At 65.6% G+C, this 57,671-nt stretch carries 47 protein-coding genes, 1 tRNA gene, 1 other RNA gene and 1 pseudogene (1 of these 50 running past the window's edge); 12 read left to right on the top strand and 38 right to left on the bottom strand.

Annotation, left to right across the window (positions count from 1 at the left end; genetic code table 11):
- Both E3O11_RS09720 and E3O11_RS09715 read right to left on the bottom strand, forming a co-directional pair.
- Positions 1-114 carry the 5' portion of a hypothetical protein gene (locus tag E3O11_RS09720; RefSeq protein WP_134495508.1) on the bottom strand. 156 nt of this gene lie to the left of the window's left edge, so 114 of the gene's 270 nt are visible here — the first part of the coding sequence; the start codon lies at positions 112-114; the stop codon falls past the left edge of the window.
- Complete coding sequence (locus E3O11_RS09715) at positions 111-1,601, bottom strand: sugar transferase (protein WP_092448211.1); 1,491 nt, start codon at positions 1,599-1,601, stop codon at positions 111-113. The genes E3O11_RS09720 and E3O11_RS09715 overlap by 4 nt, the downstream gene beginning before the upstream one ends.
- A 604-nt stretch (positions 1,602-2,205) precedes the next feature.
- On the opposite strand from E3O11_RS09715, the gene E3O11_RS09710 reads away from it, so the two are divergent.
- The 4 genes from E3O11_RS09710 (at position 2,206) to E3O11_RS09695 (ending at position 6,487) form a co-directional block, all read left to right on the top strand.
- Complete coding sequence (locus E3O11_RS09710; RefSeq protein WP_092448212.1) at positions 2,206-3,633, top strand: ATP-binding protein; 1,428 nt, start codon at positions 2,206-2,208, stop codon at positions 3,631-3,633.
- Positions 3,634-3,657: 24 nt separating this feature from the next.
- Positions 3,658-3,852, top strand: coding sequence for a hypothetical protein (locus tag E3O11_RS09705; protein ID WP_092448213.1), 195 nt, complete (start codon positions 3,658-3,660; stop codon positions 3,850-3,852).
- Positions 3,853-4,151: 299 nt separating this feature from the next.
- Positions 4,152-5,657 (top strand): GntP family permease, encoded by a 1,506-nt coding sequence (locus E3O11_RS09700; RefSeq protein ID WP_166787557.1) that lies wholly within the window; start codon positions 4,152-4,154, stop codon positions 5,655-5,657.
- Between the two features lie 5 nt (positions 5,658-5,662).
- Positions 5,663-6,487 (top strand): DeoR/GlpR family DNA-binding transcription regulator, encoded by an 825-nt coding sequence (locus tag E3O11_RS09695; RefSeq protein ID WP_092448214.1) that lies wholly within the window; start codon positions 5,663-5,665, stop codon positions 6,485-6,487.
- Positions 6,488-6,498: 11 nt separating this feature from the next.
- Here E3O11_RS09695 and E3O11_RS09690 read toward each other — a convergent pair whose 3' ends face one another.
- The 3 genes from E3O11_RS09690 to E3O11_RS09680 form a co-directional block, all read right to left on the bottom strand.
- Positions 6,499-7,956 (bottom strand): four-carbon acid sugar kinase family protein, encoded by a 1,458-nt coding sequence (locus E3O11_RS09690; protein WP_241994692.1) that lies wholly within the window; start codon positions 7,954-7,956, stop codon positions 6,499-6,501.
- Positions 7,953-8,726, bottom strand: a complete 774-nt coding sequence (locus E3O11_RS09685) for an SDR family NAD(P)-dependent oxidoreductase (protein WP_092448216.1) — start codon at positions 8,724-8,726, stop codon at positions 7,953-7,955. The genes E3O11_RS09690 and E3O11_RS09685 overlap by 4 nt, the downstream gene beginning before the upstream one ends.
- Positions 8,727-8,806: 80 nt before the next feature.
- Positions 8,807-9,481 (bottom strand): FadR/GntR family transcriptional regulator, encoded by a 675-nt coding sequence (locus E3O11_RS09680; RefSeq protein ID WP_307725705.1) that lies wholly within the window; start codon positions 9,479-9,481, stop codon positions 8,807-8,809.
- A gap of 154 nt (positions 9,482-9,635) precedes the next feature.
- On the opposite strand from E3O11_RS09680, the gene E3O11_RS09675 reads away from it, so the two are divergent.
- Both E3O11_RS09675 and E3O11_RS09670 read left to right on the top strand, forming a co-directional pair.
- A complete protein-coding gene (locus E3O11_RS09675; protein WP_198415586.1) occupies positions 9,636-10,466 on the top strand; it encodes an ATP-binding protein in 831 nt (276 codons plus the stop codon).
- A 7-nt stretch (positions 10,467-10,473) separates the two neighbouring features.
- Positions 10,474-10,851 carry a tyrosine-type recombinase/integrase gene (locus tag E3O11_RS09670; protein ID WP_092448219.1) on the top strand — a complete coding sequence of 126 codons (378 nt, stop codon included), beginning with the start codon at positions 10,474-10,476 and terminating at the stop codon, positions 10,849-10,851.
- Between the two features lie 731 nt (positions 10,852-11,582).
- Here the strand turns inward: E3O11_RS09670 and E3O11_RS09665 are convergent.
- From E3O11_RS09665 to E3O11_RS09625, 10 genes are all read right to left on the bottom strand, one after another.
- Positions 11,583-12,575 (bottom strand): acyltransferase family protein, encoded by a 993-nt coding sequence (locus E3O11_RS09665; protein ID WP_134495504.1) that lies wholly within the window; start codon positions 12,573-12,575, stop codon positions 11,583-11,585.
- A 151-nt stretch (positions 12,576-12,726) separates the two neighbouring features.
- The gene (locus E3O11_RS17625) at positions 12,727-12,891 is read right to left on the bottom strand and encodes a hypothetical protein (protein WP_166787556.1); all 165 of its coding nucleotides are present in this window, start codon (positions 12,889-12,891) and stop codon (positions 12,727-12,729) included.
- Positions 12,892-12,992: 101 nt separating this feature from the next.
- Entirely contained in the window at positions 12,993-13,316 is a 324-nt protein-coding gene (locus E3O11_RS09660) for a hypothetical protein (RefSeq protein ID WP_092448221.1), read from the bottom strand.
- Positions 13,317-13,398: 82 nt separating this feature from the next.
- Positions 13,399-14,415: a hypothetical protein gene (locus E3O11_RS09655; RefSeq protein ID WP_092448222.1), complete on the bottom strand. Its 1,017-nt coding sequence runs from the start codon at positions 14,413-14,415 to the stop codon at positions 13,399-13,401.
- Complete coding sequence (locus E3O11_RS09650) at positions 14,415-15,008, bottom strand: arsenate reductase/protein-tyrosine-phosphatase family protein (RefSeq protein WP_092448223.1); 594 nt, start codon at positions 15,006-15,008, stop codon at positions 14,415-14,417. Before E3O11_RS09650 ends, E3O11_RS09655 begins: the two co-directional genes overlap by 1 nt.
- Entirely contained in the window at positions 15,005-16,441 is a 1,437-nt protein-coding gene (locus tag E3O11_RS09645; RefSeq protein ID WP_092448224.1) for a tyrosine-protein kinase domain-containing protein, read from the bottom strand. Before E3O11_RS09645 ends, E3O11_RS09650 begins: the two co-directional genes overlap by 4 nt.
- A gap of 107 nt (positions 16,442-16,548) precedes the next feature.
- Positions 16,549-17,073: a hypothetical protein gene (locus E3O11_RS09640; RefSeq protein ID WP_134495502.1), complete on the bottom strand. Its 525-nt coding sequence runs from the start codon at positions 17,071-17,073 to the stop codon at positions 16,549-16,551.
- A gap of 50 nt (positions 17,074-17,123) precedes the next feature.
- Positions 17,124-18,923: a DUF4012 domain-containing protein gene (locus tag E3O11_RS09635; protein WP_092448227.1), complete on the bottom strand. Its 1,800-nt coding sequence runs from the start codon at positions 18,921-18,923 to the stop codon at positions 17,124-17,126.
- Positions 18,924-18,985: 62 nt separating this feature from the next.
- Positions 18,986-20,908, bottom strand: a complete 1,923-nt coding sequence (locus tag E3O11_RS09630; protein WP_166787555.1) for a DUF4012 domain-containing protein — start codon at positions 20,906-20,908, stop codon at positions 18,986-18,988.
- A 73-nt stretch (positions 20,909-20,981) separates the two neighbouring features.
- Positions 20,982-22,415 (bottom strand): tyrosine-protein kinase domain-containing protein, encoded by a 1,434-nt coding sequence (locus E3O11_RS09625; RefSeq protein WP_092448229.1) that lies wholly within the window; start codon positions 22,413-22,415, stop codon positions 20,982-20,984.
- Between the two features lie 132 nt (positions 22,416-22,547).
- Between E3O11_RS09625 and E3O11_RS09620 the strand changes: the two genes are divergently transcribed.
- A complete protein-coding gene (locus E3O11_RS09620; protein WP_166787554.1) occupies positions 22,548-23,405 on the top strand; it encodes a CPBP family intramembrane glutamic endopeptidase in 858 nt (285 codons plus the stop codon).
- A gap of 175 nt (positions 23,406-23,580) precedes the next feature.
- Here E3O11_RS09620 and E3O11_RS09615 read toward each other — a convergent pair whose 3' ends face one another.
- From E3O11_RS09615 to E3O11_RS09595, 5 genes are all read right to left on the bottom strand, one after another.
- Positions 23,581-24,129 (bottom strand): hypothetical protein, encoded by a 549-nt coding sequence (locus E3O11_RS09615; protein WP_092448231.1) that lies wholly within the window; start codon positions 24,127-24,129, stop codon positions 23,581-23,583.
- A 205-nt stretch (positions 24,130-24,334) separates the two neighbouring features.
- Positions 24,335-24,961 carry a thymidine kinase gene (locus E3O11_RS09610; RefSeq protein WP_092448232.1) on the bottom strand — a complete coding sequence of 209 codons (627 nt, stop codon included), beginning with the start codon at positions 24,959-24,961 and terminating at the stop codon, positions 24,335-24,337.
- Positions 24,962-26,371, bottom strand: a complete 1,410-nt coding sequence (locus tag E3O11_RS09605; protein ID WP_092448233.1) for a hypothetical protein — start codon at positions 26,369-26,371, stop codon at positions 24,962-24,964.
- Positions 26,368-27,690 (bottom strand): ATP-binding protein, encoded by a 1,323-nt coding sequence (locus E3O11_RS09600; protein WP_092448234.1) that lies wholly within the window; start codon positions 27,688-27,690, stop codon positions 26,368-26,370. The genes E3O11_RS09605 and E3O11_RS09600 overlap by 4 nt, the downstream gene beginning before the upstream one ends.
- Positions 27,691-27,759: 69 nt before the next feature.
- Positions 27,760-28,965 carry an Rv2578c family radical SAM protein gene (locus E3O11_RS09595; RefSeq protein ID WP_241994691.1) on the bottom strand — a complete coding sequence of 402 codons (1,206 nt, stop codon included), beginning with the start codon at positions 28,963-28,965 and terminating at the stop codon, positions 27,760-27,762.
- A gap of 267 nt (positions 28,966-29,232) precedes the next feature.
- Between E3O11_RS09595 and E3O11_RS09590 the strand changes: the two genes are divergently transcribed.
- The 3 genes from E3O11_RS09590 (at position 29,233) to E3O11_RS09580 (ending at position 31,257) form a co-directional block, all read left to right on the top strand.
- Complete coding sequence (locus E3O11_RS09590) at positions 29,233-30,444, top strand: DNA topoisomerase IB (protein WP_092448235.1); 1,212 nt, start codon at positions 29,233-29,235, stop codon at positions 30,442-30,444.
- An 89-nt stretch (positions 30,445-30,533) separates the two neighbouring features.
- Entirely contained in the window at positions 30,534-30,959 is a 426-nt protein-coding gene (locus tag E3O11_RS09585) for a hypothetical protein (protein WP_134495500.1), read from the top strand.
- A 16-nt stretch (positions 30,960-30,975) separates the two neighbouring features.
- Positions 30,976-31,257, top strand: coding sequence for a hypothetical protein (locus E3O11_RS09580; protein ID WP_092448237.1), 282 nt, complete (start codon positions 30,976-30,978; stop codon positions 31,255-31,257).
- Between the two features lie 71 nt (positions 31,258-31,328).
- On the opposite strand, the gene E3O11_RS09575 is transcribed toward E3O11_RS09580, so the two are convergent.
- From E3O11_RS09575 to E3O11_RS09550, 6 genes and pseudogenes are all read right to left on the bottom strand, one after another.
- Positions 31,329-31,637, bottom strand: coding sequence for a hypothetical protein (locus E3O11_RS09575; RefSeq protein ID WP_092448238.1), 309 nt, complete (start codon positions 31,635-31,637; stop codon positions 31,329-31,331).
- Between the two features lie 181 nt (positions 31,638-31,818).
- The gene (locus E3O11_RS09570; RefSeq protein ID WP_092448239.1) at positions 31,819-33,297 is read right to left on the bottom strand and encodes a malate:quinone oxidoreductase; all 1,479 of its coding nucleotides are present in this window, start codon (positions 33,295-33,297) and stop codon (positions 31,819-31,821) included.
- A gap of 170 nt (positions 33,298-33,467) precedes the next feature.
- On the bottom strand, positions 33,468-34,559 hold the full coding sequence (locus tag E3O11_RS09565) for a PP2C family protein-serine/threonine phosphatase (RefSeq protein WP_092448240.1): 1,092 nt from the start codon (positions 34,557-34,559) through the stop codon (positions 33,468-33,470).
- The gene (locus E3O11_RS09560; RefSeq protein ID WP_092448241.1) at positions 34,556-35,032 is read right to left on the bottom strand and encodes an ATP-binding protein; all 477 of its coding nucleotides are present in this window, start codon (positions 35,030-35,032) and stop codon (positions 34,556-34,558) included. The genes E3O11_RS09565 and E3O11_RS09560 overlap by 4 nt, the downstream gene beginning before the upstream one ends.
- Positions 35,025-35,357: an STAS domain-containing protein gene (locus E3O11_RS09555; RefSeq protein ID WP_092448242.1), complete on the bottom strand. Its 333-nt coding sequence runs from the start codon at positions 35,355-35,357 to the stop codon at positions 35,025-35,027. Before E3O11_RS09555 ends, E3O11_RS09560 begins: the two co-directional genes overlap by 8 nt.
- Positions 35,357-37,140, bottom strand: a pseudogene (locus E3O11_RS09550) (glycosyltransferase family 2 protein). The gene E3O11_RS09555 and the pseudogene E3O11_RS09550 overlap by 1 nt, the downstream one beginning before the upstream one ends.
- 150 nt (positions 37,141-37,290) lie before the next feature.
- Here E3O11_RS09550 and E3O11_RS09545 point away from each other — a divergent pair.
- Positions 37,291-38,172: a response regulator transcription factor gene (locus E3O11_RS09545; protein WP_092448243.1), complete on the top strand. Its 882-nt coding sequence runs from the start codon at positions 37,291-37,293 to the stop codon at positions 38,170-38,172.
- On the opposite strand, the gene E3O11_RS09540 is transcribed toward E3O11_RS09545, so the two are convergent.
- From E3O11_RS09540 to ffs, 12 genes are all read right to left on the bottom strand, one after another.
- Positions 38,169-38,351 carry a hypothetical protein gene (locus tag E3O11_RS09540; RefSeq protein ID WP_134495498.1) on the bottom strand — a complete coding sequence of 61 codons (183 nt, stop codon included), beginning with the start codon at positions 38,349-38,351 and terminating at the stop codon, positions 38,169-38,171. The two genes, E3O11_RS09545 and E3O11_RS09540, sit on opposite strands and share 4 nt — an antisense overlap.
- A gap of 51 nt (positions 38,352-38,402) precedes the next feature.
- On the bottom strand, positions 38,403-39,608 hold the full coding sequence (locus E3O11_RS09535) for a diguanylate cyclase (RefSeq protein WP_092448244.1): 1,206 nt from the start codon (positions 39,606-39,608) through the stop codon (positions 38,403-38,405).
- A gap of 36 nt (positions 39,609-39,644) precedes the next feature.
- Positions 39,645-41,279, bottom strand: a complete 1,635-nt coding sequence (locus E3O11_RS09530; protein WP_092448246.1) for a sensor histidine kinase — start codon at positions 41,277-41,279, stop codon at positions 39,645-39,647.
- 10 nt (positions 41,280-41,289) lie between these two features.
- Positions 41,290-43,584 (bottom strand): EAL domain-containing protein, encoded by a 2,295-nt coding sequence (locus E3O11_RS09525; RefSeq protein ID WP_166787553.1) that lies wholly within the window; start codon positions 43,582-43,584, stop codon positions 41,290-41,292.
- 179 nt (positions 43,585-43,763) lie between these two features.
- Positions 43,764-44,840, bottom strand: coding sequence for an aspartate-semialdehyde dehydrogenase (locus tag E3O11_RS09520; protein WP_092448248.1), 1,077 nt, complete (start codon positions 44,838-44,840; stop codon positions 43,764-43,766).
- Positions 44,841-45,220: 380 nt separating this feature from the next.
- Positions 45,221-46,498 (bottom strand): aspartate kinase, encoded by a 1,278-nt coding sequence (locus tag E3O11_RS09515; RefSeq protein WP_092448249.1) that lies wholly within the window; start codon positions 46,496-46,498, stop codon positions 45,221-45,223.
- Between the two features lie 459 nt (positions 46,499-46,957).
- A complete protein-coding gene (recR, locus tag E3O11_RS09510) occupies positions 46,958-47,557 on the bottom strand; it encodes a recombination mediator RecR (protein WP_092448250.1) in 600 nt (199 codons plus the stop codon).
- A gap of 3 nt (positions 47,558-47,560) precedes the next feature.
- Complete coding sequence (locus tag E3O11_RS09505; protein ID WP_241994690.1) at positions 47,561-50,557, bottom strand: DNA polymerase III subunit gamma and tau; 2,997 nt, start codon at positions 50,555-50,557, stop codon at positions 47,561-47,563.
- A 207-nt stretch (positions 50,558-50,764) separates the two neighbouring features.
- A complete protein-coding gene (locus tag E3O11_RS09500; RefSeq protein ID WP_092448253.1) occupies positions 50,765-51,970 on the bottom strand; it encodes an acetate/propionate family kinase in 1,206 nt (401 codons plus the stop codon).
- A complete protein-coding gene (gene pta, locus E3O11_RS09495) occupies positions 51,967-54,183 on the bottom strand; it encodes a phosphate acetyltransferase (RefSeq protein ID WP_092448455.1) in 2,217 nt (738 codons plus the stop codon). Before pta ends, E3O11_RS09500 begins: the two co-directional genes overlap by 4 nt.
- Positions 54,184-54,405: 222 nt before the next feature.
- Positions 54,406-56,856: a phosphoketolase family protein gene (locus E3O11_RS09490; protein WP_233194984.1), complete on the bottom strand. Its 2,451-nt coding sequence runs from the start codon at positions 56,854-56,856 to the stop codon at positions 54,406-54,408.
- Positions 56,857-57,220: 364 nt separating this feature from the next.
- An RNA gene (gene ffs / locus E3O11_RS09485) (signal recognition particle sRNA small type) lies at positions 57,221-57,317 on the bottom strand.
- A gap of 107 nt (positions 57,318-57,424) precedes the next feature.
- On the opposite strand from ffs, the gene E3O11_RS09480 reads away from it, so the two are divergent.
- Positions 57,425-57,512, top strand: a tRNA-Ser gene (locus tag E3O11_RS09480).
- The last annotated feature ends 159 nt before the right edge of the window (positions 57,513-57,671 follow it).

Here is a 57,671-nt window from a genome sequence, read left to right as displayed (position 1 = left end):
GGAGTGGCCAATCGTGACTAGCCCTTCGGCCAGGGCCGTCGTATAGGGCGCATTTCCTGTCAGCTCAGGTGTGTAGTGCATTCCCATGATGGTTATTTTGAGCGAGGTCTTCAAAATGCGTCTCCATTTGGCGCGGCCACTGCTCGCGCCGTCCTCCATAAAATGACGAGGTCGCCAGCTAGGGACCAATTCTCGACGTAGTAGAGATCAAGCCGGATGCTGTCTTCCCACGACAGATTGGACCGCCCGCTCACCTGCCACGGACCGCTCATCCCTGGTTTGACGAACAGGCGCCGATGCGCTGACGAGTCGTACAGCGCCACTTCACCTTCACGCTGTGGGCGCGGGCCGACGAGACTCATCTCGCCCCGGAAGACATTGAGAAGCTGCGGGAACTCGTCGAGTGAGTACTTGCGCAGGAAGCCCCCAACTCTGGTCAGTCGCGGGTCGTTTTGCACCTTGAAGAGCGGCCGATCATCCGTCCCCTGGGCCTCGAGCAAAGCGGACAGCTCGGCATCCGCGTTCACCCGCATTGAACGAAATTTCAGCATGTGAAATGGTTCGCCCTTCATGCCGATGCGCTCCTGCAGGTAGAAGACCGGGCCCGCACTTGTCAGCCGAACCATAATGGCAAGAACCAGCATGAGCGGGAAGGTCAGAATCAAGAGGGCGCCTGACCCAATAACATCGAAAGTACGCTTGGCGAACTGTTTGCTTCCCTCGTAGCGTGGCGTCTCGACGTGGATGAGCGGCAGGCCGGCGACCGGGCGCGTGTGGAGACGTGGGCCACTGATGTCGGTAAGACTGGGCACCACGATGAGGTGCTGCTGCCCCGGCTCCAGGCTCCAACTGAGTTCACGCATCCGATCTGGTGGGAGCTCTTGCTTGCTGGTTACAACGACAGTGTCTGCAGCGGTGGCCTTGAGGGCGATGTGCACGCCCTCGAGACCATCATGGAACACGGGAATCTGACTGCCGGGAAGGTGGCCAAGCGATGCATCTACCGGTACGCAAGCACCGACCACCAGGTAGCCCGCATACGGTTCACGTGCGAGCTCCCGAGCGATGCGCACGACTGATTCCTGTGACCCGAGCAGGATGACTCTCGACGAGTACGAACCGTTTTGGCGTTGACCGCGGAGCCACTGGCGCCAGATCCAGCGAGAGAACACCAGGACCGCCGCGCCGAGTGGGAACGCGATCAAAATGTACCCGCGCGCCACATCGATGTGGAGCAGGAATGCCGCGATGGCCAGGAGACCAAAGAGCCGGATGGACGCATTTGCGATGAGCTTGTATTCATCCGGGCCGGTGCCGAGAACCCGATAGCCTCGGGTGCCATAGATGCCCAGGAGGAGCATCCAACTGGCAATGATGAGAATCGAGACCGCGGTGTAGCTAACGGCCAGGCTGTGAATTTCTCCGCGGATGGAAAGGTTCTGAGTGTCGAATCCGAACCAGGCAATTTGGACGCCGAACACGACCCAAATGAGCGCAACGAGATCACTGATCGCGAGTCTGCGCGCATATTTTGCCCGCCAATCGCGACCGCCGGTGGATGTTCCAACCTCAGGTGGCCTGGATTTCAGTTGCTCCGTCATAAGTCCTCTGAAAACGGGGGGCGGCTAAAGCAATCAAGTGGAAACGGGCACCCTGAGGCGGTTGATTTAAAATATGAATACGCTGACGCGATTGTGCTTACAAACACGGCTCACTCCCCCAGAGTGAAGTTTGCTGCGCAATGGGCCAATGCGGCGCGCAACGATCTTCTTTTTTTGAAGTCTAGCTGCTGAGAAATTTGGCCGCTTGGGGGGTAGTGAGAAATTGTCGCCTGAGTGTGGTGGAAATGTTTGGTCGTTTCGTCAGCGCAGTCGCGCTGAGCGATGCCGGTCTCGGCAGGCTCGACCAGCGACGCGGGCGGGTTTCGCAGGCTGCTCGCGTTGGACGCTGTGGGAAATTCGCGGAAAGCCCGTCACTCTGACCCAGACTGTTGCAGGGACTGTCGGCAGGGCTGGAGGGTTCCGCAGACAGGTCGCGTTGGTCGATGGCGGTCGGCCAGACCGACCGGCGCGACGAACCTGGTCGTCAGCTGCAGTCTGGAACGTTGATGCTTCACCTGTCGGCACAATCTAAAATGTATACCTTTTTCACTGTGTCACGATAGAAAAGGTACACATAATAGGTGGAGCACCCTAGGCTGGGGCGATGGCAACGTCAATTGGGCTGCTCGCCCAACAACTCAGCAGTGGCAACCCCTGGTGGCGCGGGAGCGAATGGGCCGCACGTGACCCCGACCTCAGCGAGGTGGCGCAAGCACCGCTGCGTTACGAGTCGGAATGCCTCAGCGCTCTTGAACCGGGCAACCTCTATATTCTGCGCGGCCCAAGGCGGGTCGGAAAGACCGTCGCCGTCAAGCAGACCATCCGCCGACTGCTCAACGAGGGCATCCGTCCGGCCAGGATTGTCCGGGTCGCAGTAGACGGTTGGGAGGCCAAGGAGCTCAGAACGCTCGTGCAGAATGCCACCATTCCGGTGCTGCACGAGGGAGAGACCAGGTACTGGTTCATCGACGAGGTCTCTGCCGTCACTGGGGATTGGGCGCAGCAACTGAAGTGGTTACGCGACAACGATGAGCAATTCCGGAAGGACACAGTCGTGCTCACGGGATCGAACGCGCGAGCACTGACCGAGGCCTCTGGCGTCCTCGCGGGCCGACGCGGACGCGGCAGCCGGCTCGACCGAATTCTCCTTCCCCTGGGATTTCGAACGTTCGCGACGATAATTCTCAAGGGGGAGGTCCCGCCCGCAAGCAACCTCCCGATCGGAGGATTGCGCTCGCGCGAAGCGAGAGACCGATACGAGGACGCAATCCCGTGGCTCGACCAGCTCACGAGAGTCTGGGAACAATACCTGCTCTACGGAGGATTCCCACGCGCGGTCTCCGCCTTGCTGGAAGGCGAGCCGGTACCGGCGTCGTTTGTCGATGATTTATTCGACGTCGTCTCCGCTGACGTCTTCAAGAACAGCCAACTCCCTGCCGTTACCGAAATGGCACTTCTTGAACGGCTCTGGCAGAGCATCGCGAGCCCAGCGAACCTCACATCCATCGGCGAGGACATCCGAGCCAGCAACCAGGTGGTCGCACGTCACGTTGACTACCTGCGCGACGCATTTCTGCTGTGGGCCTGCCCACAACGCGACGACGACGAGTGGCTGCCGAGACCGAAAGCTCAGAGCAAGCTCTATGCGATCGATCCGCTCGTAGCGCGCCTGCCCCATCTCCGAAACGCTGCCCGCGCAGACGTTGATCCGACGGCCCTGGCCGAGATGCAGATCGGAATGGCGCTCCGCCGACGAATCCTTCTCGACCGGCCAAATGCGAGCAACGACGACTTCCTGTTCTATGCGCGCACACCCGCCCGGAAGGAGATCGACTTTGTGTCACTCGACCTCGGTACCGTGGCGATAGAAGGCAAATACACGGATCGGGGCACCTGGAAGAGCGAGGCCGCCACGGTCAAGGCATCAAAGTGGGACGGGATATTAGTCACCCGAAATGTGCTTGACACAACGGATGACGAAACCGCCTGGGCGATACCCGCTGGAATTCTCGCGTTCCACGTGGACGTGTGAATAGGCGTAAGTGACCGTGGATTCGTGGGAGCGGCGGCGGCGCACCGGGCGGGGGTTGCGACATCCGATTTGATCGGCTTGCGGCGTCTGGATGCGGGCTTCGAACATCAGGACTCTTGGCTGGGCGAGGTCTCACCGATCGAAGCGATAAAGGACCTGCGCGCAAAAGACGTCATGGCCGCGGCCGCAGCCATGACCGAGGACCGGTTCTCCGGTTGACGAAGGTCTGCACCTCTACCGGCCTCGCTTGCATGGTGCTGTATCGGGGCGATACCCGATACCGGTACACCAGCGACTTACGGTTCCGCTACCGGAGCCGGTGCTGCGCGCCGAGCGATCGAGATTGAGAAGTCGGCGGGTCGGGATCGCTCGCCCCGAACTTGCGTAAATAATCCCACTAAGTGGATGAAATGCGCAGTAGGACTCACTAAGTCGCTTGCTTTGCGCATCTTCATTAGACATACTGGGAAGGTCCGCGCGCTGCTGCCGGGCCTCGCCCTGCTCAAGGAGATATCACTGTGGATATAAGACTCATCGCCGCTCTCGTTCTAGGGATTGCGACGATCATCGTTCTGGTGCTCCGCACCCGCCTGGACGCCTTTGCAGCCCTCCTCGCGGCGGCTCTGGTAACCGGCTTCGTTGCCGGCCAACCGGCCCTCGAGATTGTCACCGCCATCACCACCGGGTTCGGAAACACCCTCGCGTCGATCGGTATTGTGATCGGGCTGGGAGTCGGAATCGGAAAGATCCTCGAAGTCTCCGGCGCAGCAAAATCACTGGCACAGGCGTTCCTCAAGCTCTTCGGAAAGGGCCGCGAACCCTGGGCCATGGGCAGCGTCGGCGCCATCGTGTCGGTTCCCGTGTTCTGCGACGCGGGCTACGTCATCATGAACCCGCTGGCCCGTTCAATCGCGCGGGTCAAGCGCGGGGGCTACGTGACCATCGCCCTCGCCCTCGGCGCCGGCATGACGCTCACCCACCACCTCGTGCCCCCGACCCCCGGTCCCCTCGCGGTGGCCGGCATCCTCGGCGCCGACCTCGGCATGGTGATCATCGTCGGCGGCATCTTCACCGTGCTGCTGCTGCCCGTCGTGGTGATGTATGCCAAGTGGGTCGGTCCCAAGCTTGAGTCCGCGGTGACCCCGGCGGTTCGCCAGGCCGTGTACGGCACTGCGGCCGTGACACAGCAATCGCACGGCGGCAGCGCGACGACGGCCACCGCAACCCTCGAGCGTGATGCTGACTCGACCGACGCCGGTGCACTCTTTGCTGAGCTCGACGCCGATGAAGAGCCCGACCTCGGCACGCCGCCCGCCGGCGCCAAGCCGCATCGCGTCAACGCTCTGCTCGCCGCGCTTCCCCTCGCCCTGCCGCTTCTGCTCATTCTGCTCAACACGGTGGGAACCGCCGTTGACAAGAGCACACAGGGCGCGCTCACGGGCGACTACACGCCCTCCGACTGGGTCATTCCCCTCGCCTTCATCGGTAACCCCGTGATCGCACTCATCATCGGCATGCTGCTCGCCGTCTACGTGCTCCTCCCCCGCTGGACGCCGCGCGGCAAGGTCAACGGCTGGCTCGCCGAGGCCGCAGCATCCGCTGGACTCATTCTGCTCATCACGGGTGCCGGCGGCGCGCTCGGCCAGGTTCTGCGCACCTCCGGAGTCGGCGACGCCCTCGCCGAAGCGATCGGTTCCACCAACCTGCCGGCCTTCCTCATCCCGTTCCTCATCGCGACCGTCGTGCGCATCGCCCAGGGTTCCGGTACCGTCGCCATGATCACTGCAGCCGCCGTCTCCGCTCCGTTGGTCACAACCCTCGGCATCGACCCCATCGTCGCCGTTCTGGCCTGCACCGCTGGTTCCATGGTGTTCAGCTACTTCAACGACTCCTACTTCTGGGTCGTCACCACCTTCACCGGTCTCGAAGGCACGAGCGCGCTCAAGGGCTGGTCGGGCATTACCACCGCCATCTGGGCTGGATCCATCCCGCTTTTGTTCCTCGCGAACCTGATCCTCGGCTAACGCTCATGGCGACCAGGCCCAGCAAAACGGATGCCCCGGCGCCGACCGATTACCGACGCGGCACCAGGGCGAGGCATGAACGACTCCTCGCTCTGGTGCGCGCCGGATCGACGGGGGTGGACGAGCTCGCGACCGCACTCCAGATCTCACGGTCCACCGTGCGGCGCGACCTGGCCCACCTCAACACCACCGGGGACATCACCCGCACCTACGGCGGCGCCAGCTCTGCCCCGCCGTTTAGAGAGCGTGAACTCAGCGACCGCGTCACCGTCGAGCACGCGGCAAAAGTAGCGATTGCTGCCCGCGCCGTCGAACTCGTGCCGCCAGGCGCCACCATCTTTCTCGATGCCGGGTCTACCTGCGGGGAAGTCGCTCGGCAGCTCTGGCACACTGAGGGCCTCACCGTGGTCACCCGAAGTCTCGATAGCGCGCTGTATCTCGCATCCGCTCCCGGCGTCGATGTCGTCGTCACCGGCGGCCGGGTCGCCCGCACCAGCCACGGGCTCGTGGGGCCACTCGCAGATCTCGCCCTCGGTCGCTACATGGTGGACGTCGCCTTTCTCGGGGTCGACGCCGTTGACCCCGTCGATGGCGTCGGCGAGCCGACCCTGTCTGAGGCTCAGGTTAAGGACACCGCGGCCCGCCGCGCGCGCCGCGTCGTCGTTCTGGCCGATGCGAGCAAGCTCGCCCGCGGCGCGGTACCGGCCTGGGCGCCACTGCCGCACGGGTGGACCCTGATCACTAACGAGGTCGACGACGACATCCTCGACCGTTACCGGTCGGAGGGTGTCGCCGTCATCTCGGTCAAGGTGGGCGCCGAGCCGCGCTGATCGAAGCGGGACTACTCCGGTGCCACACCAAACGCGCTGAGTGTGCGCACGACGGCGAGGAGCGATTCATCGTCGCCGACGTTGCCCGCAAACACGATGTAGGGGATGCCGGCCGCTGGCCCGTTCACCGGCTGCCAGAGCGAGACGATGCCAGGCAACATGGGCCCGCGCACGATCGCGTGGCGAATCTGCAGGCCGAGCGCGGCGACATCCGAGGAGGTGATACCGCCCTTGGCGATAACGAACCGCGGACGGATGCGCGCAACCACTCCTTTCACGACCTCGACAACCGCGGCGGAGACTGTTCGGGCGATTTGCAGACTGTCGGCCGGGTCGGTCGAGCTCACCAGCACCCGGCTGGTCTGCAGAATGACGTCGGCGCAAGCAAGGGCGTCGACCACACGGTCGACAACTACACGCAGGTCGGCCGGCGAATCGGGCGAGAGGAGCCCGGCAACGTCGATCTCAACCACCTGGGCCGCCGAGTGCGCGCTCGTGAGGGCGTCGAGCTGGCGAGTGGTCATGGCTACATGCGAGCCCACGACGATCAGGCCGCCCGCGCGGGCCGGAACGGTGTCGCCGAAGGCATCCGCTGCGCTGAGCGGTTGGCGTACGTCCTGGCCGATGCGCGCCCGCACAAACGGCGGACCCACCCGGTAGATCAGTCGTTTGCCGCGGCGCTCTGCTTCGTCAAGGCCGAGGGCCAGCAGGCGCAGGTCATTTTCGGTGGCCGCGTCGACGACGATCGGGGTTGCATCGGTGGCGGGCTCGATCGCGGCTGCGATCGCTCCGGGCCCGGCGCGCAGGATCGCCAAGTCGATGCCGATGACGGCCGACGCCGGCAGCCGTCCGCCGCTTTTTTCATCGACGTAGTCGGCCAGGCGCGAGTGCGCGAAGGCGAACGTTGCGTCCCGGGCGAACTCGGTGTCGGCGATGGGAGTGAGCTCGTCGGCCGCGGAGCGCATGTAGTGCACCCCGCCGATGGTCACCCGCCCGGCATCAGGAAAGGCGGGGACGATCACCACGCCATCGGTCTGCACCCCGGCACGGCTGCGCAGCGTCTCGGCGATGACGTCGGGTTCGAGCGGAAAGTGACCACGCAGGGTTGAATCCCCCCGGCTGACGAAAGCCAGCGCAACCCCGTCGGCAGCGGCGAGCGCATTGGTGACGACCTGGCGGTTGCGCTCGGCGGCCGCGTTGGGTTCGAGGCTGCGCGTATTGGTGAGCACATAGATCGCCGGCGCCCCCAGGCCGAGCGCCCAGCGAAAGTCCGAGGGCTCCCAGTGGGTGAGGACCGGCAGGTCGGCTACCGACTGGGTTCCGGTGGGGTCGTCATCGAGCACGATCAGAACGCGACCGGTTGCGGCCACCGCGGCGGCGACATCCTGAGCCAGCACTTCCACTTCAGCGGGGAACCCCGCCAGCAGCTCCCGGGCGAGCATCCGCCCTGCGTCGTCGGTGGGGCTCATGAAACCTGCAGCCCACCGTTGATGTCGTAGGTCGCTGCGGTGATGTAGCCGGCGTCTGCACTCAACAGAAAGGCGATAAGCGCGGCGACGTCGTCGCGGGTGCCGACGCGTCCCATGAGAATATCGGCGGACATAGCGTTTTTGCGCTCGTCCGAGAGGGTGCCGCCCATGATGTCGGTGTCGATCGGGCCGGGAGCCACGGCGTTCACGGTGATGTTGTGCTGGCCCATTTCGCGGGCCAGGGCGCGTGTGAAGCCGATGATGGCCGCCTTGGAAGCGCTGTAGGCGACCTTGGAGTAGGTGCCGCCACCGCGCTGGGCGGAGATGGAGGAGATGCTCACGATGCGGCCGAGCTGACGCTCGATCATGCCGGCGAGCACGCGCTGAGAGACCAGGAACGAGCCGCGCATGTTGATCGCGAAGACGCGGTCCCAGGCCTCAACGGTTTCATTCATGAATTCGGTGGGCGAGCTGATTCCGGCGAGATTCACGAGGCCCACGATCGGCGGCATCGCGGCCTCGATTTTGGAGATGGCCGCGTTGACCGAGTCCTTGTCCGAGACATCGGCAGCGACGCCAATCGCACGGATACCGCGAGCCGCCGTAATCGCGGCGGCCGCCTCTCGCGCAGCATCGCCGTCAATGTCGACGATGGCAATCGACCAGCCGAGCGAGGCAAGCTTGTCGGCCGTTGCCCGGCCGATTCCGCGTTCGGAGGCGGCACCGGTCAAGACTGCGGTGCGGTCGGTGGGAAAAGTAATGTCGCTCACGGGTCATTCCTTCGGTCGAGGGCCCACTTCTGTGTGGACCGCACCACCAGCCTAATAGATATCTGACGTCTGATGTCTAGTTAGGACTGCGCTTGGATGAAGTTCTCGTAGTCCGCAAAGGTCTGCTGAATATGCGCTTCCATGGCGCGGCGCGCCTCATCGGGGTTGCGGCTCGCAATTGCCGAGCGCACGATTTTGTGATGCGCGATGGCGTGTTCCTGCACCTCAGTGAAAGCGGATGTTTCCCGCCGCAGCGTATAGAGCAGCTGGCCGAGTTGTCCCATCAGAGCGGGCACGAAGGGGTTGCCGCTGGCCGCGAGGATGATGTCATGGAACGCGAGATCGTTCCGGGTGAGGCGTTCGAGGTCGCCGTCCACGTAAGCGGCTTCCATTTCGGCGATCGTCGCATCGAGCGACACGAGGTCGCTGTCCTGGTGGTTGCGCGCTGCCAGCTCGGCCGAGCCGGTTTCCACCATGCGCCGCACCTCGAGCAGCCGCAGCGGCACCTCGGAACTGCCCAGGTCGTGCGCGGCGGCGCGCAGGATCGCGTCGAGGCTCGACCAGTCCGAAGGTGGGTTGACAAAGGTGCCCAGCCCACGCCGGACCGAGACAATCTTCTGTGCCTGAAGGGTCTTGATCGCCTCGCGGGCCGTCAGGCGGCTGACGCCGGCTTCCTCGGCCAGAACCGCCTCCGGAGGAAGCATCTCATGCGCCGCGAACACCCCCCGCAGAATCCGGTCGAGGAGACTCTCCACCAGGTCATCGACCAGCGATATTCGACTCATGAAACCTATTCCTTCGTCCCGGCGCGGCGTCGGACTCTCGGTTCAGTGTATCGAGCCCCCTGATTGCGCGTCGATCGCGGCGCGAGCTTGCTCCCTCGATTCAAGGCTGGCCTCGACCAGCGGGGTGGGTGCGGCGGGCGTCGGCGAGACCGAGATCGACCTGGAAGGGTACGTGCAGGAGATTGTGGCCTCCGGCTTTCCGGGAATTCGATCGTTGCCCGGTCGCGCACGGCGTCTTCGCCTCGACGGCTACGTCCAACTCGTCGTAGAGCACGAGGTCGTGGACGAGGGGATGCTGCGCAGGCAACCGGCGCAGCTGAAGTCTTGGATGGCGGCATACGCCGCAGCGACCGGCTCCACGGCAACCAGCACCACTATTGCCCAAGCTGCCTCCTCTGGCAGCGATGTTCCCGCACGATCGACGACTGAGCGATATCGTGATGCCCTCACTCAGCTGTGGCTCCTCGATCCAGTACCCGCGTGGCATCCAGGCAACGACTTTGCACGGCTGAGCTTGTCCCCTAAGCACTTTCTGGCCGACCCAGCGCTTTCCGCGCGCCTTCTCGGTCTCGATGAGCCGCGGCTATTGGCTGGTGCGAGGACCAAGATGCTCGGGCCTCAGGACAGAACGGCGCTGGGCGCCCTATTTGAGGCGCTCGTCGCACTCAGTCTGCAGACCTATGCGCAAGCCGCAGAAGCCGTTGTCGAACACATCCGCACATCACGCAGAGACCACGAAATAGACTTCCTGCTTCACCGAAATGACGAAACCAATATCGCTGTAGAAGTAAAACTGACCGGCGCCCCAGACAGCAGCGACGTACGCCACCTTCTGTGGCTCAAAGAGCAACTCGGAGAAGACCTCACCGACATGGTGCTCATTTACACCGGTTCACACGCGTACCAACGGCAGGACGGCGTTGCCGTCATGCCACTGGCGCTGCTCGGACCCTAATCCAGCTGTGTATCTTCGACTCACGGGCAAAGGCAACAAGGACGCGACGATGCCACTATCGGAGCCGGTGCTGCGCGCCCTCCTCGCAGCCGCCAGCGACCGGACGACCGGCCCCGTGGTGCTCACCAAGCGCGGCACGGCACAGAACCGGCGCAGCGCGGACGGCCGCTGCAAGATCCCCGTCAAGCGAGCTGGCCTTCCAGCCGGAACCCACCCGCACCCGATGCGGCACGCCACCATCACGGCCGCGCTCGACGCCGGCGCACCACTGCGCGATGTACAAATATTCGCCCGACACAGCGACCCACGCATCACGACGCGCCATGACGCTATGGCCGGGGCCGGGGCCGCCAAAACCTGGACCGGCACGCCGCGTACCCGGTGAGCGCGTACATCGCCGGAGGAAGCATGCCCACGTCGTGAGTATCCGCTTGAAATGAGGGCCCGCATGAGGATGGTTGACGGCAGCCATGTTGCTGCCCCGACGTCGATCGCTGGTACCTCGCGCCTCGACCAGCGGGTGGTGGCGGCATCGTCGGAGCTGCGGCATCCGCTCTGATTCCGCTCGGACCGCCTATTGCGACGCGGGTGCGCGTTGACCGTTATCGCGACGGTGCGAGACCGAGTCATCAAAAGGGGTGCCGCACTTCCCCGCTTTCGGAAGGCTCGAATTTACAGTCTTCGGCTTCGTTAGCTATGTCGTAGCCCGCAGTACCACCGCAGGCGTCTAAGCAGTAGAGGCACGGAGGCCCGTTGCGATACCGGCCTTGGGACAACCCGTCAAACTGCCACGTTTGACGGCTGCGTCTTTGACGATCTCGAGCGGAGGAAGGTGTCGCGTTTCGCAGGCATAGTCACGGTGGTCGATGGCGGTCTCGGCAAGCTCGACCAGCGGAATTTGCGAGCACGACGATGAACCTTGGGGTTGAGGCGGTGGAGCTTGCACGCTTCGGCGGAGCCCACACTGCAAGATGAGGTCTTACGCTTCAGCCAAAACCTCCTGGATGGTCGGGCCGTTGGGGCATCCAGCCACACGACGACGATTCCTATTGGCGGCCCCACCAAAGTAATACGATTTCGTAATAGCCGCGTGGTACTACCAAATCGTAGTAGCACTCACCTGTCGCTCGGTCGTCGGGCGGGAGTCGCGGCAGAACCGGTGAAGACGCTACCGAGCGGCATTCGACTAATGAAGTACGCGAGTGTCCACGAAACCACGAGAACGATGAGGAAGACCACTACCGCGGGTAGGTCGATTGGGAACGCGCTGAACAACAAAATGAATGCACTGTGGGTCAGCACAACCGCGAGCCCGACGGTGGCCGCCCGCGTAACAGCTCCGGCAACCCGTGGCCTGATGGAAGCAAACACCCTTTGAAATAAGAGGACGAGACCTGCAGAGATGGCGCTGGCAACCACGACGCTCACGACAGGAGTGCCAAAATCACCCTGCTTCATGTCTAGTGGCTGCGAGAGGCCGGTGACGATGAGGGCTGCTGAGCCGGCCAGGAGGGCCACTGAAACCCAGCCCCTCGACTTGAGCCGCGGGGCGATCCGGCGAAAGGAAATGCCCGCGAGGATGAAGATCACGGCGGGCACGGCAACGCCCAGCGAGAAGGGGACGGCGGTCAACGCGTCGGGGGCGAGGTAGGCGACGGTCAACCCGGCACCGGCAACCGCCCAGGGTAGCCAGACGGGAAAGCGCTGCAGTGCACGAAGCAACAGGCAGGCGCCAAAGAGCGCGGTAACGAACCAGAAGGCGAAGAATGGTGCGCCCATGTAGGAACCGCCGAGCAACACGTTGCCTACCTGCAGAGCCTGCCCGTTTGCCCAGAGGTACGTGCCGTAGACGGCGCCGATAGCGAGCAGCCACGCGACGTAGGGCACGAGCAGAGTGCGTACCCGCTTGCGGAATTCGACGCCCAGCGTGCGTTCGTTGGCCCAGAGGTATCCGCTGAGAAAGAAGAACACGGGAACGTGCCAGGTGTAGAGACCCATGCGGGCGATGTCATTGCTCTGGTCCGACCAGACGTGCCCAGCCACGATGGCCACAATGCCGATAACGCGCAAGCCATCGATCGCGGCCGAGCGCATTCTTGTACTGTCCACCTGGCGAAGCCTAGGGCTCCGCGCTTCCAGCTCGCTGAACTTCTTCTGGCGAGCCGCACGGTCGCGCCACCCTGGGGCAGATTTTGTATTCTGACCCCTTTCCCCGAACCGTCGAGCAGTGAGTTGAGCCGGTTGTAACCGACGCGCGACTTTAGGGGCTCGGCGGAGCGATTTCAATGGCCTGACCTCGGTCTGCCGAGGCGATGCTGTCGGCGGGGCTCTCGGCGGGGCAGCACACGGTCACGCTGTCGGGCACGGTCGGTGACGGTTCGGCCGTTTCGCGGGTAGCGTCTTTGACGGTGAGCGCGAGCGGCACTCTGATCTACCTTTCCGACATGGAAGCGGATGCCGTGACGACTGTTGCCGCCTCGCTGGCCTCGACCAGCGCGGGGGCGGGGCGGCCAGCCGGAGAGGACGCTAACGGGAGTCGCGGGGCGGCCAGATGCCGTCGCATCCGTTTTGGAGACAGACGAATCGCCAGGTCTCTCCGTCGGAAACGGCCCCCATGCGCATCAGGCAGCGGGGGCAATTGGGCGGGCTCAGCTCGAGCGGAGCATCGCTGGCCAGCTCGGCCTCGGAATAGGGCGGGCCGAAGTAGAGCTGCGTACAGCCGAGATTCGTGCAGCCGTAGTCATAGCCGTCACCGTGCCAGGAAACCTCCATGGCGTCCCCGCACTGCGGGCAGAGGCGCGGACGTTCCACGTCTTGCTTCTCGAACAGCCACGAGACGTTGTCGTCCATGGAGTGAGACTAGTCCCGCTGGCAGGGGTGTGCTGGGGATTCTAGGAACTGTGGAGAAGTGGGCGCCGCATACTCGGGGCAACTAGAGCCAGGACTGGCCGGCGTCGGTGGAGCGCAGGGTGAGGTCGCCGATCCAGAGCCAGAGGGTGTCCTCGGCGGATGCGACCGCAATGTTTGCGGCCAGCTCGGCGGGGGCTTCGTCGGTGGCGTAGCAGCCAGTGGTGCTCGCGCTTAGTGCAGCGGTCTCGGCGGCAGGGTCAGTGGCAGGGTCGAGCACGCCGACGTCGACGACGCTAAGGCCGAGGCACGCGACCGAGCCGGAGTCCGCCGACGAGGCGGCCGGGTCCCCCGCGGCCAAGGCGATGTAACCCCGGTCGGTCGCGGTGAGGGTGAGCACTCCGGGGACGGTCAGGGGCGCTGACCAGGAGGCGGCCGCATTCGTTGTGGCGAAGATGCGTGAGTCGGCGCAGAGAACGGCGGCGGAGTCAGCGTCGGCCGGACTCGCGGCGAGGGCGACGACCGCGTCGCACGGCGCCGAGGCCAGGCCGTCTGGTCCGTGCACGGCGGCGCGGTCGGCCGGGTCGACGTACCACGCGTCGTCGAGCTCGTCGGGGTAGCTGGAGTAGTTGTCTCCGGCGACGAAGGTCTTGACGAACTGCGGGACGCAGTCGTCGTCGAGGCCGATGAACTCGGCGACCGATTCGCTCTGGGCCGCGATGGACTGCAGGGCGGTGACTCCGGAGCGGCCGGTGGCGTCGGTGGCGGTCCAGCTGGATCCGGAATCGGTACTGAGTTCGGGTGCGGCCGGGGCCCTGCAGGTTCCGGTGCTGGCACGCCAGGCGGCGGTAGCCGACACCGCGGAGAGCAGGCGGGTGGCCGGCAGGGGCATCACCGTGGGCGCGGCCGTTGGCGAGGCTGCCGGGGTGGCGCTCGGCACGGGAAAAGCGGATGCCGTGGCGGTCGGCTCCGAAGACGCGTCGGCGGCAGCATCAACCGAGGTCGAGGTGAGGGCGCTCGTGATGAGCACGGCGTCGATGAGCAGGAAGAGTCCGATAGCGGAGTAGGCGATGATGCGACGCCGGCGGGGGTGCTGGGTCATTAGGCTCCTGCCGCGATCAGGGCGGCGGTGATCGTGGTGACGGAGGCGTTGATCGCCGCGGCGGCGCGGTCATAGACGGCAGCGGGCTGGCGGTAAGGGTCCTCGACGTCGTCGAGGGTCGGCGGGTTGGGCGAGGGGTGGAGTCCGCGGGTCGAGGCGACGGACGCGACGAAGGCGGGGAAGTCGAGGCCTGTTTGGGCGTCAGCGCGGGAAGTGTCAGCGGCGAAATCTTCGGCTTTGGCCGGGGCCACCAGGCGGGCGAACTGGTTGAGGGTGAAGGTGTAGCGAGTGGCTTTGGGCAGCAGGGTGACGACGTCTCGACGGTGATCGCGGGTGGCAGCGAGCACGAGGTCGGCGTCGGCAATGAGCTTCTCGGTGAGCTGCCGAGCGACGTGCTCGGTGTTTGACGCGCCGTATTGCGTCGACAGAGCGGCGGCTTCGGGCGTCATGGCGCTGCCCGTCATGGCGTGGGTTCCGGCGCTCGTGACCACGGCATCGATGCCGGCGTTGCGCAGGTTTTCCCGCAGCAGCTGCTCCCCCAGTGGCGACCGGCAGATGTTTCCGGTGCAGACGATGAGGATGCGGGCGGTCATGCTTTGGCCCTTGATCGGCGCGAGTAGGCGGGAGCGATGACCTCGGGGGCCGAACCGGTGTCGCCGTAGGTGTGTCCGTAACCGTACTGGCCGTAGTGGCCGTAGCCGTAGGCATCCGGTCCCTTGGTCGGCAGCATGGTCATGACGACGCCGCTGATCGGAGCGCCGACCTTGTCGAGCGCGGCGATGGCTCCGGTGAGCTGGTTCTTCTGGGTGCGTCCCGCGGCGACGATGACAATGGCGCCACCGACGCTCTTGGCGAGAATAGCGGCATCCGTTACGGGAAGCAGCGGCGGGCTGTCGAAAATGACGACATCAAAGGTGCGGTTGAACTCCTCGATGATCTGCGCCATGCGCGACGACCCGAGCAGCTCGCTCGGGTTCGGCGGAATGCGCCCGGCGGGCAGCACGAACAGCTGACCGCTGCCCCAGGGCTGAATGACATCCTCGAGTTCGGCTCGGCCGACGAGCACGTCGGTGAGGCCGACACCGCCCTCGATGTTCATGTAGTCGGCGACGCGCGGTTTGCGCAGGTCGGCGTCGACGAGCAGAACGCGGGTGCCGGCATCCGCTAGCGAAATGGCCAGGTTGGCGCTCGTGGTGCTCTTGCCCTCGCTGCCGATCGAGGAGGTGACCACGAAGCAGCGGTCCCGCCGCTCCACGTCAAGGTACTGCAGGTTGGTGCGCAGCGTGCGAAAGGACTCCGCGCGCGGGCTGCGCGGGTCGGCGTGCACGATGAGCGGGCGCTCGGTCGCCTTCGGATCGAAGACGATACCGCCGATGATGGGCAGCGCGGTGACCTGTTCCACATCGCGCTGGCTGCGAATGCGGGTGTCGAGCGTTTCGCGCAGCACCGCGAGGCCGACGCCGACGGCGAGGCCCACGAGCGCGCCGAGCGCAATATTGAGGGGAACGTTCGGGGCGACCGCAGCGGACGGAACGCTGGCCACCTGGATGCGGGTGAGTTTCACGGTGGGCGCCCCAGTGACCGCGTCGCGCTGCTCGATCTCCTGCACGCCAACGGCGAGGCTCTCGGAGACCGCGTTGGCGATGTCGGCGGCGCGGCGCGGGTCGTCGTCGGTGACGGCAATGTCAATGATCGCGGTATCGAGCGGCGCCGACACAGCGATGTTCCTGGCGAGTTCGGCTGCGGTCTGGTCTAGCCGGAGGGTCTCGATGACCGGCAGCAGCACCAGCGGTGAGACCGCGATGCCGGAGTAGGTCTTGACCCGAGCGACCGTGAAGCTCGCGCCCTGCACGAGATCGCTCGTGCTGCCGCTGGACTGTGTCGATACGAACACCCGGCTCGTCGCGCTGAACGTCGGTGTTTGCAAAATTGAGAAAACGGATGCCGCCGCGACGGCCACGAGGGTCAGCGCCACGATGAGCATCCAACTCTTCTGAAGGATGCGGATGTAGTCGCGGAGTTCCACGCTGCTACCTTTCGTTGCGATACAAAGTTGCCAACCAGTAGCTTGACACAGGTGAAAGGGCCACTTGGTTGCGCAAGCGGCCCACAATCAGGGGGTGAGCTGTCGAATCAGGCGGTGGTAGCGCGGCGGCGCAGGGTGACACGGAGGGTGATGACGAGGCCCAGGCCGAGCAGCAGGGCGCCGGCGGCGCTGTAGATGAGGGCGGTCGGCACGTCGAATCCGGCGGTGGCGAGGCCGGCTCCGTCGGCGGCAACGACCGTTATCGTGGCGGTGCCGATGTTCTGCGAGCTGTCTCCGATGGCGGTGAGGGTGTACGAGCCGGTTGCGTCGTTCGGCAGGGTGACCTTGAGGTCGAGGGCGCCGGTACTCGTGGCCGCCTTCTGGGTGTCGACGGTAGCGGAACGCAGCGTGGCCAGGGTGGCCGAGCCTTCGCCCGACACGGCGATCGAAACCTGCTCCTCGGCGGTGAAGGCGTCGTCATCGAACGCTACTCTCACCGTGCTGCCGGCGGCCTGACTACCGGAGACGGTGATGAGGTCGGCGGCCACGTACCCGGCGGCGTGCGCGGCCACTGGACCGGCCAAAACGGCGACTCCGACGAGCGCGAGCGTGGCAAGAACTTTTCTAAACAAGACGAATCCCCCGTAGTGCATTGTGTGGCAGGAACGCTCTGGGCGAACCCCTAGCAAATGAAGTCTAGTGATGCCGTGTCGTTGAGCGCGATCAGTGGCGTGCTGCGCAGCTCGAGATCGCCGGAGAATGGCTCCGGGCCGAGCCAGTTGAAGCGCAGCACTGTACTTTCACCGGGTGCCAGTTCGATCGCGATGGTGCTCACCGGATAGGTGGCATCGGCCGCCGGATGGTACGGCGCCTCAGCGCCGTCGCGGGTGAGGCCGAGGTTCTGCACCTCGGGGGTTCCATAGGCCGAAACAACGGTCTTGATGCTGCCGAGGGGCACGTCGAACACGCCGCCGCCGGTCACGTACGCGGGGAGGCTGGTGGCGGCATCCGCTGGTGCGGTATTGCTGAGGGTGACCTCGAGCGTGTACTGCGGGCGCAGGTCTTCCCGGCAGGTCTGCTGGCCGAGGGCGGTGGAGACGTCGAGGTAGAGGTCCATTTTGGCGCCGGTGCCGTCGTTGAGAAAGAGGCCGAAGCGATTGGTCTGGTCGTCACTGACCGGCCGGGCGCCGGCCAGGGTGGTGCCGGCGAGAACGGTCTGCTCGGTCTCGTCGGCGTTCCAGACCAGCACGCGGTGTTCGGCTCCAGCACGGGCGAGTGCGGCGAGGAGTTTGGTCGGGTCGGCGCGGCCGCTCTTCACGGCGTCGAATACGGCGCCAGCCGCGACCGCGAAGAAGGCGTCCTGCTGAGCCGGCACTTCGTAGCGCGCGTAGACATCGCTCAGCAGCAGCTGCACGGCGTTGTCGGCGGTGAGTTCGTCGCCGGTGGCGAGGGTGATCGGGCCGGTAGCATCGAGCAGGTAGCTCAGCGCGACCGGGTCGACCGAGAGCACGCCGTTGGCTTCGAGGCCGAATTCGAGGCGCCACATTTCGCGGGCGAGCGCACCGGTCTCTGCGAAGTCCGGGGTCATCGTGACGTTTTGAATGAATTCGCCGGTGATGTCGCCGTAGATGGATCGGGTGGCGTCGCTCAGCGGCAATACGGGGGCTTCGTACTGCGGAAAGGAGCTCGAGCTGGCCTGTTGGGTGAGTTCGATGCCTCCGTTGTCGGTGTGCAGCAGGGCGAGCGCGCCGGGGATACCACCGGTGGAGCGCAGTTCGGCCGGGTTCTGAAACAGCAGAATGTAGTCGCGCGGTGCCGTCGCACCGAGCATGGCCGGCAGCAGGGTGACGGCGCGGTCCATGGCGTCGAGCGTGACCGCGGTGTCGTTGGTGACGGTTTGCAGCCGGGTGACAGCGTCGCGCACGGCGTCGTGCACATCGTCGGTATTGATGGCATTGACATCTTCTGCGGCGCTGGTGAGCGCGGTGTTGGCCTGCACGACGGGCGGCTGTGCGTCGAGCAAAGGTTGCAGGGCGATCGAACCGTCGACGGGCTTGAACGCGTTCAGGTCGAGGGTGCCGGCCAAACCGGCCAGCGGGGTGACGACGTTCTGGGCGACATCGTCGACGACGGCGGCCAGTTCGCGCACGGCCGTGAGGTTGGGGCCGAGGAACGGGAGCAGTTCGTAGCTGCCCCAGATCGGGTCGCTCGTGCGCGACCGCGCTGTCGCCGCGAATTCGGCCAGGTCGGCGGCGGTTTGGGCCGCCTGTTCACCGTTACCGGCGAGAATCTGATCTTGAATGGTCGACGCGAGCGGAACGGCAGCTTCGAGGGCGTCTTTGGCCTGCAGACCGCGAATGCCGACCCAGGCGGTGGCCGCCACGATGATCACGAGCAGCCCGAGTACGGAGAGCCCGACGATGGTTCGTGTTTTTTTCGGCTTTTTCGCGGGTGCGGCGTGCGCGGAACGGGACGAAGACATTGCCCTATTCAAGCAGAGCGCACCAGCCGGTTAGCGCCTGCGCGGTGAATCGCGAGTCGACGCTAACAACTGAGGTCGAGCTTCTCGGTTTCGTGCAGCGTTATCAACGGGGTGCTGCGCAGGGCGAGATCACCGGTGAACGGCCCGGTGCCGAGCCAGTCAAAGTGCAAAACGGTGCTTTCGCCGGGAGCCAGTTCGAAGACCAGCGACGTCACCGGATAGCTGGCATCGGTCGCGGGAACATGTTCCGCGTCGACGCCGTCCCGCGTGACTCCGAGGTTGTACATCGTCGGAACACCGTAGGCCGAGACCATGGTCTTGATGTTGCCGAGCGGCACTCCCGAGATGCCGCGGCCGGTGACGTAGACGGGAAGGGAGGTGGCGGCATCCGCTGGTGCAGTGTTGGTGACGGTGACCTCGAGCGTGTATTGCGGGCGCCGGTCGGTGCGGCAGGTCTGTTGGCCGATGGCGGTTTCAACGTCGAGGTAGAAGTCCATTTTCGCACCGGAGAGGTCGTTGATATAGAGACCGAATCGGTTCGTCGAATCGTCACTGAACGGGCGGTCGCCGGCGAGGGTGGTGTCGGCGAGCACAGCCTGTTCGGTCTCGTCGGCGTTCCAGACCAGCACGCGGTGTTCGGCTCCGGCGCGGGCGAGCGCACTGATGAGTTTGGTCGGGTCGGCGCGACCGCTCTTGACGGCGTCGAACACGGCGCCGGCGGCGGCCGCGAAGAAGATGTCCTGCTGCTTCAAGTCGTCATAGCGCGCGTACACGTCGTGCAGGAGCAGTGACACCGCGTTATCGGCGTTGAGTTCGTCGCCGGTAGCGAGGGTGATCGGGCCGGTGGCATCGAGCAGGTAGCTCAGTGCAACCGGGTCGATCGAGAGCACGCCGTTGGCTTCGAGGCCGAATTGGAGCCGCCACATTTCGCGGGCCAGGGCTCCGGTTCGGGCGAAGTCGGGCGTGAGGGTGACATTTTGGATGTATTCGCCGGTGATGTCCCCGTAGATCAGGGTCGTGTCGTCGCCGAGCGGCAGCACCGGCGCGGCAAACGGGTCAAAGTCCTCAGCGGTGGCCTGCTGGGTGAGTTCGACGCTGCCCTGATCGGTATGCACCAGGGCAAGAGCGCCGGGGATGCCGCCGGTCGCGCGCAGCTCGGCCAGGTTCTGAAACAGCAAGATATAGTCGCGCGGAGCGGCCCCGCCGAGCATGGCCGGCAGCAGGGTGACGGCGCGGTCCATGGCGTCCAGGCTGCTCGCGGTCTGCTCGGTGACGCTCTGCAGCCGAGTGACGGCGTCGCGCACCACGGCGAGTACGTTATCGGTGTCGATCGCAGTGACATCTTCTACGGCGCGGGCGAGGGCTGTGTCGGCCTGGTCAACTGACGACTGCGCGTCGAGCAGGGGTTGCAGGGCGATCGATCCGTCGACGGGCTTGAACGCGTTCAGGTCGAGGGTTCCGGCCAGACCGGCCAGCGGGGTGACGGCGTTCTGGGCGACATCATCGACGACGGTAGCGAGTTCACGCACGGCCGTGAGATTCGGTCCGAGAAACGGCAGAAATTCGTAGCCGCGCCAGATCGGGTCGCTCGTGCGCGACCGAGCTATTGCCGCGAATTCGGCCAGGTCGGCAGCGGTTTGGGCCGCTTGTGCACCGTCGCCGGCCAGGATTTCGTCCTGAATGGTCGACGCGAGCGGAATGGCGGCTTCGAGGGCGTCCCTGGCCTGAAGACCGCGAATGCCGACCCAGGCGGTGGCCGCCACGACGAGGATGAGCAGGCCGAGGACGACGACTCCCGCGATGGTGCGGCGGCGCGTGGGGGATTTTGGGGGTTCCGCGGCCGAGGCGGCATCGGGAATGACGGGCTCAGGCCGTGCAGCCTCGGAAACTTCGGAAACTTCGGGCACAGCGGAGGCTGCGTCGGCCGCGTGCGGCGCGGGGTCATCAGAGTCGGGTGCAGGCCGTGCCGAGTCTGGAGAGGGCATGGCCCTATTCAAGCAGAGCGCGGGACCGGCCAGGACTTGACGCGCGCACCTGCACACGCCCCGCTCGGGCTGGCTAGGACTTGACGCGCGCGCCGCGGGCGCGGGCCGGTTCAGCCGGGATCGAGGGCGCGATGGCCTCGGGATCACCGTAGCTATAGCCGTAGCCGTAGTGGCCGTAACCGTAGGCATCCGGGCCGCTGGTGGGGAGCATGGTGAGTACGAGACCGGAGATCGGCGCCCCGACGTTGTCGAGGGCGGCGATGGCTCCGGTTAGCTGGTTCTTGTGCGTGCGACCGGCGGCCACGACGATGAGGGCGCCACCGACATTTTTGGCGAGGATCGCGGCATCCGTTACCGGCAAAAGCGGCGGTGCGTCGAAAATGACCACGTCGAAGGCCCGGTTGAACTCGGTGATGAGCTGCGTCATGCGGGTCGAACCGAGCAGTTCGCTCGGGTTGGGCGGCACGTGGCCGGCTGGCAGCACGAACAGCTGGGCCTTGCCCCACGCCTGAATAACGTCGGCCAGATCGGCGCGGCCGATGAGAACGTCGGTGAGGCCGACAGCGCCCTCGACGTCCATGTAGTCCGCGACCTTGGGGCGGCGCAGGTCGGCATCGACGAGCAGCACACGCGATCCGGCGTCGGCCAGGGCGATGGCGAGGTTGGCGCCCGTCGTGCTCTTTCCTTCACTCTCGATCGAGGAGGTGATGACGAAGGAACGGTCGACCCGGCCCACGTCGAGATACTGCAGGTTGGTGCGCAGGGTGCGGAAGGACTCGGCGCGCGGGCTGCGCGGGTCGACGTGCACGATGAGCGGTCGTTCTTTGGCCTTGGGGTCGAAGACGATGCCGCCGAGAATGGGTAGGTCGGTGAGCTGCTCAACGTCGTGAGTATTGCGGATGCGCGTCTCGAGGGTTTCGCGCAGCACCGCGACGCCGACGCCGAGGGCCAGCCCCACGAGCGCTCCGAGGGCGATATTGAGCGGCACGTTGGGACTGATCGGCGCGATCGGAACGGTCGCCTCCTGCGTGAGGGTGAGCTTGACCGGCGAGGTCGCGTCGACCGTGTCGGGAGTTTCAATCTCTTCAACGACGACGGTAAGGCTGTTCGAAATGGCGTTGGCCGTGTCTGCGGCCCGCACCGGGTCGGTGTCGGTGACGGTCACGTCGATGATCGAGGTTTCGAGCTGTGCGGCGGCGGCAACCTTCTTGGCCAGCTCGGCGGGCGTGATACCGAGGTCGAGGCTGGCGATGACGGGCAGCAACACGATCGGGGTGGTCGCGAGTTCGGCATAGGTCTTGACGCGCGCGACCGAGAAGTTATTGCCCTGGGCGAGGTCGGCGGTGGACCCGCTGGACTGCGTCAGGGTGACCACCTTGGACGTGGCGCTGTACTGTGGCGTCTGCAGAATTGAATAAGTGGATGCCGCACCAACGGCCACCAGCGTGCACAACACGATGAGTACCCAGCTCTTGCGCAGAATGCGAATATAGTCGCGAAGTTCCATGCTTGGGCGATCCCCTCGTGTCGAGGAATACAGCCCGTACTGCACCGCACGAACGCGCGGTTCCCCACTTCTGAGGGTACCGAACTTTGAAACTCGCGCCGACCGGCGATGGGTGCCGGTAAATTGGGCCTTATGGGGAAAGTGGTTGTGCAACAACCTGTGAGCGTTCTAATGCCGGCGGGCTTCGGCCTTGTGGTGGCCATGGTGCTGCTGATATCGGCCGATTCCACGTCTTTCGGGGACGCGAATGTGGCGAATTTGCTGGGGTACCTGTGCGTGTGGGTTCCGATGCTGGTGGCGATTGGGGTGGCTGGGGCTGGCGTGGCGCGCGGCGGCTGGGGCTCGGCGCTGGATGGGCCGGGTCCGGCGGTTCGTAGCGACGCGGCTGCAGCTGGAGCGGTTTCAAACCCGACGGGGGGTTTCGACTCTGCTCCTGCTCGGGCCGGCGGGGGCGACGCGGGGAACGGCATCCGCTCTAGAAAAAGCCTGCTCCGGCTGTCGATTCGGCCAATCGACCTGATCTGGGGACTCGGGGTCGGCCTGATGGCTCGCACGGTGGCGAGCCTGATGGAGATTCTGGGCTTCGGCAGCATCGGAACTGCCGGCGCTACCTTCGGCGAGACCGTCTACAACGGCTGGTGGCTGTTCGGCGCGCTGCTGGCCCCGCTGCTGCTGGCCCCGTTCGTGGAAGAGCTATTCTTTCGCGGGCTCGTGCTGCGGGGCGTCTATGCGCGAGTGACGGCGCTCGGCGCCGTGCGCTGGGCCGCGCCGATCGCGGTTGGCGTGAGCGGGCTGACCTTTGCTCTGATGCACCTTGTGACCATCGACCCGGGAAACACTGCGACCGTGGTCGTGGTCGGAGTTTCGACCCTGATTTTCGGGCTCGCCGCGGCTGCGCTCGCGCTGGCAACCGGACGAATCGGCGGCGCGATCGTGGCGCACGTGACGTTCAACGGGCTCGTTATCGTGCCGGCGTTGCTGGGGATCTGAGCCACTTTTTCGTGGGCGCAGGCTGCGCGGCACAGGCCCCCGCAGGCCAAGATGGCCGAGCACCAGGCGCGCGCCTTCGTCCTTGCGGGCAGGCCCGGGGACAGACGAAACGCCCCGACACCGGATGGTGTCGAGGCGTTTCGGTGAGTCGCCCGGGGCTACTCGGAGAAGCGAATTACGCGGCAGCGTGCTGACGACGAACCGACACGCGCACGAGAACGAGTGCGAGGCCGAGAACGAGAACGCCAGCGGCGCCCCAGATGACGAGGACCGGAGCGTTGAAGCCGGTGGAGGCGAGGCCCTTGTCGGTGGTGACAGCGGCGGTCCCAGCGTCAGCGGCAACGACGGCGAGGGTCGCGGTACCGACGATGCCGGACGTGACGCCGCGCGCGGTGACGGTGTAGTCGCCGGTGGCCTCGGCGGGAATCGCCACGGTCACGGTGACGGCGCCGGCGTCGGTGGCCGTCTTGGTCAGGGTCGACGTGACGGCGGTCTTGACTACCGACAGGACGGCGGTGTGTGAACCGGTAACCGAGAACTCAACGTCTTCGCCATTTGCGAAGGCGCCGTCGTTGAAGGCAACGGGCGTGGACTCGCCGGCTTCAGGCGCAGCCGCAACGGTGACGAGCGAGTCAGAAACGTACTCGGCGGCGTTGGCGGCCGGCGCGAAGGCGAATACGGCGATGACGGCGAGTGCCGCCGTGGCCAGGCTTTTCTTGAACATAATGAGGGTCCCCCCGGTACTTAGATGGTTTATACGCCGTAGACGGCGAGTCCCGGCAGATCATCTTGAAATACCTAGGTGGCTTTCAGGCTAGCGCGCGATTGCAGCATTACATAGCCCGGCCGGGGCTGAACCACGGGTTATCGCGACCGAATCGCCGCAATCACACCTGAAGTGGGGGTAGGCACAGTAGTGTTTTGCGGCGTTATGCGTCGGGACGGCTGCGGTTATTGAGCACGCCGTGGCTCTCTTCGAGGTAGCAGCTTCCGCAGAGCGATTCGTAGGTGACCTCTTCGCCATCGATGGCCACCTGGTCGCCGTCGAACACATAGACGCCGTCGATCTTGCGGCCGTTGAACACGGCCTTGCGTCCGCAGCGGCAGATGGTCTTGAGCTCTTCGAGGCTGTGGGCCACTTCGAGCAGACGGCGGCTTCCCGGGAAGGCGACGGTTTGAAAGTCCGTGCGGATTCCGTACGCCAGCACGGGCACGTTCTCGAGAATGGCGATGCGCAGCAGGTCGTCAACCTGGGTCTCGGTGAGAAACTGGGCCTCGTCGAGCAACAGGGCGCTCACGTCACGGCCGGACTCTTTCAAGACCTGCGCGCGGTGCTGCTGGAATAGGGCGTAGGCATCCGTTTGCGGGGTGAGCAGAAAATCGACGGCGCGCATCACGCCGAGACGGGAGAGAATTCCGCGGTCGCCCTTGGTGTCGACCGACGGTTTGGCGAGCAGCACGTGGTGGCCGCGTTCCTCGTAGTTGTATGCCGCTTGCAGCATAGAGGTGCTTTTGCCGCTGTTCATGGCGCCGTATCGAAAGTACAGTTTCGCCATTTAGGTGCCTTTGGTTGAGTTTGAGCCGCTGCGGTCAGCGTCAAATTCTAGCGTGAGGAGCGGATGCCGGCTGGTCACGCGCACCTGGGAGAAGACGGCGCGGAGCACGCTGAGGTACGGGCGCAGGGCCCGGCGGCGCTGGTACGGGGGCAGCGAGATTCCGGCCTGAATGGTGATGGTGTCGACGGCGCGTGCACCGGTCGAGCGCGATCGGGGCTTCAGCTGCGCTTGCGCCTGGGCTTGGGTGCGGGCTTGCGCGGCGGCTTGCTCTTGGGCGGCGGTCACGATGGCGATGGTCGTGGTGTCGGTGGCCGGGGCGGGGAGGGCCCCGCGGGTACCGAAGGCCTGGGTGACCTGGGCGGTGTCGGCGGGGGCGGGGCCGGACCCGTCGATTTGCACGACGAGGCTGGTCGGATCAAAGCCCTTGAGGGTGCAGAGCGCCACGAGGATAGCGCCGGCGGCGGCACGCTGGTCGGAGTCGAAGGCGGTCGCTCGGCGCTCGGGGTCGGCAATGACGCAGAGCGGGTTGAGGCCGCGCTCGGTCAGTGCGGCGCGTTCACGTTCTATGAGGTCGTCGAGCCAGGTGTGGTCGACTTCGGCCACGAGCACCCGACGCACCTGGAAGGCGAGGGAGCGGGCCCGCTTCACGTCGGCGGCGGTGAGCGCATCCCGCTCGAGCACATCGGCCAGGAACGGCAGCACATCTGCACCGAGGTTCTTGACGCGATGGTCGACGACCTCGTGCGCGAGGAGGTCGCGATTCTCCTCGGTGCGCCCGCGGATCGCGCGGCGGGCATCCGTTTGCCAACGGTGAATGGAATTGACGACCTGGCGCGAGAACGCGGCGGCGGCGAGGCTGGGCGCGAGCACCTGGGTCATGGCGATGATCGCGAACAGGGCAGGCGGGGTTCGCACGCCGAGAAAGGGCGCTTGCACGAGGGCGGTGGCGCCGACGATGATCGCTGAGATTCCGCCGAGCGCCAGGATTTCTTTCCACGGCCGGAACGGAGCGAGGGCGAGCAGCAGCAGACCGAGTCCGATCGGGGCGAAGTCGTCCTGGATCATGCCGTTGTACTGCCAGGCGCTGGCCGCGGCGAGCACGTGGGCGACCAGGCCGAGGGCCACGACGACGATCGCACGGGTGCGGGTGAACGGGGCCAGGTCGGGGCGCGCCGACCAGACCAGCACGGCGGCTGCGATAATGAGCGCGACGACGGCCGAGACCGCGAGCTCCTCAATTTGGATTTCGTGCGGACGCGACACGGTCGCGGCTATCGCGTAGGTCACCACGATCAGGGCGACGACCGGGGCGATCGGCCAGGCAGCCAGGCCACCGATGGGGTCGAGACGCTGCTGTGAAGCGGATGCCGGTGCGCGCGGCCGGCGCGGCGTGGGGGTCGCGCGGGTCATCGGGGGTACCGGGGGGCGGGGGTGGCATTGGCCGGGGTGGCATTGAGGCTGCCGGGCCGGACCGGCGTGTGGTGGGTGGGCAGGGTTGGCTTCGGTTTGATGCTGGGGGTTTCGGCCGGCACGGTCAGTCGCACGCTTGCGCCGGCGCCCGGGCGGCTCCAGATCAGCACGGATCCGCCGAGCTGCTCGATACGTCGCCGCACGGACTGCCGTAGACCGAGCCGGTCGGAAGCGGATTCCGATTCCGTGAAGCCGCGGCCGGCATCCGTTATGAGCAGTGAAATAGTGGTGCGGTCAGACTCAATGGAGAGTTCGGCGGAGTCGATGCCGGCGTGGAGGATGACGTTGACGAGGCATTGCTGCACGGCGAGGCCGACGTCGCGGTCGCTGCCGGCGTCGAGGCGAGCGAGGGCGTCACGGTCGCCGGTGACCTCGACTTTCAGCCCGCGATCACGGCAGCGTTCGACGGCGGTGTAGACGGCGCTGGAGCGCCAGGCCGGGCTTGGTGTTGGCGCTTGCTCGTGGACGGTTGGCTGCGGTGAGGTGGTCGTGCGGGCGTCGATATCGGCGAGCCAGTTGGTGTCATGCAGGGTGGTGAGGGTGTCTCTCAGGCTGGCTTTGAGGGCCGGCGAGAGAGCGCCGGGTTCGGCCAGGGAGAGCGCGACGAGCTGGGAGACGGTCGTGTCGTTGAGCAAAGCGATAGCGCGGGTATCGAGGGCATCGCGCAGCTGGCGGTTGGCACCGTCCTGCACCGCGCGGTGGATGGCGGGTTGGGCGGCGTTGCTGGCGCGGCGGTCGATTCCGGCGAGCACCATAACCCCGACGAGTACGAGGTAGGTCGAAAGGGTGAACAGGTCGGGCCGGTAGGGCACGGTCGTGCCGACGATGGCGAGGAACGCAGCCGCCTCGGCGAGCAGAAACGCCGCGGTGCTCCAGAGCACGCCGGCGAGGGCGGTGGATCCCGCGCCGCCGACCATGACGAGGGCCATCTTCGGCAGGGCGACGAGGAACATATTCGACGCGGGGAATACGTCGGGTACGCCGAGCACGGTGGCGGTGAAGACGTAAACGCCGATGGTTCCAACGAGCAGATAGGCAACGGCCAGCGGGATGCGCCGATGCCGGGTAAAGAGGATGAGCAGGGCTGCCATGACGGCCACAACCACGATGGTGATCCAGAGTTCGGGGGTTCTGAGGGCGAGGATACTGACTGACAGGATCGCGGCGCTAAAGCAGGTCAGCGCGAACCAGTGCGCGCCCCGTGCGATGGCGCGTGCGAGCGTGCGCTGGACCAGATGGCCGGGTAACCCTAGAGACATATTTCCCCCAATAGGTAAGTATGCCATCGGGGTGGGTGGGGGTTGGGTGCGGGGAAGGCAATGATGGGGTCAGAACAGGGTCGGGGCCAAGTCGGTCGGGAGTTCGGCGGCGATCAGGGACCGGGGCGCCTCCGTGCTCCGGGCCCACTTTAGGGAACCGGGCCTATGATCCATCATGGGCCCGGTTCCCGGGCCCGGGCCCGGTGAACGGGCGGGGGTGAAGGCGGGCGTCCGGCGGGCGGCGGGCATCCGTTCTGGGGAAGACGGGAGAGCGCTGGAGCGGAGGCCGCCGGTCGCGGGGTCGACGATGCCGCGTTCGAGGCCGTGCGCGCGAATGAGCGGCTTGATGCGCGCGGCGAGCCAGGTGCGGTACTCCTTGGGCGCGTATTGGCCGCCGGCGTAGAGCTCGAGGTAGCGGGCAACCAGCTCGGGATGCTCGCGGTCGAGCCAGCGCAGGTACCAGTCCTTGACGGCGGGCTTGAGGTTGAGGCCGGAATAAAGCACGCTCGTGGCTCCGGCCGCCTTGGCCTGCCGCAGCGCCTCATCGAGGTGCGCGCGGGTGTCGGTGAGGAACGGCAAAATGGGCATGAGAAAGACGCCGCAGTCGAGTCCCCGTTCGCGCACCGCGGTCACAGTGGCGAGGCGCGCCTTCGTCGTGGGAGTTCCCGGCTCGACCGACTGCTGCAGGTCGTCGTCGCGCAGTCCATCGTCGTAGATGGCAATCGACATGGCCAAATCGACTGGAACGTGCTCACTCGCCTCGACGAGCAGGTCCAGGTCGCGGCGCAGCAGTGTGCCCTTGGTGAGAATGGAGATGGGGGTTTTGCTGTCAGCAAGGGCCGCGATGATGCCGGGCATGAGTCGGTAGCGTCCCTCGGCGCGCTGATATGGGTCGGTGTTGGTGCCGAGCGCCACCGGATGCCTCCCCCAAGTGGGCTTGCCGAGCTCCTTGCGCAGCACCTCGGCCACGTTGACCTTGACGATGATCTCGCTATCGAAGTCTTTGCCGGCGTCGAGGTCGAGGTACTGGTGGGTCGGCCTGGCAAAGCAGTAGGTGCAGGCGTGGGAGCATCCGCGATAGGGATTGATCGTGTAGCCGTACGGCAGCGCGCTCTGACCGGGTACATGATTGAGCGCCGACTTGCACAGGATCTCGTGGAACGTGATTCCGGCGAACTCGGGCGTCTGCACGCTGCGTACGAGATTATTCAGGCGGGCGAGTCCGGGAAGGGCGCCGACCTGTTCGGTCTGTAGTTCCTGCCCGCTCCACCGCATGGATACAGTCGAACACAAGTTCTAGCAAAGTGCAAGTGATGCCAGAAAAAACCGCACTGAAGCGGATGCCGCGGCTCGCGTCGCGGCACTCGTTCGAGACGCGGCACCCCTACGCAGGGGTGCCGCGAGTGCCGCGAGCTCGGCCAGCACTGCGGGCCCCAGCGAGAGCGCGACGGGCAGGCGATGGGCGGGCAGCGGCATCCGCTTTCGTGCTGACGAGGGCGATTCGCACTACTGTTTCGGCATGCGCACACCGACGGTACCCGCGTGACCCGGCTGCGTCGCAGCGACCCGACCCGGCCGGGGTATTCCCGGCGGCGCGCGGGCACGGGCTTCAGCTACCGCGACCCGGCCGGGCAGAAGGTCACCGAGAAGCAGCTGCGCGAGCGGTTCGCCGCCCTCGCGATTCCGCCGGCCTGGACCGACGTGTGGATCTCGCGGCACCCGAACGGGCACATCCAGGCCATTGGCATCGATGCGGCCGGGCGCCGCCAGTACATCTACCATCCGGCCTGGCGCGAACAGAAGGACCGCCTCAAGTTTGAGCGCGCGTTGGAGCTGGCCGCCTCCCTGCCCCGGGTGCGTGGTCAGGTGACCCGGGATTTGCGCGGGGACAGCGAGCCGCGCGCGCGGGCCCTCGCCGCGGCATTTCGCATGCTCGACCTCGCCTCCCTGCGCATCGGCAGCGAGCGTTATGCCGACGACTACGGTAGCCACGGGCTCTCCACCCTGCTCTGCTCGCACGTGTCGGTGCGGGGAGACTTGGTGCGGCTGGACTTTCCCGCCAAGAGTGGCCAACAATTTCAAGGCGTGATAATGGATGCTGACCTCGCGACCTATCTGCGCGCCCGCCTGCGCGAGCGCCCGGCTGCACCGCTACTGTCCTGGGTGGTCGACGGGGAGGAGAATGCTCTCTCGTCCGCCGATATTAACGAATTCATCAAGGAACGCACCGGCGGCGAGTTCAGCGCGAAGGATTTTCGCACCCTGCGGGGCACGGTCGCTGCGGCCCAAAGTCTGGCCCAAAGCCTCGCGCAGAATCTGAGGGCGGCGGCTGGCATGACCAAGCACGAGGATGAGGCGAGCAGCGATGCGGGGACAAGATCGGGCAGCACTGGGAGCAGGGCGAAGGCCAGCACCGCCGGGAAGGGGGCAAGGGACGGCACCGCCGGAGCTGGCAGGAAACCCGGCACTACGTCCATCCCCGCGACGGCGACCGGCGTTGGGGCCGTGCCGGCAGCATCCGCTTCACGGCAACCGCGGGCGGCGTCGCGCAACCGTCGCGCCGACACCCGAGCTATTGCCGAAGCGATGCGGCAGGCGGCCGCGGTGCTCGGCAACACCCCCGCGATCGCACGCACGAGCTACGTCGACCCGCGCATCCTGGATCTGTTCCGTGCCGGCGAGACCATCGACCCGGCCGGACGCGTCTCGGCCGAGAAGGCACTGCGCACGCTCGTACTCGGTGAGGATGTTTGAGAAACGACGCTTAAGAATGTCGCACGTTCGCGGTATAACTTGAGTGCCGCTCAGCTGATCCGGCTGCTGTCTATAAGAAAGGTATGCCCGTGACCCACGACTCTGACCCCGTTGAAGAACCGCCCCTGGACGTTCCTGAGCCGCCCAATACTCCCACAAACCCCGATCAGCTCGTTGGACCTGACGGACCCGACGGCCCGGCCCAGGAACATGCCGGCTCGGCTGATGTAAGCACCGTAGCGGCCGTTCCGGTCGCCAGCGCCGAGACCGGTCCCGACGGCCCCGCACCGAGCGATGACGGCTCAACGGCCGGAGAAGCCGCCACAGCCAGCCCGGTCGAGCCCGACAGCGACACCGATCCTGACAGTGACAGCGACACCGAAGACGACCAGGACAACGCCGACAATGAACCGAACCTCGACGATATCGACCCCGCCGACAACCCATCGAACCCCGATCTGGTCGGCCACGATATCGATGAAGAAGCCCCCAACCTCGCCGAACCAACCGCCTAACCCCAAGGAGTCCCCCATGAAGGGCAAGTTTCTGTTTCTCGCCGGCACCGCGACCGGCTTCGTACTCGGATCCAAGGCCGGCCACCAGGCCTACGACCGCATCGCCGCGAAGGCCCGCCAAATGTGGGGCGACCCCGGCACCCAGAAGGTCATCTGGCAGGCCGAAGGCATCGCGCACGACGCCGCCACCGTCGCCCAGACCAAGGTGAGCGGTCTGCTCGACCAGGCCCAAGCATCCATTAAGAAGGAGGAGCGCAAGGCAAATTCGACCCCGGATGCCGACAGCCACGACCTATAAATCCGTCACGACGCCCACGCCCCGGCTGGAGTCCCGGTGGGGGTGTCCGGCCGGGTGGTTTCCCGGGCGCGCTAGTCGGTGACGCGTGAGCTCACACGCTCGGTCGGCCCAAATGTGGCGGGAGGCTCGGGCGCACCCGGCACCAGAAAGCTGGCTCGGGCGCGGTCGAAAGAGGAGTAGAACCAGCGCGTGTTGAGCACGCCGAGCTTGGTCACTCCGTAAACTCCCCCGATTTGTTCGATGGCTCCCATGAGGGCGACCGGGTCGCCGTCCGGTAGTGCGGGATCTCGAACCAGCCATTCGGTGGATGAGAGCTGGAGGATGCCGAGTTGCGATACGCGCAGATTCTCCGCATCCGAAACGCCATTGTTCGGGTTCACTTGCCGCCTCCGGGCCGCTTTGGAATATTAAGTAGACCCCGGCCCACTCACTCCTTCAAGGGGTTGACGGCACCCTCCTACGTGACTCTCACGAAACGCCCAACTGCCAGACCGCGAGAGCGCAAAAAGTGCCCGATTGAAGGGTTCAATCGGGCACTTTTTGCGCTATCGCATGAGAGGCCTAGTTACTAAGGTGCAGCTCCTCGGCCGTCGCGGCGAGGGATGCGGCGGCAGCTGCGGGGTCGTCGGACAAGCGGGTGCCATAGCTCGGAATCATCTGGCGGATGCGCGGCTTCCAGCCCTCAATGCGGTCGGGGAAGCAGCGGGCCAGCAGGTCCACCATGATCGGCGCGGCCGTCGAGGCTCCCGGCGAGGCACCGAGCAGTCCGGCGATCGAACCGTCGGACGAGGTGATGACCTCGGTGCCGAACTGCAGCACTCCGCCGAGCTTGGCATCCTTCTTCATGACCTGCACGCGTTGGCCGGCCGTGATCAGTTCCCAGTCGCCGGAAACAGCAGCGGGAATGAACTCACGCAGGGCCTTGAGCTTGGCGTTGCGCGAGGCGAACACCTCGCCGATCAGGTATTTCATCAGGTCGAAGTTGTGACGCGCGACCGCGAGCATCGGCCCGAGGTTGTGCGGGCGAATGGAGAACGGCAGGTCGAACCAGGTGCTGGTCTTCAGGAACTTCGGGCTGAATCCGGCGTACGGACCGAACAGCAGCGACTTTTCGCCATCGACCACGCGGGTGTCGAGGTGCGGCACCGACATGGGCGGGGCACCTTTGGCCGCCTTGCCGTACACCTTGGCCTGGTGCTGGGCGACGAGCTTGGGGTTGGTCGTGCGCAGAAACTGGCCGCTGATCGGAAAGCCTCCGAACCCCTGAATTTCAGGGATTCCGCTCTGCTGCAGCAGCGCGAGCGCGCCACCGCCGGCGCCGACGAAGACGAACCGCGCGTTGATGGTGCTGCGGGTCTGCCCGACCTGACGCAGCAGTTTGAGATTCCACGAGCCATCCGCTTTGTGCTGGAGGCCGACGACCTGCTCGTTCATGTGCATGTTGACCCCCTGCTTCTCGAGGTTGTCGAACATGAACCGGGTGAGGGCGCCGAAGTCGACGTCGGTGCCGCTCGCGATGCGCGTGGCGGCGATCTTCTGGCCAGCCGGACGCTTGCGGGTGAGCAGCGGAGTCCAGGTGCCGATCTTTTCGACGTTGTCGCTGAACTCCATGCCGGCAAACAGCGGTTCGGTGACAAGTACGGCGTGCCGCTTGCGCAAGTACTCCACATTGGCTTTGCCGTGCACGAAGGTCATGTGCGGGGTGGAATTGATGAACTTTTCAGGCTCCGGCAGGGCACCAATAGAAACAAGGTGCGCCCACAATTGCCGGCTGATCTGGAACTGCTCGTTGATCACAACGGCCTTGTCGGCGGTGACCGAACCGTCTGCAGCCTGCGGCATGTAGTTGAGTTCGCACAGCCCGGCATGCCCGGTGCCGGCGTTGTTCCACGGGTTCGAGCTCTCCTGGGCCAGTTCACCGAGGCGCTCGTACACCTCGATGCGCCAGTTGGGCTGCAGCTCCTTGAGGAGCGTTCCGAGGGTGGCACTCATGATGCCGCCACCAATGAGGACAACGTCGACAGTTCCCTGAGAATTCACACTTTCGAGTGTATCGCTGCGAGCGGATGCACCCCGACCGCGCCGGAACCAGCACGGTCACCGCTCCATCGCGCGCCGAACGACCAGCACCGTGACGTCATCGGGGGCGGACAGCCCGGCCCGAAGCATGAGGGAACCAATGAGGTCCTGTGCGGTCGGTGCTTCCCGCACTAGCCGATCGACGGCGGCGAGCGAGCGAGCGAGGCGAGTGTGCCGTCGAACAGGTCGAGTACACCGTCGCTGACCGAGACCAGGGTACTGCCAGGCACGAGTACGACGGTTTGCTCCAGCCAGGGCGAGTCGCCACCTGCGCCGAGCGGGAGCCGCAACGACGTGAGGCGCTCGGTCGTCCCGTTGGCGTGCACGAAAAGGGACAGCCCGTGGCCGGCGTCGACGTAGCGCACGACGCCGGTGTCCATATCGAGCCGGGCATGAAACAGGGTCACGAAGCTGCCGGCCTCATCAAGATCGGGCTCGAGCGTCGTCGCCGCGGCCTGCGCGACTTCGGCGACGACGTCCAAGCGGGATCCGGCGCGGAGCACCGCGCGCACGGTCGCCGCGATGAACGTCGCGCCCACCCCCTTGCCCATCACGTCGGCGAGGGTGAACGCCGCGCCCTCACCCACCGGGTACCAGTCGCAGAAGTCGCCGCCGACCGCGTGTGCCGGCGAACAGGCCCCCGCCACATCGAATCCCGGCAGACTAAAGAGCTTCTTGGGCAGCAAGCCGCGTTGTACGGCGGCAGCTTGGTCGAGTTCCTGCGAGGCGTTCAGTTCCTTCTGTACCCAGAACGCGAGGTCACGCAGCAGGTTCTGCTCAAGTGCGGTGAACTCGCGCGGCTCGGTGTCGAAGATGCACAGTGCACCGATACGTTCGCCGCCGTGCCCTTCGAGCGCAGGACCAGCATAAAAGCGGATGCCCGGTTCGCCCGTGACGTAGATATTGTCACGAAAGCGCGGGTCCAGCCGGGCGTCGGGCACGATTAGGGCGCCGCTCTCGTTGATGGTGGAATCGCAGAAAGCGTTGGACCGCGGGTACTCGGTGGGCTGATCGGGTTCGATACCGGCGCTGGACTTATTCCACTGCCGGTCGTGGTCGATAAGGGAGATGATCGCGATCTGAACGTGAAAAAAAACCTTGACCAGGCGGGTGATGCGGTCGAAGCGTTCCTCCGGCGCGGTGTCCAGAATGTGCAGGTCGTCGAGCGCACGCTGACGGGTGACCTCACTGTGTTCCAGCACGGAACGGGCCACGGCGGTCATGACCGCAGCGTTCGCACGATGTGCCAGTGGTTCACATCATTGTCGCGAACGTAGTCCAGCTCGTCGACGAGGGCGTGAATGAGGGCCATCCCCCGCCCTGATTCGCAGAGCACGTCGGGCATTTCGCGGGTGGCGAGCACGCCGGCGAGCGCCACGTCGGCATCGACCGAGAGATCGACCGGCCGGTCCGTCGCCAGGAGCAACTCGGTTACCATCGCTCCGGTGTCGTTCAACCGGCCGTCGATGCGATCCTCGCTCACCTCGAGGCGCAGTCCGCAGGTCACGCCACACCCGGTGTCCGCGTGCCGCAGCACGTTCGAGGCCAGTTCAATCAGGGCAGTCTCGAAACTGAATCGGTCTGTCGGAGAGACGTGCGCGGCATCCGCCCAGACGGTTTCCAGCAGGGCGTGCACCGTGTTGACGTCGTCGGGCGGCGAGATCAGAGTGAGGGTATGCGTGCTGCTGCTAACCATGAAACGCGCTGCTCGCGGCGGGATACGCGGTGAGCACGCGTTCCATATTGATCAGCTGAAGCACCAGGCGAACCTGCTCGTTCGGTGCCGCGATGCGCAGGTCTCCGCCGGCCTGCCGGGTGGCTTTGAGGCCGCCGATGAGGGCGCCGAGCCCGGAGAAGTCAATGAAATCCACGTCGCTCAGGTCGACGGCGACGCGGTTCTGTCCGGCGGCGACGGATGCTGCCACCACTTCGCGCAGGCGCGGCGCGGTGACCATGTTTAAACGTCCGGCGATGTGGACGACGGCGATGCCGTCGCCTTGGTCGGTGACCGTGAATTGCATCAGGGGGTTGTCTCCTTTGGGTTGGAGCCTTGAAAGCAAGCGGCGGGTACCAGCACGCTGAGAATGAGCAGGTCGAAAACGACCCAGGCGAGGTTGACGAACGTGCCGATCGGTTCGCCCAGACCGAGCAGCAGCCGAGTCACACCGATGATGGTCGCCAGGATGAGCACGATGCCGACGACGATCTGCGGCCGGATCAGGTGCCAGGGAGCCGCGCCCGCCTGTCGGGTTTTCGGGGTGACCGCAAAACCGAGCGGTCGCTGAAAGACCACGTTGGCGACGGCCGTGGTCGTGGCTTTGATCCAGACCGGGAACAGGGCGAGGCTTTATTGCTGGCCGCGCCAGGTTGAGATTCCGTGGCTGGAGATGATGAACAGAATCTGGTTGGCGACCATGAACGGCAGAAAGCGTAGGAAGAATTCAAGGGCAATTGTAGTGACGGGCAGAATACCGAAGCAGAGAAAGACGACGGGGGCGGCGAAATAGACCAGCGCGGCGTATCCGCTCGGGTAACTCCACATGGTCGAGAAGTACATGAGGCGCTGCGGCAGGCTGAGGCCGCGCTGCAGCAGCGGGTTCTCCCTGAGCAGGACCTGCATCGTGCCCTGTGCCCAGCGCAGCCGCTGGGTGAGCATGGTGCCGAGGTCTTCGGGAGCGAGCCCCAGGGCGAGCGTCTCGTGGTGGTAAATGCTCGTGAAACCGAGGGCGTGTAGGCGCATGCTCGTGGCCATGTCTTCGGTGACGCTGATCGTCGCCAGCGGCATGAGCGGCATGAGCGGCATGAGCGGCATGGCTTCGTGCGCACGGTCGACGTCGATCGACCGCAGTAGAGCCTGCATGGATTCCAAGGCTCCAAGCGGCGACAGATCACGCGCCGCCAGCCGGTCGAGGCTGTGTGTGGGCATGGCGCTAACGGCATCCGTTTCGAGGTGCAGCTCGGCAATGAAGGCGAGGTCGAGGTCGAGCTGGCGCAGGTGAGGGCACGCGTGACAGCGCGCTCTTTCTAGAGCACGTAGCGGGTGATGCAGAGCTGCATGAGAGCGTCCCGGCGTACGAGGGCGTTGGACCCGCAGAAGAACGCCGCATTCCAGCCGTCCCTGCCTTGCTGGATCGGCCCGTAGAACAGGGGCGCCTGGCTACCGAGCGGGTCGCAAGCAGTGACGTTCTCAAATACCTGCGGCGTCTGTACCAAGGCCACCGTCGGTTCGGCGAAGTAGCCGAGCGTGTGGTCGAGGATTTGCGGCAGCGGCACCTGGTCGGCGTCGAGAATGAGCAGGAATTCTCCCCCGGTGCTCATGAGCGCGTTGTTGAGGTTGCCGGCCTTGGCGTGCAGCGGGCGATCCTGCCAGTCGGCGCCGCGCGTGATGTAACCCACGCCAAGCTGGTCGGCCGTCTCGCGCATCGATAGTCGGTTGCCGTCGTCCAGGATCCAGGTGGCATGCGGGTAACGGATGCCGCGCGCCGCGTGCGCGGTGCGCCGCACCAGCTCGACCGGCTCGTTGTAGGTCGTGATGAACACGTCGACCGTGAGATCGGGTGCCGCCGGGGCGGCAGGTTTGCAGTCTCTGGCCCGCCACATCGTGAGGCCGAACAGGACGACGTCGATGAGGCTGTACGTTTCGGCGAGCACAAGGGCCACGGCGATCCACCAGGCGTCCCAGTTGAGCGAGAAGAACCAGCGTCAGATGATGTAGTTCGCACCTAGGGCGATGGTGACGAGCACGGCCACTCGCAAGAGGCACAGATGTGCCGCAGAACGGGCGGGACGAACCGTTACCTCCACAATGCTCCCTGGTGCTGGCCCGCTCGGACAGGCGGATCTGCCTTCAGAATAATCCCGCATCAAGCGTCGGGAGCTTTCCGGAAATGGGCATTGTGCCGAGCCTCCGCGCTGCACTAGAGAGAGTTCCTCCGCGTGGGGGATACTAAAGCTATGGTTTTTGACAACGGCGAGAGACGCGTCGCCGTCATCATCGAAGATGACGCGGATATTCGCAACCTGCTCGAAGCCGTGCTTACCCAGGCCGGATTTGAGACGATCCCGACCAGCAACGGACTCGACGGCATCGCCGCGGTGCGCGAGCACTACCCCATCGTGACGACCCTCGACGTGAGCATGCCCGGCATCGACGGCTTTGAAACGGCCCGGCGCATTCGCGCCTTCAGCCCCACCTACCTCGTCATGCTCACCGCCCGCGATGACGAAATCGACACCCTGCAGGGCCTCGACGCCGGCGCCGACGACTATATGACCAAACCATTTCGTCCGCGCGAGCTCCGCGCCCGCATCGAGGCGATGCTGCGCCGACCGCGCCAGCCCATGACAACGGATGCCGTCGTCCTCGCCGTCGACGCGGCTCCGGCCCCCGCTCCCGAAACCGCGCCCAGCGAACTGGTGACCGCCGGCGAAGCGAACGCCGAGGCATCCGCTTCTCTCGGTCCGCCGATCCCCAGCGAGGAATCCGGTACGGTCGACGGCTGGTACAGCCACAACGGTCTGCGGCTGAACCCGTCGGAGCGCATCGTGCAGCTCGATGGCGCGCCGCTCGACCTGACCCGCACCGAGTTCGATCTGCTCGGCGCGCTGCTCGAATCCCAGCGCAAGGTGCGCAGCAAGAACGATCTCGCCCTGCTGCTGCGCGGGGAGGCCTACGCGAGCGCCTACCCGGTGATTGAGGCGGACCGGCGCGCGGTCGAGGTGCACATGGGCAATCTGCGGCGCAAACTGGGCGACAGCACTGCCACACCGCGGTGGCTCGAAACGGTGCGCGGTGTCGGCTATCGCCTGGCCGCCCACACCGGCGTGGGGAACTAGTTGTACCCGGCCATGAGGTGCTGGGAGAGCTCGGTACAGGTGTCTCTGCCGAACCGGCTGAGGTACGGCAACGTCTGCGCGCAGGCCGTCAGATCGTGTTTCGCCAGTGCACAGTGCAGGTGCAGGGCAAAGAATTCGAGTCGGCGTGCGCCCGGCATATTGCTGCACGACGTGCTCAAGATCAAATCAAAACTTCAGCTGCACCGCGTCACTCCGGGTTGGGTCGTCGGTTAGTTCGTCGTGGGCGGGGCCGCTTTGGCCGCATCGTCGTGGGCCGGGTCGAGCGCGACGGCATTGCCGCCGGCCGCTTTCACCGCGACAATCCCGGCATTCGCAGCGAAGCCCAGCGCGCTCAGGGAGTAGCCGTGATCGCCCGTGCTGGCGATGCAGAAGCTCGCCGTCAGCCGAATGAGCGCGGCCTCGCGCAGGGGCTCCTCGACCAGGGAAACCTGCAACTTCTCGGTCAGGTCGCGGGCGGATTCCGCGGAGTCCGTCACGACGAGCATCTGAAAGTAGCCGCTCGACCGGTGCCCGATGAGAGACATCACGGGCACGCTCCCCCGGATGTTCGCAGCAAAGCGAGCGATGGCCTCGTCGCCGGCTATCCGGCCGAAAGCAGTGTTGATCTCCGGCAGGTTGTCGATGTCGGCGCCGATCAGGGCGAGAGTGAGACCGGCGGCCTCGCCCCGATCGAGGTGGTCGGTGGCGGCCTGCTCGAACGCTGTGTTCGAGAGCACTCCGGCCGCCGAGTGGATGCCGTCAGTCATGTCGCCGACGGCGCTGCCCTGCGCCTGTTCGGCGCGCAGCACCGAGAGCGCAATCGTGCCGATGATGACCAGGCACAGGCTGACTGCCGATGCGGAATCGGTGGCGAAGTAGGTGGTGAAGAGTTTTCCCGCGCGTCCGTCTACGAGGAAGACCACGGCACGAACCGCCGCGACCACGGCGGTCACGGCGAGAGTCATTGCCACAATCTGCCCATTGAGATTGCGCTGCAACCTCCCGCGAACGAATTCCAAAGCCCCGAGCACCGCGAGGATGGCAACGCTGAGCCAGAGTGTGACGGAACCGGCCCACAGCTGCAGCGGCAGCCCCTCGGCCAGGGTGGCGCCGACGGTTGCAAGCGTCAGCAGGGCCATCAGCCCGATCACCTGGCGACTGGCTCGGCGTCTGTTGAAGCGCCGAGCACCGGACCATACGGCCGAAACGGCCACGATCATCCCGATGTTTCCGGCGAGAACAGTCCAGCCCATCAGCGGCTCGGTGGAGCCGGAGGAACGCAGAAGCACGATCATCACGCCAACGATAGACGCCAGGCTCCACAGCCGGCTGGCCGTGTCATTTCGCTTGAACGCCGTGTTCAAAGTGAAGGTGACGGCGCAAAGCGCAATGACGATTCCGTTCATCGTCTGGATCGTGTGCGAGTCGAGATTCATGCGGGTGGTGCCTTTCGTGGCAAGGTCAAACGCCGGTCAGGTGGTGCGGGGTAGCGTCATGATCGCGGTCGTTCCCTGCCCCGAGGTCGACTCCAGCCTCAGTCCACCGCCGTGCTCGCGGCAGATATCCCGGCTGATGCTGAGCCCCAACCCGGTGCCATGCACGCTGGAGCCGCGCACGGAGTCGGCTCGGTAGAACCGGTCGAACAGTTTTGTCTGCTCGTCCGGGGTCATGCCTCGGCCGGTATCACCCACCCGCAGCTCGATCTGGGTAGGCGAGGATTTGAGGGACACTGTGATGCGACCGCCGTGGACGTTGTACTTGATGGCGTTGGAGAACAGATTGTCGATGACCTGGCGCAGACGAAAGGCATCCGCTCGAATCTCGGTCGGTGCGAGAACGCCGAAATCACAGCGGACGCCGCGGTCCAGCGCTGCCGGGCGCAGCGACTCGGCGGCGTCGGCAACGATGACCGCAAGGTCGCACGGCGCAAGGTCGAGCTGCACATCGTCGTCGGTGCCGGCTTGGGCGAGCAGATGGCTCACCAACGCGAGCAGCCGGTCGGAGTTCTTGGTCGCAACCTCGAGCATGCGTCGCGTTGAACCGTCCAAGCTGGGATCGTCGAGGGCGAGTTCGAGGTAGCCGATGACTGAGGTCAGCGGGGTGCGCAGTTCGTGGGACACCGACGCGACCAGATCATCTCGGGCTTTGATTGCGCGCAACTCCGTGGTGATGTCGCGTGTGACCATAACGCTGCCGTCGAAAATCTCGTTCTCGTCCCAAATCGGCCGGGCAGAGACGAGGACGGCCATCTGGTCATGAGCGTCACCACCGACCCAAATGACCATGCGCTCGAGCGTCTCCCCCCGCTGCGCCCGTTGGAAGGGCCGATCCCGCCATTCAATGGGAGTGACCTGGTCTTCGAAGTAGATCGGGATTGCTTCAAGATTCGCGTCGGAGATTCCGAAATGCTCGAACATTTCGCGCTGTGCCCGGTTGATGAAGTTTCGCGCGTGATCGCGGTCGAACCCGATCACACCGAAGTCGATGGCATTAAAAATCTCGTCGAGCGTGCGTTCCTGGCGGCGGGATCGCCGCAGGGCATTCTCGAACAGTACGGATTGCTGGGTCAGCAACACCTGCTGGGCCGCCGCACGGCGGGTCGTTGTGTAGGTGGTCGCCGCCACAAATGCGAGCACGACGGGCACAATGGCAAGGCGGGGAATCTCGTCGGCCGCCAGCGCCACGGGGCGAAGGGCTGCCGCAGTCCAGAGCAGCACCGTCGTGAGCACGACCCCGCCGGCCGCGCCGGTTCCGCCGAAGTGGGTCGCCAGCCAGATCACCGGCAGCACGAGCAAGAACGTCGTGCCTAGAACCCTCTCGCCCTCCCGCGCCACGACGAGACCGATGAGATCGAGAATGGGAAGCACCACGACCCAGTTCTTGCTGCACCGCCGCCACGGCACCCCGGCGGCTATGCCGGTGGTGAGGAAAACGATCAGTACACCGGCCAGGAACAGCTCGTTGGCAAAAAGGGTGGGGTTGAGCAAACCGGCGATGCCGACGAGCAGCAGGGTTGCCGCGCCGACGACTAGCTGGGAGAGAAAGATGGAGCGTTCGACGCGCAATCGTTGGGCCGGGTCGATGGTGACTGGCCGGATGAATTTCACGAGGTGCCGCTTACTGTGGAGGGGTCGTAGCCGCACGACGATCGTTCGGCAGTGGGCGGAAAATTTCGGGTGCCCTTGCCCGAGATGGCTCTGGTTCGAGGGGTTCTCGCGCGATGATTCTCCGCACCGCCTGGGCGCCGAACTCGTTCAGCCGGTCAACCGTTTCAGCGAAACTCTGCGGAATGCCGAAGTGAAAGCCTTGGGCACTGCGAATGCCGAGGTTGGACAGTTGTGCGGCCATCTGCGCATTCTCCACGCCCTCGACGATCATGGAGTACTCGAGCTTGTCACCAAATCCCTGCAGGGCCATGAGAACTTCACGCTGCCGAATATCCTCGAGATCGTCGATGAGGCCGCCGTCGATCTTGAGGATGTCCATGGGCACCCGCACGAGGGAATCCACCGAGGACTCCTCTGAGCCGTAATCGTCCAGGGCAATGAGTATGCCGCTGCCACGGAGGCGGTCGATCTGCTCACGAATAGCGTCCGACAGGTGCACTGCGGAGCGTTCATTCAATTCAAGGCAGAGCGACAACTCCGGGTACTGCCGGCCAAGGGTTTGGAAGAAGCCGCCCAGACGATCCTGCGTGAGCTGGTCGGCATCTACGTTGATGGCCATGCACCCGATGGCCGGTTCGACCAACCGGAACTCGGCTGCGGCGAGCATCGCCTGCGCGGCCACCTGCCGGGTCAGAAGATCGAACCGATCGAGGCGCTTGGCCGTCTGCACGAGCGCGGTGGGCGAGATGGCCCCGAAATCCGGGTCCACGTACCGCAGCAGTGCCTCAAAAGCCCAGATCTCGCCGCTCACCAGGCTCACAATCGGCTGGTAGGCGAGTACGAGTTCGTCGTTGTCGATGGTGCGTACCACGGCGGCGGTAACGTGAGACGAACGGTGCGCCGAGACGCGGATGCTGTTGGCCGCGTCGGCGGTTCCGCGCCGGCGGGCCTTCTTCACGGAAAGCAGGCTCTGGTCGGCGTCGAGAACCAGCTCCGCAACATCCGCTTCAACCCGCTCTGAAAAGGCCAGCCCAATGCCTACCCGGGGATTGATGACGGTTTCACCGATGGACACGGGCAGGGTGGCGGCCGCCAAGACGAGGTTGGCCAGGTCCGCGGCCTCGGCCGGGGTCGACAGTCGGGTGAGGATGAGCGCGAACTTATCACCGCCGACGCGCGACACCACGTCGTGGGGGCGCACCGCCTGGCGCATCCGCTGGGCGACCACCTGCAAAACGGTGTCACCCGCCTGGTGCCCGTAGGTGTCGTTGAGCCGTTTGAAGGCGTCGATATGGATGAACAGCACGGCGATCGCCTCGTCTTCACCGCGCTGGCTATTGATGGTTTCGAGGGCTGTCTGGAAGGCGCCGTAGTTGGGCAGGCCCGAAAGAGAGTCGATGCTGGCTCGGGCGGTGAGACCAACCCCGTTCCGCCGCGCCTGCCCGACGAGTTCGGCCATGGCGGACAATGCCTGCAGCGCTCGACGGTCGAGTCCGGTGAAGGCGCCGTCCATCGCGTCGCGGCGGGCGACGATGCACTGCGGCTGCACGGCCGTGAAGCTGAGTTGAACGCCGATTGCGGCCGGCTCGGGCGCCTCGGTCACGTCGTCGACCGAGTCGAGCGGTCGGGTGGCGCTGAGAATGCTGCTGCCGAGAACGAGACCGTTGATACGGCGCCGCATGTCACTCATCGCGCTCAGCACAATGGCCAGAATTGCCACCACAATGGTTCCGAGAAGGACTCCGGCCGCGGTCTGGGTTGGCGTTCGACCAGCACCCGGGGTCGGCAGGCCGACCTCCGACCAATGCACTGACGTCATGGTCAGGCCAGCCACTGTGATGAGCAACAAGCCCAGACGCACCGGTGAAATCAGCGACCGCCCGCCACGCTCGGCAGGGGCACCGGCCAGGCTTATGCGCACCACTTCGATGGTCAGCACGAACGCGACATAGCCGACGGATGCCGCAGCAACCGCCGGCATCGACGATACCCCCACCAGACCGAGCACCCCGTCGATGAGCAGGAAGAACAGGCAGCCGAGTCCGGCCAGGCCGGCGCCGTAGACTGAGACGTCGAGTCGGCGAGACTCGATGAGGAGTGCCACGAGGATGCCGAACATGACGATGCCGATCACGCCGTAGTCGGGCAGAACGGGGGTCAAGGCCGGCAGTGCCAAGACGGGCAGGGTTATCATCAGCGATCGATGCGCAACGCTACCGATGCGAATCCAGGCGATTTCGAGGGCCGCCACGCAGAATATACCGCCGAGAGCGAACAGAATTCTGGTGTCCGGTTCATCGAGCATAACCGCGACCGTTATGGGGATAAGGACAAGGCCCAGCATCCCGAACACGCCAAAAGAGACGCGCTGCAGCGCGCCCGATAATCTACTTCGGCTCACGCAGTCAAAGCCTACGCGACTTGCCCCCGAATGAGTGTTGCAATGGGGAAATTGATGCAGTCGGCTGTGGGGATATGGGCAGTTTAGGGCTGGGCGACGAGCAGGTCGGCAGCGATGAGCTCCGCGATCTGCACGGCGTTCAGCGCCGCACCCTTGCGTAGGTTGTCGTTGCTGATGAAGAGGGCCAGGCCACGGCCATCCGCTACGCCTTCGTCCTGACGGATTCGGCCGACGAAGCTGGCGTCCTGCCCTGCTGCCTGCAGCGGGGTGGGGATGTCGGTCAGTTCGACGCCGGGCGCAGTCTTGAGCAGTTCCTCGGCGCGGGCGACGCTGATCGGCTTCGCGAACTCGACGTTGATCGAGAGCGAGTGGCCGGTGAAAACGGGTACGCGCACGCAGGTTCCAGAGACGAGGAGCTGGGGCAAACCGAGGATCTTGCGGCTCTCGTTGCGCAGTTTCTTCTCTTCGTCGGTCTCGAACTGACCGTCGTCGACGATGGTGCCGGCGAGCGGAATCACGTCGAACGCGATCGGGCGGGCGTAGATGGTGGGCTCGGGCAGGGCTACGGCGCTGCCGTCGTGCACGAGCTGGAACAGGTTCTCGTCTTGCGCCGCGACGCGCACCTGGCTGGCGAGCTCGAACGCTCCGGCCAAGCCACTGCCGGAGACGGCCTGGTAGGTGCTGACGATCAGGCGCTTGAGCCCGGCCTCGTCGTGCAGTACCTTGAGCACGGGCATGGCGGCCATGGTGGTGCAGTTCGGGTTGGCGATGATGCCCTTGACGGCGAGCTTGATGGCTTCGGGGTTGACCTCGCTGACGACGAGGGGAACGTCTGGGTCCATCCGCCAGCCCGACGAGTTGTCGACGACGGTGACGCCGGCCGCGGCGAAGCGGGGAGCCTGCGCCTTGGAGAGCGTGGCCCCGGCCGAGAAGATAGCAACGTCGAGCCCGGTCGGGTCGGCGACGGAGGCATCTTCGACCGTGATTGACTCGCCCCGAAAGGTGAGGGTGGTGCCGGCCGAGCGTGCCGACGCGAAGAAGCGGATGCTCTTCACCGGAAAGTCACGCTCCTCCAGCAGACGACGCACGACGGCGCCCACCTGTCCGGTGGCTCCGACGACGCCGATGTTGATTCCAGAAGTGCTGACTGAGGTGGTCACGTGTGTTTCCTAACGTCGTTGGGGCTGTCTCCCGTGGCTCATTCAGGAAACACCGGCGATCCTGCCGATATTTTCTCCCCAGAGCGGATGCTGCGGGTCGATTCCCTGAATTAGCTCCCAAAAGGTGGGGTGACGAGGTGGTGCGGGTGGTTGATGCGAGGTTCTCCCCCCACTTCGCGCATAACTCCTGCAATTTCGTCGCCCGCCGGTTCAGTCCCGAGCAATTACAGGGCAGTCAAAGTCGATGATGACAATTTGCAGGAGTTATGAACGGGCTGGGGCTGGACTGGGTGGTGAGGCGGGGCATCCGCTCGCCGAGGTGTGAGTTTTGTCCGGTTTCGGCCGAAACCGGGGGCGAAACTCACAGCGTGGCGTGGCTGTTAGCGGCCGGAGCCGCCGTGCACGATGGCTTCAGCATCACCGTCGAGCCCGAACGCGGTGTGTACCACGCGGAGGGCTTCGTTGATGGTGTCGGCGCGGGTGACGACCGAGATGCGGATCTCGCTCGTCGAGATCATCTCAATGTTGATCCCGGCTTCGTAAAGCGCCTCGAACAGTTTCGCCGAGACACCGGTGTTGGTGCGCATGCCGCCGCCGACCAGGGCGAGCTTGGCGATCTGGTCGTCGTACTGCAGGCCAGCGAATCCGATGCGGTCGCGCTCGTTGGTCAGGGCCGTGAGCACCTGCTGGCCCTCCGACTTGGGCAGGGTGAAGGAGATGTCGGTGAGTCCGGTCGACGCGGCCGACACGTTCTGCACGATCATGTCGACGTTGGCGTTGGTCTTGGCGACGATCTTGAAGATCAGGGCGGCCTTGCCGGGAATGTCGGGAACGCCGACGACGGTGACCTTCGCTTCGCTCAGGTCGGCGGCGATTCCGGCGATGATGGGCTCTTCCACAATTTCTCCATTTTCTCGCGCGGTCGCGGCGTTGTAGACGATGGTGCCGGTGTTGTTGTTGAAGGATGAGCGCACGTGCAGCGTGACCCCATGGCGGCGAGCATATTCCACAGCGCGAATATACAAAACTTTGGCTCCAGCGGCGGCGAGTTCGAGCATCTCTTCGCTCGTCACGCGCTCGAGTTTTCGAGCTTTGGGAACGACGCGCGGATCCGCTGTGAAGACGCCATCGACATCCGTGTAAATCTCGCAAATGTCGGCGCAGAGGGCGGCGGCCAGTGCGACGGCGGTCGTGTCGGAACCGCCGCGTCCGAGGGTGGTGATGTCTTTGGTGTCGCGGTTGAAGCCCTGGAAGCCGGCGACGATCGCGACGGCACCCTCGTCGAGGGCATCGCGGATGCGTCCGGGCGTGACGTCGACGATGCGCGCCGAGCCGTGGCTCGCGTCGGTGATCATGCCGGCCTGGCTGCCGGTGAAGGAGCGGGCGTCGTAGCCGAGGCTCTTGATGGCCATCGCGAGCAGCGCCATGGAGATGCGTTCGCCCGCGGTGAGCAGCATGTCGAGCTCGCGCGGGGCGGGCAACGGCGTAACCTGAAGGGCGAGGTCGAGCAACTCGTCGGTACTGTCTCCCATCGCCGAAACGGCGACGACGACCTCGTTGCCGGCCTTGCGGGTGTCCACGATGCGCTTGGCGACCCTCTTGATACTTTCGGCATCGGCGACGGACGATCCGCCGAACTTCTGCACGATCAAGCTCATGTGACTCCTGAGATGGGGGTGTCGCTGGCCGATGTTCGGGCCGCGTCCAAGTTCCCATCCTAAATGCTGGTGCTGACGGGTGGGTGCCATGTGACACTGTGCGGCGGCGTTCAGCGAATTCAGGGGCACGCGTGCAGGGCGGGCGCTCAGGAGTGCGCGTGCAGGCGGGGGCGTGGGAGGGCGCTATCCGGACGCCGGGCCCAGGATAGGGAACCGGGCCCATGATCAAGCATGGGCCCAGTTCCCGGGCCCGGGCCCGGAAAGTAAGACGAGACCGCGCGGGGAAGTCACCGCACCGAATCACTCGACGGGCCCGAATACGGACGCCGGGCCCAATGTTAGGAAACCGCGGTCCGGATACGGTCGCCGGGCCCAGGATAGGGAACCGGGCCCATGATCAAGCATGGGCCCGGGAAGTACTACGAGACCGCGCGGGGCGGCCGCAGGTGCGGCGGGTGGCTAGTGGGTGACCTCGCGGCGGCCCTCGAAGGCGCGGCCGAGGGTGACCTCGTCGGCGTATTCGAGGTCGCCGCCGACGGGCAGGCCCGAGGCGAGACGGGTCACCTTGATCTCGAGCGTCGTCAACAGGCGCGAGAGGTAGGTGGCAGTCGCCTCCCCCTCGAGGTTCGGGTCGGTGGCGATAATGACTTCCTGCACTGTGTTGTCGGCGAGGCGCTGCATCAGCTGGCGGATACGCAAGTCGTCGGGGCCGACCCCGTCGATCGGGCTGATGGCTCCGCCGAGCACGTGGTACAGGCCCTTGAACTCGCGGGTGCGTTCGATCGCGACGACATCCTTGGCCTCTTCGACCACGCAGATCGAAGTGGGGTTGCGGCGCGGGTCGCGGCAGATCAGGCAGGTCGGCTGCTCGGACACGTTGCCGCAAATGTCGCAGAACCGCACCTTGTCGCGCACCTCGAGCAGCACGTTGGCGAGCCGGGTCACGTCGAATTTCTCGGTCTGCAGAATGTGGAACGCGATGCGCTGCGCCGACTTCGGTCCGATGCCGGGAAGCTGGCCGAGCTCGTCGATCAGCTCTTGAACGATGCCTTCATACATGGTTTAGTGGTCGTTTCTGGTTCGGGGCGCCGCGGTGTACGGCTGTTCTTCGATGAAGGTCGCGCCCAGGATCTCGCGTACCACGGCCTCACCATAGCGCTGCTTCTCAGCGAAGGACGGCGCGCGGGACGGGTCTTTCGCGGCTCCGCGCTGGCCGGATGCGTTCGGGTGCTGGCGCTGCACTGGCGCAGACTGCAGGCCGCGGTTTTGCTGAACGCTCGGCTGGCCAGCGTTGCGCTGGCCGTTCGGCTGGCCGTTCGGCTGGCCGGGAGCGTGAGCCGCGTTCTGCTGGCCTGAGCGACGCGAATCCTGCTGCCCTGCACTGCTTGGCTGCCCCGAGCTCAGCTGCGAAGCGGATGACTCGGCGTCGGCCCCGTAGTCGGGCACGCGTTCCTCCGCGGGCGCGTCCATTTCGGGCGGCGCGTCGTCGTCGACGTCAAATGGCGGGGGCGCATCGTCAAATGGCGGCTCGTCGCGGCGCGGGGACGCGGAGCCGGCGAGCGAAGACGGCGCTGAGACTGGAGTTGACGACGACGAGGAAGCCGAGACCGAAGCCGCGTCGGGTACGTCTGATATCGGAGCCGCGGGACTGGCGGGTGCCGGGGCATCCGTTGTGTCGTCGACGAGGGCAGGCAATGCCGGGCCGTCGGGCGAGCCGGGAATCGCCACGGTCGCCCACCCACTGGTCGAGGCGGCGACGGGCGAGGCACCTGCTGGTGTGGAAGCTGGCGCTGTCGCGGATGCCGCAGTAGCCGCAGCCGCAGGCGCAGCGGTGGGAGTAGCCGGCGCGGGAGCCCCGGACGCAGACGCAGAGGGCGCGGAGGTCGCAGGCGCGGAAGCAGGCGACCGGACTTGCGCGGCCTCGGTCGAGGCTGGATCGGTGAGCGCGGATTCTGCTGTGTCGGCCGCGTTCTCAGTCGACCCAGGTGATGCGCTCGGCACAGAGTCGGCTCCGGAATCTGCCGGCACGGAAGTTGCCGGCACGGAAGCTGCCGGCGGTTTCGGTGCGGGAACCGCTGGCGCAGGCTCCGCGGCGACGGTCGTCGAGTCGCCGGACGATGCGCTCGGCGAGGACGTTTCACGGCCGGCATCGACCCGGGCGATGAACTTGACGCGCAAGCCGAGCACGGCGACGATCGCGGTGCGGAGGAAGTCGCTCGTTCCCATTCCTGGAACCTTCTGCTGCTTGAAGCTGTCAACGTCGGCAACGCTCGGGAACGACAGCGCGAGTACGTCACCGTTCAGGCTGAGCACGTGGGCGGTGTAGACGACGAGCCACGCGGTCGTTTTTTCCGTTTTCACGGCCTCGAGAATTTCGGGCCAGGCGTCTTTCAACTGCTGCAGGGAGACCGGTGCCCCCGGGATGGCGGTCTCGTTGGGCAGGCCTTGGATCGAGCCTGTCGAGATTTCGACCAACGGAGAGGGTGAGGCCGCGGAGGTTACTGGCGCGCCGGAAGCGGCAGACGAGGAGCCCGGCGTAGAGCTCGAAGAAGGTGCTGCGCCCGCGGAAGGGGCGGAACCGGAAGATGACGCGGGCCCCGCGGAGGAAGGTGATGCCGCGGAGGCGCCCTGAGTTCCCAGGATGGCGGTTTCAACAGGCTGGACCAGCGGAGCAGGAGGCGTCGCGGAGTTTGCTCGCGCGGCCGAGGTCGCGTCGGGAGCGGAGGCGGCAGGTGTTGCAGAGCCTGGCGCGGAGGGCGACTGAGCACCGGGAGCGGCGACGCCGCCAGCTTGCGGTGCCGCCGCGGGCGCGACCGGGTCCCCCACCCGCTGATCGAGCTTGCCGAGATCGCCACTGGCCGACCGGGGCGCGGGCGCCGACGCAGCGACCCCGTCGACCCCGATGCGACGCTCGAGCCGCTCGACCCGGGCGAGGGCGCCGCGGGTTGTGTCATCGGTCGCGGGAATCAGGGCGCGCGCGATCATCAGTTCGAGGTGCAGGCGCGGCGAGGTTGCCCCGCTCATCTCGGTGAGGGCGGCGTTCAAAATATCGGCGGTGCGCGAGAGTTCGGCTGGCCCGAAAGCGGATGCCTGCACGCTCATGCGCTCCAGCTCGTCTTGCGGCACCCCGCGCAGCACCGCTGCAGCTCCCGCGACGCTGGTGGCCGCGACGATGATGAGGTCTCGCATCCGCTCGAGAAGGTCTTCGACGAACCGGCGCGGATCTTGCCCGGTCTGGATGACCCGGTCGACGGCGTCGAACGCGGCCGCGGAATCGCGGGCTCCGATGGCGTCGACGGCTTCGTCGAGCAGCGAGGCGCTCGTGTATCCGAGCAGGGCGACGGCGCGCTCGTACTCAATGGACTGACCGTCGGCCCCGGCCATGAGCTGGTCGAGCAGTGACAGGGTGTCGCGCGGCGAGCCTCCGCCGGCGCGCACGACCAGCGGCAGCACGCCCGGAGCGACGACCATCTTCTCGACGTCACACATCTGCTGCACGTATTCGAGCATCGGACCCGGCGGCACCAGCCGGAACGGATAGTGATGGGTGCGCGAACGGATGGTGCCGATCACCTTTTCGGGTTCGGTGGTCGCAAAGATGAACTTCACGTGTTCCGGCGGCTCCTCGACGATCTTCAGCAGCGCGTTGAAGCCCTGCGGCGTCACCATGTGTGCCTCGTCGAGGATGAAGATCTTGTAACGGTCGCGGGCCGGCGCGAAGATAGCGCGCTCACGAATATCGCGGGCATCGTCGACACCGTTATGGCTGGCCGCGTCGATTTCGACGACGTCGAGCGACCCGCCGCCGTCGCGGGCGAGCTCAACGCAGCTCGGGCAGACGCCGCACGGAGTGTCGGTGGGGCCCTCGGCGCAGTTCAGGCAGCGGGCCAGGATGCGCGCGCTCGTGGTCTTGCCACAGCCGCGCGGGCCGCTGAACAGATAGGCGTGATTCACCCGGTTGGTGCGGAGCGCCGTCATCAGCGGATCAGTCACTTGGGACTGGCCGATCATCTCGGCAAAGGTCTCTGGCCGATAGCGGCGATACAGGGCGGTAACCACGCTCTAATGGTACTTGCCGCAACCGACACTCGGCCGCGCGCAGGCGTCCGCCTGAAGGTCAAGACCCCCGCACCCACGGATGACGTGCGCGACCGGGCGTGCTTAAGTGCGAAGATCGCGCGCGCTAAGGTTCAGTTCAGCGTCAAATCGGCCTGAGCGCAGTGACATTTCTCTGCTTTCTGCTGATCGTGACCCGACTCAGTACAGCTAGCGCACCGTGGTGAGGGTCTGGCGGGCTATCTCCAGCTCCTCGTTGGTGGGGATGACGAGCACGGTGACCGCAGAGTCGTCGGCCGAGATGCGCCGCGCACCTCGATTCGCAGCGGCATTGCGCTCCGGGTCGATCCGGATTCCAAACGCCTCGAGTTCACCGACCGCGCGCGCTCGCAGCATCGGGTCGTTCTCGCCGACTCCCGCCGTGAACGTGATCACGTCGACCCGACCCAGCTGGGCGAAGTAGGCACCCACGTAGTGCTTGAGCCGGTGCACGTAGACGTCGATGGCGAGCTGGGACGGACCATCACCGGACTCCGCCGCCACGATCACGTCGCGCATGTCGCCGCGACCGGTGAGGCCGATCAGCCCGCTTCCGCGGTTCAGCAGGGTGTCGAGCTCGTCCATGTCGAGACCGGCTCGACGGTGCAGGTGAAACAGCACGCCCGGGTCGATGTCGCCCGAACGGGTGCCCATGACGAGACCCTCGAGCGGGGTCATGCCCATGCTCGTCTCCACCGATCGGCCGCCGCGCACCGCACACACCGATGCGCCGTTGCCGAGGTGCAGCACAATCTGGTTCAGGTCAGCCAGCGGACGCTCGACGAATTCCGCGGCGGCACGTGAGACGAAGCTGTGGCTCGTACCGTGAAACCCGTAGCGACGAATACGGAACCGCTCGGCCAGGTCCACGTTGATCGCGTAGGTGAACGCCTCGGGCGGGAGGGTCTGGTGAAAGGCCGTGTCAAAGATGGCCACGTGCGACACCGAGGGAAAAGCGATCTCAGCGGCCACGATGCCCTGCAGCGCGCCCGGGTTGTGCAGCGGCGCGAGCCCGGAGAGCTCGTCGATGTCGCGTTCCACCTGCGGTGTGACGAGGGTCGGCTCGTGAAAACGAGCCCCTCCGTGCACGACCCGGTGGCCGACCGCGACCGGCGCATGGGTGGCGAGCGAGGGGCCGTGCGAGTGAAAGGCCTCGAGCATGACAGCGAAGCCCGCCGTGTGGTCGGGAATGGGCAGTTCACGCCAGGTCTTGGCGCCGTCGGCGTCGTCTATGCCGGTTACCGTATGGGACGAGTGCCCCATGAGCTCGCCGATACGTTCGACCAAACCGCTCGCGAGGGTGGTCTCGGTGTCCATCTCGATCAGCTGATATTTGAAGGAGCTCGACCCCGAGTTAACGACCAAAACAGCGGTCATCGAATGGCTCCAGCCGGCGTCGCATCCACTACGGCCGCCAGGGCGGCGGCATCCGTCAGTCCGGCCGCCTGGATGGCGGTGATCGCCACGGTGTTGACGATGTCCTGCACGAGGGCTCCGCGCGACAGGTCGTTGATTGCCTTGCGCAGACCCTGCAGCACCGGTCCGATCGCGACGGCTCCCGCGCTGCGCTGCACCGCCTTGTAGGTGTTGTTGCCGGTGTTGAGATCCGGAAAGATGAACACCGTGGCGCGGCCAGCCACGTTGGAACCGGGCATCTTGGTGGCCGCGACCGCGGCATCCGCTGCTGCATCGTATTGAATCGGACCCTCGACCAGCAGATCGGGTCGGCGCTCACGCACGAGGGCGGTCGCGGAGCGCACCTTTTCGACGTCGGCGCCCTCGCCGGAAGTTCCGGTGGAGTAGGACAGCATCGCGATGCGCGGCTCGATGCCGAACTGCACGGCCGTCGCCGCGGCAGAGATGGCGATGTCGGCCAGCTGCTCGGCCGTCGGTACCGGAATGACGGCGCAGTCGCCGTAGACCAGCACGCGATCGGCGAGCGCCATGAGGAACACGCTCGACACCACGCCGACGCCGACCTGGGTCTTGATGATCTCGAAGCTCGGCCGAATGGTGTGCGCTGTGGTGTGCGTCGCGCCAGACACCATGCCGTCGGCGAGGCCCAGCTGCACCATCATCGTGCCGAAATAGCTCACATCGGTGACGGTTTCATTGGCCTGGTCGAGCGAAATTCCCTTATGTGCTCGCAACTGCATATATTCGTGGGCGAACTTAATTCGCAGCAGATCGTCGTACGGGCTGACGACGTGGGCCTTGGAAATGTCGAGGCCGAGGCCGATCGCGCGAGATCGCACCTCGAATTCCTCACCGAGGATGGTCAGCTCGACCACGTCGCGGGCCAGCAGGGTCGCGGCGGCGCGCAGCACGCGGTCATCCTCACCCTCGGGCAGCACGATGTGCTGACGGTTCTGGCGCGCGCGTTCGAGCAGCGCGTACTCGAACATGAGCGGCGTGACGACCTCCGCGCGGCTCACATCGAGCCGGTCCAGCAAAGCGGATGCATCGACGTGAGTCTCGAACAACGCCAGCGCGGTGTCGTGCTTGCGCTGGGAGTCGGCGGCGAGGCGTCCACGGGCGCGCGTTATGCGCATAGTCGTGTCGTACGAGCCGAGTGAGGTTCTGATGATCGGGAGCGAGGGGGCGAGGCCTTCCATCAACCGTTGGATCGCCTCGGGCAGCTCGAAGCCGCCATTGAGCACGATGCCGGCGATCGACGGGAAGGTTGCGGAGGCGTTGGCCAGCAGCACGGCCAGCAGCACGTCTTCGCGGTCGCCCGGCACAACGACGACGGCGCCCTGAATCAGGCGCGGCAGCACGTTGACCATCGACATTGCGGCCACGACGACGCCGAGCGCCTCACGGGCCAGCAGGGCAGGGTCGCCCTTGATCAGGGTGCCCTCGGTGGCCTCCATGATGCTCTGCATGCTCGGTGCGACGAGGTACGGGTCTTCGGGAATGGCCCAGATCGGCACGCCGAAAGCGCCGCCGGACCGCGCCGGCTGGGCATTGGTGGTGACTCGCACCGCGTCAATAATGGCCGGCAGCGCGTTCTCGTCGGCCCGATTGATGATGATCGCCAAAACGGATGCGTGTTCGTCGCGCAATTCCGCCAGCGCCACGTCGGTCTGCTGGGCGATGTCCACGGACGAGCGGGCGTCGCTCTGACCGAGGCGTTCGCCCTCGCCCGGGCCGACTCGGCCACCGAGCACGAGCAGCACGGGGGCGCCGAGATTGGCCGCGATGCGCGCGTTGAAGGCGAGTTCAGTGGGGCTGCCGACGTCGGTGTAATCACTGCCGATGACGACGACCGTGTCGCAGTTGACCTCGACCGCTTTGTACCGCGCAACGATGCGGGCCAGGGCGGCGTCTGGATCGGTGTTGACGTCGTCGTAACTGACACCGATGCTCTGCTCGTAGGTTTGTCCGGCGGCAGCGCCGGGGCCGGCGTTCGCCTGCAGGTGCCGGAGGAGAAGCTCGACGACGTAGTCGGGCTCGGTCGCAGTGCGGGCGACCGGGCGGAACACACCGACCCGCTCCACGAGGTGGGTGAGTGTGTCGAGCACGCCGAGGGCGATCGTCGACTTGCCGGTATTGCCTTCTGCGCTGGTGATATAGATGCTTCGAGCCACGGTGTCCATTCAAGCTTATTCGGAGTGGGAGTGCGTCGGCGAGATCATAGAGGTAAGTCGTGACCCACGCTATACCGAGTTTGGGTGGGTCGATTGCGGTTGAGTTAGCCTGCGCGGATGGCGGGGTTCCGCAGACGGCCAGCGCTGGGCGATGGCGGTCGTCAAGCTCGACCAACGACAGGTGGCGTCCCGCGCGCGGGTGGGGGCCGGAGCAGTGCTGGGTTAGACATTGTCGCTGCCGGTCGAGGCGGCGCGGGGAGCGGCATCCGCTTGGGAAGACCAGGACCAGTCGGTGATGGCGGGAACGTCTTCGCCGTGGTCTCGGGTGTATTGGCGCGCGGCCAGGCGGGCGTCCTGCATCCGCTGCCGGAGCAGGCCGGCGCGGGCGGCGAGGCCGGGGGTGCGGTCGATGACGTCCATGACGAGGTGATATCGATCGAGGTCGTTGAGCATGACCATGTCGAACGGGGTCGTCGTGGTGCCGATCTCTTTGTAGCCGCGGGCATGCAGGTTGTCGTGGCCGTGACGCTTGTAGGTGAGCCGATGGATCAGCCACGGATACCCGTGATAGGCGAAAATGATCGGCTTGTCGGGCGTGAAGACGGCGTCGAAGGCGCTGTCGCTCAGGCCGTGCGGGTGGTCCTCCGCCGACTGCAGCCGCATGAGGTCGACGACGTTCACGACCCGCACCTTGAGCTCGGGCAGGTTCTCGCGCAGAATCTCGGCGGCGGCGAGCACCTCGAGCGTCGGCACGTCACCGGCGGCGGCGAGCACGACATCCGGCTCCTGACCGGCAAGTTCGGTGCCAGCCCAGTCGAAGATGCCAAGTCCGCGGGTGCAGTGCGCGACGGCCTCGTCCATGGTGAGCAGGTTCGGCGCCGGCTGCTTGCCCGCCACGACGACGTTCACATAATTGACGCTGCGCAGGCAGTGGTCGTAGGTACTGAGCAGGGTATTGGCGTCGAAGGGCAGGTAAACCCGCACCACGTCGGCGCTCTTGTTGACGACGTGGTCGATGAAACCGGGGTCCTGGTGGCTGAACCCGTTGTGATCCTGCCGCCAGACGTGCGAGCTGAGCAGGTAGTTGAGGCTCGCGATCGGCGCCCGCCACGGGATCTCGGCCGTCACCTTGAGCCACTTGGCGTGCTGGTTGAACATCGAATCCACAATGTGAATGAACGCCTCGTAGCAGTTGAACAGCCCGTGCCGCCCGGTGAGCAGGTAGCCCTCGAGCCAGCCCTGGCACTGGTGTTCGCTCAGCATCTCCATCACGCGGCCGGCCCGGGCGAGGTTGGTGTCGCCGGGCCGGATCTCGGCGTTCCACTGCTTGTCGGTGACCTCGTAGACCGGCGGGGCGAGCCGGTTCGAGGCGGTTTCGTCGGGTCCGAAGATGCGAAAGTTATCCGGGTTCAAGCGGATGACCTCGGCCAGGTAGCCGCCCAGCACGCGCGTCGCCTCATTCCGCGTTGCACCCGGCTGCGGCACGTCCACGGCGAAATCACGGAAGTCGGGCAGGTGCAGGTCGCGGCGCAGCACTCCGCCGTTGGCGATCGGGTTGGCGCTCATGCGCAGGTCGCCTTGTGGGGCGAGGTCAGTGATCTGTTTCACGGGAGCACCGTCTTGGTCGAACAGATCTGCGGGGCGGTAGGACAGCATCCACTGTTCGAGCAGGGCCGTGTGCGCCGGGGTGTCGCGGGCGTTTGCCAGCGGAACTTGGTGGGCGCGCCAGGTGTTCTCAACCTGAACGCCGTCGATACGGGCGGGGCAGGTCCAGCCCTTGGGGGTGCGGAGGATGATCATGGGCCAGCGTGGGCGGGCGAAATCCTCGTTGTTGGTGGCGGCCTGAGCGGCTGCGGCCTTGATCTCGGCGATCTGGTTGAGCACCAGGTCGAGGGTCTCGGCCATGCGGGCGTGCACGAGCATCGGGTCTTCGCCGTCGAAGCCGCCGCTCACCAGATAAGGAGTGTGACCGTAGCCGCGCATGAGGTCCTGCAGCTCGTCTTCGGGGATGCGGGCGAGCACGGTGGGGTTGGCGATTTTGTACCCGTTGAGGTGCAAAATGGGCAGCACGACGCCGTCCTGCAGCGGGTCGATGAATTTGTTGGAGTGCCAGCTGGTGGCGAGCGGGCCGGTTTCGGCCTCGCCGTCCCCGACCACCGCGGCCACGAGCAGGTTCGGATTGTCAAACGCGGCACCGTAGGCGTGGCTCAGGGCGTAGCCGAGTTCGCCGCCCTCGTGGATGGATCCGGGCAGCTCGGGCGAGGCGTGGCTGGGGATGCCGCCGGGGAAGGAGAACTGGCGAAACAGTTTCTGCACGCCGGCGGTGTTCTGCTCAATGTCGGCGTAGACCTCGGTGTAGGTGCCGTCGAGGTAGGCGTTGGCGACCATGCCGGGGCCGCCGTGGCCGGGGCCGGTGATGTAGATGGTGCTCTGGCTGCGTTCGGCGATCGCGCGGTTCAGGTGTGCGTAGAGAAAGTTGAGGCCGGGCGTGGTGCCCCAGTGGCCGAGCAGGCGCGGCTTCACGTGATCGCGGGTGAGCGGCTCGGTGAGCAGGGCGTTGCCGAGCAGGTAGATCTGGCCGACGGCGAGGTAGTTCGCGGCCCGCCACCAGGCGTCGATGCTATCCAACGCCGCTGCACTGAGCGGTTTCGGCGCGCGTGTAGGCCAGGGCATGGTGCCGGAATCGTGGCTCATTGGTCCTCCGCAGCGTGGTGCGGCGACATAGCCGCGCTGCCTTAATCCTATTGAGCCGTGGCGGCACAGCGCAGGGCCAAAGGTCCCGACCCGCGAGCGTTCACGCGGATTTCACGCTCATTACGCGAAAGCGGATGCTGGTGGGGCCAAAAAGGACTCCTCGCGCACCTCGGTACAGGGGCACAGCCCCGGGTACCCTTGCGCTGTGGGTATGAAAAAGACTCCTCGCGCACCTCGGAACAGGGGCACAGCCCCGGGTACCCTTGCGCTGTGGGTATGAAAAAGACTCCTCGCGCACCTCGGAACAGGAGTACAGCCCCGGGTACCCTTGCGCGTTGGGTATGAAAAAGACTCCTCGCGCACCCGCCAGAGCCCGGTTACCCTTGCTACGTTTCCGTCCTGGGGGAATTGGCCTGGGTGGCGCCACGCGAGGAGCCGACCCTCAGTTTAGGGCACGCGACGAGACTGCACCAACCGAGGGTGGCGGCAGCATCCGCTGGAAACAGGTAAGATTCTGTGGTGCCGTTGCTTTATTGAACGGCGGCCAGGAGAATTCGCCTAGTGGCCTATGGCGCACGCTTGGAAAGCGTGTTGGGTGAAAGCCCTCGGGGGTTCGAATCCCCCATTCTCCGCCAGACTTGTAGTACAGCGTGTTGGGTGACGCACAAACCCCACTCGCAGGGTTCGAATCCCCCATTCTCCGCCAAAGATCCACTGCAGCGTGTTGGGTGACGCACAAACCCCACTCGCAGGGTCCGAATCCCCCATTCTCCGCCAAAGATCCACTGCAGCGT

The sequence above is a fragment of the Cryobacterium levicorallinum genome, from assembly GCF_004402405.1.
In the GTDB taxonomy this organism is placed as follows: Bacteria; Actinomycetota; Actinomycetes; order Actinomycetales; family Microbacteriaceae; genus Cryobacterium; species Cryobacterium levicorallinum.
Note: the sequence above shows the minus strand (reverse complement) of the source record. Positions and strands in the feature narration are given on the sequence as shown.

Bases quoted from the DNA above. Each gene is read 5' to 3' on its own strand.
- E3O11_RS09715 (WP_092448211.1), bottom strand. From the start codon at position 1,601: ATGACGGAGCAACTGAAATCCAGGCCACCTGAGGTTGGAACATCCACC.
- E3O11_RS09710 (WP_092448212.1), top strand. From the start codon at position 2,206: ATGGCAACGTCAATTGGGCTGCTCGCCCAACAACTCAGCAGTGGCAAC.
- E3O11_RS09695 (WP_092448214.1), top strand. From the start codon at position 5,663: ATGGCGACCAGGCCCAGCAAAACGGATGCCCCGGCGCCGACCGATTAC.
- E3O11_RS09690 (WP_241994692.1), bottom strand. From the start codon at position 7,956: ATGAGCCCCACCGACGACGCAGGGCGGATGCTCGCCCGGGAGCTGCTG.
- E3O11_RS09660 (WP_092448221.1), bottom strand. From the start codon at position 13,316: ATGGACGACAACGTCTCGTGGCTGTTCGAGAAGCAAGACGTGGAACGT.
- E3O11_RS09655 (WP_092448222.1), bottom strand. From the start codon at position 14,415: ATGACCCAGCACCCCCGCCGGCGTCGCATCATCGCCTACTCCGCTATC.
- E3O11_RS09650 (WP_092448223.1), bottom strand. From the start codon at position 15,008: ATGACCGCCCGCATCCTCATCGTCTGCACCGGAAACATCTGCCGGTCG.
- E3O11_RS09635 (WP_092448227.1), bottom strand. From the start codon at position 18,923: ATGTCTTCGTCCCGTTCCGCGCACGCCGCACCCGCGAAAAAGCCGAAA.
- E3O11_RS09630 (WP_166787555.1), bottom strand. From the start codon at position 20,908: ATGCCCTCTCCAGACTCGGCACGGCCTGCACCCGACTCTGATGACCCC.
- E3O11_RS09625 (WP_092448229.1), bottom strand. From the start codon at position 22,415: ATGGAACTTCGCGACTATATTCGCATTCTGCGCAAGAGCTGGGTACTC.
- E3O11_RS09620 (WP_166787554.1), top strand. From the start codon at position 22,548: ATGGGGAAAGTGGTTGTGCAACAACCTGTGAGCGTTCTAATGCCGGCG.
- E3O11_RS09615 (WP_092448231.1), bottom strand. From the start codon at position 24,129: ATGTTCAAGAAAAGCCTGGCCACGGCGGCACTCGCCGTCATCGCCGTA.
- E3O11_RS09610 (WP_092448232.1), bottom strand. From the start codon at position 24,961: ATGGCGAAACTGTACTTTCGATACGGCGCCATGAACAGCGGCAAAAGC.
- E3O11_RS09605 (WP_092448233.1), bottom strand. From the start codon at position 26,371: ATGACCCGCGCGACCCCCACGCCGCGCCGGCCGCGCGCACCGGCATCC.
- E3O11_RS09600 (WP_092448234.1), bottom strand. From the start codon at position 27,690: ATGTCTCTAGGGTTACCCGGCCATCTGGTCCAGCGCACGCTCGCACGC.
- E3O11_RS09595 (WP_241994691.1), bottom strand. From the start codon at position 28,965: ATGCGGTGGAGCGGGCAGGAACTACAGACCGAACAGGTCGGCGCCCTT.
- E3O11_RS09580 (WP_092448237.1), top strand. From the start codon at position 30,976: ATGAAGGGCAAGTTTCTGTTTCTCGCCGGCACCGCGACCGGCTTCGTA.
- E3O11_RS09565 (WP_092448240.1), bottom strand. From the start codon at position 34,559: ATGACCGCCGTGGCCCGTTCCGTGCTGGAACACAGTGAGGTCACCCGT.
- E3O11_RS09560 (WP_092448241.1), bottom strand. From the start codon at position 35,032: ATGGTTAGCAGCAGCACGCATACCCTCACTCTGATCTCGCCGCCCGAC.
- E3O11_RS09555 (WP_092448242.1), bottom strand. From the start codon at position 35,357: ATGCAATTCACGGTCACCGACCAAGGCGACGGCATCGCCGTCGTCCAC.
- E3O11_RS09545 (WP_092448243.1), top strand. From the start codon at position 37,291: ATGGTTTTTGACAACGGCGAGAGACGCGTCGCCGTCATCATCGAAGAT.
- E3O11_RS09535 (WP_092448244.1), bottom strand. From the start codon at position 39,608: ATGAATCTCGACTCGCACACGATCCAGACGATGAACGGAATCGTCATT.
- E3O11_RS09525 (WP_166787553.1), bottom strand. From the start codon at position 43,584: ATGCTCGATGAACCGGACACCAGAATTCTGTTCGCTCTCGGCGGTATA.
- E3O11_RS09515 (WP_092448249.1), bottom strand. From the start codon at position 46,498: ATGAGCTTGATCGTGCAGAAGTTCGGCGGATCGTCCGTCGCCGATGCC.
- recR (WP_092448250.1), bottom strand. From the start codon at position 47,557: ATGTATGAAGGCATCGTTCAAGAGCTGATCGACGAGCTCGGCCAGCTT.
- E3O11_RS09500 (WP_092448253.1), bottom strand. From the start codon at position 51,970: ATGACCGCTGTTTTGGTCGTTAACTCGGGGTCGAGCTCCTTCAAATAT.
- E3O11_RS09490 (WP_233194984.1), bottom strand. From the start codon at position 56,856: ATGCCCTGGCCTACACGCGCGCCGAAACCGCTCAGTGCAGCGGCGTTG.